Here is a 43,955-nt window from a genome sequence, read left to right as displayed (position 1 = left end):
ATTCGCAACCTTCTGAACCTGAACAGAATCAACGCCGTGCACATTCTCAAGCACGTTTCGTACCGGACAGCCGTGGGACAAGCCCGGGCATGACGGAGTAACTCATGTGCAGGATCGCTCGTCGCGAGGGGCCCCGGTCGAGCCGAGAGCCTACGCCGCCTGCACCTCCTGCGCAGCGATGGCGTCGGCGCGCTTGGTGTTGATCAGGGTCAGCAGCCGTGCGGTGGCGCGGGCGTCGCACAGGGCGCGGTGGTGGTCCTCGAGCGCGATGCCGTAGATCGCGCAGAGCTGGCCGAGGCCGTAGGATTTGTGCCCGGGATATCCGCGCCGCATGCCCGTGCAGGTACACAGCTTCGGGAAGCGGAAGCGTCGCGCCAGCCGTTCGTATTCGGACGACAGGAAACCGTAGTCGAAGTTCACGTTGTGCGCGACGAAGATGCCGTCCTCCATGAACGCCATGAAGCTGTCGGCGATCTCGTGGAAGGCCGGCGCGTCGCGCACCATCTGGTTGGTGATGCCGGTCAGCTCGACGATCTTCGCTGGAATCGGCCGCTGCGGATTGATCAGCGCGTGCCACTCCGCGATCGGCTGGTGGTTGCGGACCTTCACGGCCCCGATCTCGGTGATGCGATCGCCGGCCGACCACGATCCCGTCGTCTCGATGTCGACGACGACATAGATCTGGTCGGGGTCGAAGCGGTAGTCGACGCGGCCGATTTCGGCCGGGATGCCCGCGTTATTCAGCTGGCGCAGCCGGGTCAGCTGATTGCCGCGGATGGCGTCGCCCTCGGCCTTGACCTCGACGAAGGAAAGCCTGCCGTCCCGCACCTGCAGCAGGTCGGGAAAGCCGTCGCGCATGCCGCGGAAGTCCTCGCACATCGCCCTGACGATGTCGGCGAGGCCATCGGCGTGGGCGCGTTCGAGCACGGCGCGCAGCGCATCCACCTGCACGCGCTCCCAGGCGAACAGGCCGTTGGGCCGTCCCCATCTCGCGGCGATGGTGCGCAGGATCAGCGGCAGTGCGGTCCTCGCCCTGATCTGCGCGAGCTTGCCGTCGATCTGCGCGGCGAAGCGGCGATGAAAGGTCCGGTCGCGCAGACACTGCGGCACCCAGTCGAAGCCGCTGTGGAGCTGGCCGGACTCGAACAGCTCGTCCCAGAACAACAGCCCGAACAAGGCGAGCCAGAGCGAGTTCTCGGTGACGTAGACCTCGCCGCCCTGGCGCCGCAGCACGCCGGCGACGCCGGCTTCGGGATGGCCGCGATGCAGGTCGTCGACGACGATCGTCCGCCCCGCGCGCAGCAGGGCCGTGCACAGGCCGGTGCGCTGTCCGCCGAACTTGCGGGCGTAGAAATCCGTCGCAAAGAGATGCTCGTGGTCGCTCTCGGGATCGTCGATGATGTCCCGCAGCAAGACCTCGGCCGCCTCCTTGTCGCCCCGCGCGTAGAGCAGGCGGACGAGGCGTTCGCGGCAATCGGCCGAGCCGCCGTCCCTGTAGAGCCGTTCGGCGAGTTCCTCGTCGCCCTGCTTCTCGAAGAACTGCCCGACCTCGCAGGCGGCGCGCGCCGCGAGGTCGGCGGCGTAGTCGGTGGTTCGCGGCGGGCCGTCGAGGATCGCCGCGGCCGTCTGCCGGTCGATCGCGGCGGAGTGCAGCGCGATCCGGTCCAGCACCTGGCTGTAGTGAAAGCAGGCGTGCGCCTCGTCGGCGTCGGCGAAGCGCGCGCTGAAGGACGTCTCCTGGTTCGTGCGCAGCACGCCGAGATCGCGCAGCGCGAAGTTCTTGAGATTGTCGGCCGTCTTGCCGAAGTAGAGATACAGCAGGAATTCGATCGGGCGCGTGTTGTCCAGCGCGACGAAGCTCGCGGCGCCGCAATGCCGCGCGGCGGCCTCGAAGGGAATGGTCGACAGGAAGAACTCGGCCAGCGCCGGCTTCGACCAGGAGGCGCGGACCTCACGGCCGAACCCGGCCGCACGCGCGCCGTCGAGCAGGGCGGTCTTCGGCTGGCAGAGCACGAAGGCGGCATAGTCCTCGGACCGGAGGTTCCGGGCATGCCCGCAACCCATCAGCTCGCGGATCGCGGCCGGGAGATCGGCGATCTCCGGATACTTGAACAGCGCGCGATTGAAGATCGGTCCGTGCCGGTTGACCATCCGGATCAGCAGGCACTGCGCGTCCTTGGACAGGCGGCGAAAGCGCGCGGTGAACGCGCGATCATCGTCACCGAGAATGTCGCCATAGGTCGTCTCGACGAACCCGAGCATTTCGACGAAGTGGTCGAGATAGTAATAGACCGGCAGCGTGGCAGGTTTCATGTGACGAGCCGGGATCCCATGCGTCTGGCTGACGACCGCGCCTGACGATCAGGCGAACGGGGCGATCGTTCGTTTTTTGTTCTGATCGGCGTATTTGTCAAGATCGACGGATGAAGGGGCCGGGCGACAGCGATGGCGCGGCACGGGTTCCGGCGCCGTCATGACATGATGTCGAACAGCTGATCTCGCCGCTTCAGTGGGCGTCGACGAGGGGACTCGTCGAAGCCGCGAGCCTGCTCGGCTCGGGCGCCGCGACAGCATCGCCGGCGACGGCGAGCGACGGCGCGGAGGGCGCGACGTCGAGGACCTCGATGTTCTCCAGCGCCTGCCGCAGTCCCGTGTGCGCGCGCACGCGCGCGAGAACCGCCGGCGAGACCTCGATCGCGGCGGCTTCGATGGCGTGCCCTTGCAGCGACAGTGCCGGTCCGAGCGGGCGCACCGGGCAGCCATGGGCCGCAATGACGGTCTGGAACACCCAGGGCGGCATCACGCCGAGATAGGACGTGATGCCGTGGGCGACGCCGAATTCCTGGCAGGCCTGGATGAGCTGACCGATCACGCGGCGTCGCCCGCCGGCGCCCAACGCGCGATCGCAGCCGAATCGCGACGCCTCCCACACCTGATCGGCGTGCGGCAGCAGGCCATCCACCAGATCGGGCCATAGCGACTCGACCATGTAGGGGCGTGTCGTCGGAATCAGTCGCGCGGTGCCGAGCGCCTGATCGCGCTCGTCGACGACGATGATGTAGGTGGCCGCCGGCGTGTCGAACTCATCGTACTCCATGCGCTGATAGTGCGGCACGGACCATCCCTGGCGCTCGACGAACATCCTGTATCGCAGCCGATGGTGCGAGATCCACGCCTCGCCATGTTGATGGACGTTGTCCCACCTGACTGCAACGGTACGCATGAGCATCTTCCAATGGGCGACATGATAGGAAGGCGCAGACTAATCGGCTCGACGCAAGCGCTGCAGCTACCCAGTCGAGTAGCGCGATGATCGAGCGAGCGCTGTGGCGCGGCTCCTCTCAGAAAAGCGGTATCTGTCGAGCCGCGCCTCAATATCACCTATAATTCGACGCAATTCTGGGTTGCAATGTTGTGGAGTTCTTGGCTTTTGCAAGGCTCCCATGAGGGCCGTGGGAGCGGTCGGCGTGAATCGCCGAGGCCCCTGATCCGCGGGCGATGTGGACGAAGAGCCGACACGTCCAACTACGCCGTTCCGTACGTCACTCATGCCGGAAATGCTTTGTAGAAAGAGGCGAGCGCCTGAGAATGCTTGTTGAGCAGGCACTTCGCTGAGTCCCGCAGCCGGCAAGCTCGTTCGTGCGGCCGGACTAGGAGGATCGCAATGCTCATGACATGACGCAGCGTCCATATGATGAATCGAATGTGATCGTCATTTGCACGACGGACTGTACAATGATACAATCTACCTCAGGTTGGGATGAAGTTCGGACAAACAAGCGCCTGTTTTCAGCCTCGACAGAGGCGGGCGAGGGGGCACGAGCGGGCCGTCGGCGACCGGAAGGTCGCGGCGGAGTCGTTTTCACGATCAAGATCACGATCACACCGGACCGGAAGTGCCGGACGTCTGCGCAGCTTTGTCTGCCGTGAGGTGGCTATGGACCTCTTCTGCTTCATCGATTGTGCCAACCGCACGCAGTCGCTGCCCGACCTGTTCGAGCTTCTCGTCGGTGCTGCGGCCGAGGAAGGTTTCGGCCAGGTGGCTTACGGCGCCTTGAACTACGTCGAGGCGATGCGGCTGCCCGATCACCCGATGCCGGCGATTGCGCTCAACTTTCCGTCCGCCTGGCGGAAGCATTATTTCGAGCGCAAGTATCACGAGATCGATCCGGTGGTCAGGCGCACCGCCTTTCACAGCAAGCCCTTCATGTGGGATCATCTGCTCAAGCAGGACCGGCTGCAGGCCGGCGAGCGCCGGGTCATCCATGAAAGCCGCGAGGCCGGCCTGAAGCACGGGATGAGCGTGCCGCTGTTCGGGCCGTCGGGGCGCATCTCCGTGCTGTCTTTCGCATCTCACTTCGACGATGCCGATCCCGGCCGGCGTCTCCATCATCTTCACGCCCTGGCGTGTCAGTTCCATGTCGCGTTCGGCGAGCTCGCGAGGCCTGCGACGAGCCACGAGATGATCGAGCTCTCCGAGCGCGAGCGCGAATGCCTGCGGTGGACCGCGGAGGGCAAGTCCTCCTGGGATATCGGGATCATTCTCAAGATCAGCGAGAACACCATCAACTTCCACATCAAGAAGGCCATGAGGAAGCTCGGCACGACCAGCCGGACGGTCGCCGTGGTCAAGGCGATCAGGCTGGGTCTGATCGAGATCCCGGGCCTGTCCGGCTCGGTGATGTCGATGTGGCTCGACAACGCGGACTGAGCCGGTCGCGACGCCCTGATTGGCGGGAGCGCTCGGCCCATAACGTCGGAGAATAGGTCTCCTCGATTTCGGACTTTGACAGCGGTGCGGGACTCTTTCAGCCTGATGCCCGGGTAACGGGCGAGGCATCGGGATGAAGCACCTCCATATCGTGGCGTTCTGCATCGCTGTGCTGCTGACAGCCGCCGGCGTGTCGGCGGCCGAGGTGCCGGCGGGGGCCACCCTGCAGATGGGAGCCGGCGGATCGGACATCACCACGCTCGATCCCCATCGTGCGACGACGAGCACGGACAAGCCGCTGATCGGCCTGATGTTCAACGGCCTCGTCCGCTTCAGGCCGGGAAGTGCCGATTTCAAGGATCTCGAGCCGGACCTCGCCGAGCGCTGGGAAACGTCGGCGGACGGACGAAGCTGGACATTCTTCCTGCGCAAGGACGTCAAGTTTCACGGCAATTGGGGACGCCTCACCGCGGACGATGTGGTCTATTCGCTGACGCGCGCCGCCGATCCCAGCCGTTCGAGCTTCGCTGCGGACTTCGCCGCGGTCGAGAGCATCGCCAAGATCGACGACGGTGCCGTGCGGATCACCCTGAAATATCCGGACCCGAATTTTCTCGGCCGCCTGTCCAACTATCACGGCGGCAACATCGTCAGCAAAAAGGCGGTCGAGGAGCTCGGCGACAAGTTCGGCTCCAATCCGGTCGGCACGGGGCCCTTCGCGTTTGCCGAGCACGAGACGCAGCGGCACGTGAAGCTGGTCGCGAACGAGAGCTACTTCCGCAGGCGGCCGCAGATCGGCGCCATCATGTACCGGACGATTCCTTCCGACAGCGCGCGCGAGCTCGCTTTTGCGTCGGGAGAGCTCGACCTCGTTCAGGGCCGGCGCGAGCAGCGCTGGGTCGATACGACCCGCCAGCGCGGCAACATGGTCGTCGATATCTTCCGGCCGGGAGAATTCCGGACCCTTCACATCAATGCCAGCATTCCGCCGCTCGACAATCTCAAGGTGAGGCAGGCGATCGCCGCCGCAATCAATGTCGACGATCTCGTGCAGTTCGTCGGCAAGTCCGTCAGCCAGAAGGGCTGCTCGGTCGTGCCCCCCGGCTATATCGGAGAGGACTGCTCGCCGGGAGCCTATGGCTACGATCCCGTGAAGGCCAAGGCGCTTCTGGCCGAAGCCGGCTATCCCGACGGCATCACGCTCAAGGTCGTGGTCTCCAACATCTCGGCGATCCTGCCGACGATGGAAATCATTCAGCGCCAGCTTGCCAAGGCCGGCATCAAGCTGGACATGAGCGTCGTCGATCATGCGACGTATCAGAGCCAGATCCGCGGCAATGCCAGCGCGCTGGTGTTCTATGGCGCCGCCCGGTTTCCGGTCGCGGACACTTACCTGACGGAATTCTATCACTCGCGCTCGATCGTCGGAAAGCCGACCGCGGTGGCCAATTTCTCGCATTGCGATGTCGCCGACGACGACATCCAGGCGGCGCGGGTCGAAGGCCGGGCCGAGCGGCAGCAGGAGCTGTGGAAGGACGCCCAGCGCAAGATCCACGACGCCGTCTGCTCGGTGCCGCTGTTCGAGCTTCAGCAGGTCTGGGGACACAGCAAGCGCGTCAACTATGGTTACGAGCTCAAGGGCGCGATGAACCTGGCGCCGCTGATCACCGAGGCGACGACGCTCACGCCGCGCTGAGCGACTCCTGGGACAGGCGCGCAGCCGTGGTCCGCGCCTGCTGAAGAAAGGCATCGACCAGGCCGGCATTGCGGCTGTCGCGCATTCGGCAAAGCTGGAAATCGTAGGACAAGGCCGGTTCGAAGCGGCGGATGGACAGCCGGTCCTGCAGCCCGCTGAACATCAAGGGATGGACCAGCGACACGCCAAGGCCGGCCGCGACGAATTCGCAAAGGGTCGGCGAGACGTTGGCGACGAGCACGGTCTTGGGCCTGACATTGTAGGCATCGAACATCGTCGCAATGCACTGGCCGGCCTGGCTCTCAGGATCGAACGATACGAACGGAACGTTGTCGAGATCATCCGGCTCCACGACGTTCTTCGCGGCGAGCGGGTGATCCGTCGGCATGATGCAGACGAGCGGTTGCTGCGTCAGCGGTTCGGCGATGACATAGGGGTTGTCGATCCGCGAACTGACAAGCCCGACGTCGAGCTTGCGCGTGACCAGCCAGTCCACGATCCATTCCGAGCTGCGCGACTTGACCGAGCAGAACACGTTGGGATGCTGCTGCAGGAAGCCCATCGTCGCCTGCTGAATGAAGGAGCGCGACAACGCCGGCATCACGCCGACGAGCAACTGACCCTGCTCCTCGCGGCGAATCGCCTCCACCGCGTTCTCGACCTGGCGAACGCCCGCGAAGATTCGATCGATCTCCTTGTAGAGCCGCATGCCGCGCTCCGTCGGAGCAAGCCGGCCTTTGACGCGATCGAACAGATTGAGCCCCGTATCCTCCTCGAGATGCGCGATCAGTTTGCTCATCGCCGGCTGGGAGATGTTGAGGATCAAAGCGGCCCGGCTGATCGAGCCGCTCTCGATCACCGCCTTGAACGCCTCCACCTGTCGGAGATTGATCTGACGAGCCATCCCATAACCCTGAAGAATACAGCCACAGATTTTCGACTTTGACCAAATATCTCTTTTTGTCGTCATATTGGGCAAGAGGAAATCTGATGCATCCCGACATCATCGTTATCGGAGCTGGAACGGTCGGCGCGGCCATCGCCTACGGCCTCGCGCGACGACAGCAGCGTGTGCTCGTGCTCGACGGCGACGATCGCGACCACCGCGCGGCGCGGGCCAATTTCGGCCTTGTTTGGCTGCAGGGCAAAGGCCAGAACATGCCGGCCTATCAGCAGCTCTCGCGCCGGAGCGTGGACATGTGGTCCGACTTCGCGTCGGAGCTCACGGGCCTCGCCGGCATGGATCTGCAATACGAGCAGAACGGCGGATTGGCGTTCTGCCTCGGCGAGGACGCATTCGAGAAGCGTCGTCTCGACCTTCAGCGCTTGCACAATCAGCTCGGCGGAGCGGATGCGGATTGGCGAATGCTCGATCGCACCGAATTGGGCAAGCTGCTTCCGAACGTTCGGTTGGGGCCCGACGTGGCGGGGGCGAGCTTCGGCGAACGCGACGGGCACGCCAATCCGCTTCAGCTGCTTGCGGCGCTTCATGCGGGGATTCTGCTTCTGGGCGGAGAACTTCGCCGGAACGCCGTGGTACAGCAGATCATTCCGAGTGAGGCGGGTTTCACGGTGGCGTTCGGAACCGAGACCGTCAGCGCGCCGCGCCTGCTCATCGCGGCCGGCCTCGGATCTCAGGCGCTGGCGCGGCAGGTCGGGCTCGACATCCCGCTGCGGCCGCAACGCGGGCAGATCCTGGTGACCGAGCGGCTCGATCCGTTTCTGCCGTTGCCGACGAGCGGCTTGCGTCAGACGCGGGAAGGCACCGTGATGATCGGTGCCACGCATGAGGAGGCAGGGTTCGACAGCTCGGCGACCGCGACCGCCGCGGCGGATCTCAGCCGGCGGACGCTTCGCATCGTGCCGGCTCTCAGGGAAGCGACGTTGGTCCGTCAGTGGGCCGGCTTGCGCATCATGACTCCCGATGGCTGCCCGGTCTATGCACAGTCAACCAGGCATCGCGGAGCCTTCGTCGCGCTGTGTCACTCGGGCGTGACGCTCGCGGCGCTGCATTCCAGCGTCCTCGCTGATGCGATTGCAGCCGGGCAATTGCCGGGCTCGCTGGATATCTTCCACCAAAGGCGTTTCGATGTTCAGAAAGCTGCATGAGCCCGCCGAGACCGTCACCATCCAGGTCGACGGCGAGCCTCTGACGGCGGAGCCAGGCGAAAGCGTCGCCGCCGTCCTGCTGCGCCAAGCGGTCGTCTGGTCACGCGCGACACCGGTCAAGGGCAACAGGCGAGCACCCTATTGCATGATCGGCGTCTGTTTCGATTGTCTTGCGCAGGTGGACGGCATCGCCTCCGTGCAGACCTGCATGACTCCGGTCCGGGACGGCATGACGGTTCAGCGCCAGCAGGGCAAACGGTGCCTGCCGTCATGACGAGCGCTGACCTTCTCATCGTGGGGGCCGGCCCCGCCGGCATGACGGCCGCGATCACGGCCCGCCGGCATGGACTCGACGTTCTGGTCGTCGATGATCAGGTGTCCCCGGGCGGGCAGATCTGGCGCGCGGTCGAAACCGTGCCGGCGCCCAGGGGAGATATCCTCGGACGCACCTATCTGAGCGGACGGGCGACCACTGACGCGTTCCGCGCCAGCGGCGCGCGTTACATGCCTCGAACCCAGCTATGGCAGATCGAATCCGGCTTCCGCGCCTTCGTGACCCACGATGGCAAAGCCGAGACCATCAAGGCACGCGCCATCATCCTTGCGACGGGCGCCCAGGAACGGCCCGTCCCTTTCCCAGGTTGGACGCTCCCAGGCGTTCTCACCGTCGGTGCGGCTCAAGTCCTGCTGAAGACCGCGGGGCAGATTCCATCCAAGCCCATCTGGGTCGCCGGTTGTGGTCCGCTGCCGCTTCTCTACCTGGTCCAGTTGCTCAACGCCGGAGGGCAAATCGCCGGCTATCTCGACACCACGCCGGCAGGCCGTCATTGGGCGGCTCTTCGGCATCTGCCGAATGCCTTGCGCGCCACGGGAGCGCTGCTCCAGGGCGTCGCGTGGACGTCCATGCTTCGACGGCGCCGCGTGCCCATCATCAAGCATATCGTCGCGCTTGAGGCGCACGGGTCGGACCGCATCGCGTCGCTCAGCTATCGCACCGCCGATGGACGAGAGACGACCGTTTCCACGGACAATCTGCTGGTGCATGAAGGCGTCGTGCCGAGCGTGCACACGGCGCTCGGATTGGGCTGCGCCGTGGAATGGCGCGACGGGCAGGATTGCTATGTGCCGGTTCTCGACCCCTGGGGCGAGACGTCCAGGGCCGGCATCTTCATTGCCGGCGATGGCGCAGGCATTGCCGGGGCAAAGGCCGCGCAGCTTCGCGGTGCGCTTGCCGCGCAGAGAGTCGCGGTGGAGCTCGGGTTTGCGAATGAGCAGGACGTGATGCGGGACGTCGTGCGCAGCCGGAAGATGCTGGCGCGCGAACTGGCCTTGCGGCCGTTCCTCGACGCCCTGTTCAGGCCTCGCGAGACCGTCTTCAATCCGTCCGACGAGACCGTCATATGCCGATGCGAAGAGGTGACGGCGCGGGAGGTCCGGGCCATGGCGCAGATCGGCGGGGCCGGTCCGAACCAGATCAAGGCGTTCACGCGTGCGGGAATGGGGCCCTGCCAGGGGCGGCAATGCGGCTACACCGTCACGCGGCTGCTCGCCGACATTCACAAATGTCCTGCGAGCGAGATCGGCTTCTATCGCGTTCGTCCCCCGTTCAAGCCTGTGACGCTCGGAGAGCTGGCGACCCTCGATGACAAGGAGGATGCATTGTGAGCTATTCGCGTGCTTCGCGATCTGAACCTCAGCCGGGATGTCTCCGCCTTCAGTCGCGACCGATCGGGACGACCGCATGATCAACTTCGCCTTCAAGCGGCTGCTGCTGGCAATCCCGACGCTGCTCGTGATGCTCACCGCGATCTTCGTGCTGGTGCGTCTCGTTCCCGGTGACGCCGCATCCGTCATCCTGGGCGATCAGGCGACCGAAGCATCGCTTCGGGCGATGCGGGCCCGGCTCGGGCTCGATCAGCCGATCCTCACCCAGTATCTCCACTTCCTCGGAGAGGTGCTCACCGGAAATCTCGGGCAGTCCCTGAGCAGCGGCCGGACCGTCGTGCAGGAGGTCCTGCTGGTGCTGCCCTCGACCATCCAGCTCACATTGGCCGCCATCCTGATCGGACTCGTGCTCGGTCTCCCGCTCGGAATCCTGGCGGCGCTCGGCCGCAACAGCTGGATCGACTACGTGTCACGGCTCGTCTCGTTGCTCGGACTTTCCTTCCCGGCATTTGTGTCGGGCATTCTGCTGCTCATCGTCTTCGCGATCCACCTGGGCTGGTTTCCGGTTCTCACGTCGGACAGCTCCGATCCCCTCGACCGGCTGCGAAGCCTGGCCTTGCCCGCGCTGAATCTCGGGCTGATCCTGATGGCCTATGTGGTGCGCGTCACGCGGTCATCCATGCTCGGCGTGCTCGGCGAGGACTACATCCGCACCGCGCGCGCGAAGGGCGTCACGCCGGTTCGCCTCGTCCTGCGGCACGCTCTGCGCAACGGCCTCATTCCGGTGGTGACCGTCGTTGGTCTCTATTTCGGGACACTGATCGGAAACTCCGTGCTCACGGAGATCATCTTCAACCGGCCTGGGCTCGGGAAGCTGATCTTCGGCGCGCTCAATTCCCGCGACTACACGCTGCTCGAGGGATTGATGATCATCTTCGCGATCTGCGTCATCGTCGTGAACACGCTGACGGACATTACCTATGGGCTGATCGATCCGCGGGTGAAATACAAATGACGATCGAGATCGCGACCGTTGGTGTGTCGCAGCCCAACCGGCTGTGGCTGGTGTTTTCCAGGAATCCCCTGTTCTGGCTGGGCGCTTTGCTCCTGACGTTCATCGTGGCGGTCGCGGTGTTCGCACCGCTGATCGCGCCGCACGATCCGCTGGAGCAGAACATCGTCGCACGGCTCGAGCCGCCGTCCCGGGAGTTCCTGCTCGGAACGGACAATTACGGCCGCGATGTCCTGTCGCGCCTGATCTATGGAGCTCGCATATCACTGATGGTCGGCTTCGTCGCGATCCTGATTGCGATGACGATCGGCTGCACCATCGGGATCGTCGCGGGCTATGCCGGGGGCCTGCTGGATCAGTTCGTGATGGGCGTCCTCGACGTCATGCTCTCCTTTCCGGCTCTGCTGCTCGGATTGATGATCGCGGCAATGCTCGGCGCGAGTCTGCAGAACCTCATCATCGCAATCGCCATCACGGAAATCGCGCCGTTCGCACGCGTTGCCCGCGCGCCGACGATTGCCTTGAAGCAGCAGGATTTCGTGATGGCCGGCCGGGCGCTCGGCTTCAGCCCGGTCCGGATCATGGGCGTCCATATTCTGCCTAACCTGATCTCGGATGTCGTGGTGATGAGTTCGCTGTGGATGGCGTCGGCGATCCGCACCGAGGCGTCCCTCAGCTTCATCGGTCTCGGCGTTCCGCCGCCGACGCCGACCTGGGGCAGCATGATCCGCGAAGGATTCGACAACATCCTCGACGCGTGGTGGCTCGCGGTGTTTCCAAGCCTCGCGATCCTGCTGACCGTGCTTGCACTGAACCTGCTGGGCGACGCCCTGCGGGACGCCATCGATCCGAAGCTGAGGGCTGAGTAGCGACATGACATCCTTTCCGAGGCCAGCTCTCGACTTGCGCAACCTGCGGACCGAATTCCGGATCGGCGACCATTGGTATCCGGCCGTGCGCAATCTCTCGCTCGCGCTGATGCCGAACGAGACGCTGGCCGTGGTCGGCGAATCCGGCAGTGGCAAGAGCGTCACCGCGCTCTCGATCCTGCGCTTGCTTCCGCAGGCCGGGGCCCGCATCCAGGGCGGGGAAGTGCTGTTCGAGGGGCAGGACCTGGTGACCTTGTCCGAGCGGGACATGAGCACCATTCGCGGCAATTCGATCGCCATGATCTTCCAGGAGCCGATGACGAGCCTCAATCCGACGATGACGGTCGGCGACCAGATCGCGGAGGCGATCCTCATTCATCGCGGAGGCTCGCGCATCCAGGCCAAGGCCGAGGCGCTCCGGTTGTTGACGGAGGTCAAGATTCCCTCGCCGAAGAGCCGCCTCGACGAGTATCCGCATCAGTTTTCGGGCGGGATGCGCCAGCGCGTCATGATCGCCATGGCGCTCGCGTGCCATCCGAAGGTTCTCCTGGCCGACGAGCCGACCACGGCGCTGGACGTGACGATCCAGGCGCAGGTGCTGAGCCAGCTCGAAGAGCTGAAGCAGGCCTATGGCATGTCGATGCTGTTCATCACGCACAATCTTGGCGTGGTTGCACAGATCGCCGACCGGGTGGCGGTGATGTATGCAGGAGAGGTCGTGGAGCTTGCGAGTGTCGATGCGCTGTTCGCAAAGCCGATGCACCCCTATACGGCGGCGCTGCTGCGGGCGATGCCCCGAGCCGATCGGGCCAATGAAACGCTCGAGCCGATTCCCGGCAGTGTTCCCGCTCTGTCAGCCGTGCCGACAGGCTGCGCCTACGCGCCACGCTGCCCCTACAAGGATCGCAGTTGTACCGAGTTGCATCCGGAGCTCGTGTCATCTGGTGATCCCGGACATCTGGTGCGCTGTCCCGTGAGGCCGGCTGGAGGACTCCACTGATGACGACGTCTCTCGGCGACGGCGAATTCGTCGTACGCAACCTCTCCAAGAGTTTCGTGAGACACGGACGTTCGGGCGCCAACAATGTCCGGGCGGTCGATGACGTGTCCTTCCGCATCCCGAAGGGAACGTCCCTCGGACTCGTGGGAGAGTCCGGTTGTGGCAAGTCCACGGTCGCCCGCGCCATCCTTCGTCTCATCGAGCCCGATCGAGGATCCATCCTCTTCGACGGCATCGATGTGCGGGCCGCGAAGGGCGCCGCCTTGCGCGCGTTGCGGCGCCGGATGCAGATCGTGTTTCAGGATCCCTATTCATCGCTCAATCCGCGCCGGACAATTCGGCAGACCCTGGAAGAGCCCCTTCGCGTTCATCTGCGCAGCTCGTCCAAGGAGATCCGGGAGAAGGCCGAAGCGGCCATGGTCGAGGTCGGCCTGCCGCGCGACGCATTGGAGCGCTACCCGCACGAGTTCTCAGGCGGCCAGCGGCAACGAATCGGCATTGCGAGGGCGCTGGTCCTGGATCCCGAACTGGTGGTCGCCGACGAAGCGGTTTCAGCGCTCGACGTTTCGGTCCAGGCTCAAATTCTCCGGTTGCTGGAGGGGCTTCGCGAGCGTCGCGGCCTGTCCTTCCTGTTCGTTTCGCATGATCTCGGCGTGGTCCGTCATTTCTGCGACCGGGTCTGCGTGATGTATCTCGGCCGTATCGTCGAAGAGGGGCCGACGGTGGATGTTCTCGATCGTCCGCTGCATCCCTATACGAAGCTTCTGCGCGACAGCTATCCGATCCCGGACCCCAAGACGCGCCGGCCTCTGGTCCAGATCGTGGGAGAGGTGCCGTCTGCAACCAATCCGCCTCCGGGCTGCGGCTTCCATCCGCGTTGCCCGAGAGCGGAGGGGCCGTGTCGCGCCGAACCGCCACAACTGGAAACGTCGGGCGGCGACCGCGCCAGCGCCTGCTACTTCCCGGAAACGAGCGACGTCGCCTGGGGCAGCCTGCGCATCGGAGCGCGATGACCGAAGCCGGAGCTTCCTGGCAGGTCCGCGCGCGGGCGCCTCGGCTTCATCCCATGCGGTCGTCGCAGCTTCGCGTGCTCCTGACCAGTTCGGGGCGTGGAACGTAAGTGGTCGGCCCGTCCGGCGCGAAGTCGAGCGAATAGCCCAGTCCTCGGACCGTGCGGATGTAGTTCGGCTCGCCGCGTTCACAAAGAGCCTTGCGGATGCGGCTGATGTGCACATCGATCGAGCGCACGGCGTTTTCCTGGGTATGCGCCCGTATGCTGGATAGAATCTGCTCGCGCGAGAACACCTTTCGGGGGCTTTCGAGGAGGTGTTGCAGGATCCGATACTCGACAGGGCAGAGGCGAATGCAGCGGCCGCCTCGGGACACGCGATGCGCCTCGGACTCCATGACGATATCGGCAAATCGAAGCACCTTCGGACCGAAGCTGGCCGATGCGCGCAACAGACCACGCAGCCGGTCGATGAAGATGTCCGGGAGAAACGGCTTCAAGATGTAGCTCGTCCGATCTGCATGGATGCATTCGTCCTCGAAACGAGGGGGAGCGCTCGCCATGATCAGCGTCGGGACGTGTTGCGTTGCCGGAGTCCGCTGCAACTGTTCGAGAGCGCCGGCGAGCCGGTCTCCGCACGACATGTCGTCCAGGGCGATCACGCCGGGACGCGCGACCGTCGCGGCCGCGATCGCATCTGCCAAAGTGCCGATCAGCAGGCAGTCGAAGCCGTTGCTGTCGAGGATGTATTTCAGGAGGCTCGTGAAACTCTTGTCGCCGACCAGCAGGATGCGCGGTCTTGCGGGCATCGATGCGGACGGGGCTTCGTTGCCTGACGCAGATGCATGAGAAGGCATCTCTGCTTTGCCTGCGCCGGCGCGGTATTCGTCGGCCAGCTCGCTGTCATCGGCTAGGGCTGCTCTGTGCGACATTCCCGTCTCCATCGCTTGTCCGCTGGCGAGACCGAGTAGAGCAGCTTCCGGTAAGCATGGCAGCTACCAGACCGGATAGCGGATCGCGAGGCACGGGCCTCTACCAGGGTTGGTAGTGGAAAGGGGAGTCTGGTCGCCCTAGCTTCGTACAGCAGGCTCTCCGTGCCGCAACCGTTCGCAATTCATCGATGCTTTGGCGCTTCGGTCGAAGGACCCATGGTATGATTGTCGGGGAGGCACGAATGGCAGGCCGCATCGGCGTCATGCAGGGCGACCTCATGGAGCCCGCCGACAAACGGCGACGAGGTTTTCTCAGCGACCGTTGGCGCGAGGAATTCCGGCTTGCCCAGGAAGCTGGCTTCGCGCTGATGGAGTGGAGGATCGGTGAGGAACCGATCCTGATGAATCCCCTGATGTCGCCGATTGGACGCGAGCAACTGCGACAACTGAGCCGCGACTACGGCATCTGCATTCCGTCGTTGTCCGCTGATTTCATCATGCAAGCGCCATTCTACGGGGTCACTGGCCGCGAGCATCGGGCGCGTCTCGATCTGCTCGGCGCCGTGATCGAGGCATGCGCCGAGATCGACATCACGAGCCTCGTGGTACCGCTCCCGCGCGGCGGGCATGAGCTGTCCTCGCGGGACGTGATGGCGTTCCGGTCCGGACTCGATCGGCTCTTGCCGCTGCTCGAGGCTTGTGGCGTCGTCCTCTCGCTCGATGCCGATCTTGATCCGCAGTCACTGGCATCGCTCATTGCGCCATATCCCGTGGACCGGCTCGGCGTCACCTACACGGTCGGGTGTCAATCACCGCTCAGCGCGGCCGCCGATGAGGCGTTTGCCGCTTACGGCGATCGGATCGTGAATGTCCACCTCGAGGGTTGGACTCGACACGTCGAGCGCGCTTCGCCTTGTCGTCAGCAAACCCACTTGGCCGACGCGCGCCATCGGCTGAGGCGCGCCGGCTATTGCGGCGATTTCATTCTTCAATCGCCATCCGGCAATTGCCGCGCGGCGGTGCTGGCCCAGTACGGCGCCATGGCGGCCACCTGGTGGAGTGTCGGTGGGGCGGATCATCTCAGTCTCGCTCCGGGGATGACGGACGTGTCCGAGAGCCTGCAGGAACTGGCTCATACTCAATGACTGCTGGGCGACAGCCCTGCGAGGCAAACTCCCCGCAATGTTTGATTTGATCCTTTGCATTTGAAACGCTCGAGCTCTCGACGGGGCTGAAGCGTCATTTTGATCGCGTCGGCCGCGCGCGGGCGCGGGATGCCGGCGCGCGATTTGTCTCACGCCACAACGGGCTTGGCCGTTGGAATCTTGCAGGTCGTGCAAGACAATTCGCGTCGTGTTCTAAGTAATTGTTGCCGCCGGAACGCAGTCCATGAGCGGGATGCTGCCGTATGTTTACAGAATTATTATGTTGACCGAACCGCGCTGCTCTCAGAATACTTGCGTCTACTTTAGATTGTGTCAGGGAGCAGTGACATGCAGACGTCGGTTTCGATCATTGGTGCCGGGAATTGCGGGTGTGCTTTTGCGGCCGACCTCGCCGACCGAGGAGCTAACGTACTCCTGTATGCGCATCCCGAGCATCGCCGGCATGCGGAGACAATCGAGCGCAACGGCTATCTGGAAGCGGGAATGAAGATCGAAGGCCGCTTCCATCCGAAGGTCAGTTCGGACATGGCCGACGTCGTCCGATTCTCGAAATTCATCGTCATCACCGTTCCATCCTATGGTCACGACTCCATCCTGAGCGAGCTCGCGAAGTTCGACCTCAGCAGGCACGTCGTGATCTCGATCACCGGCAACTTCTTCGCGCTCATGGCGCGCCGGCAGATCAATGCGCAGTACCTCCTGGAGACCGCGACCGCGCCCTACGCCTCGAGAATGCAGGATGGGAAAGTGACGGTGATGGGCATCAAGAGCGTGATGCCGATCGCGGCAATGCCCGTCGATGTCGATGACGATCTGCGCGATGAAATCGGCGCCATTTTCCCGATGCCGCTGGAGTGGCGCAGCAACGTTCTCGAGATCGGAATGTCCTGCATCACCGGCGTGATTCATCCGACGCCGGCCCTGATGAACACCGGCTGGATCGAGACGCGCAAGGGCGACTTCTATTTCTATCGCGAAGGCATGTCCGCCTCGGTCGCGCGGGTGATCGGACAAGTCGACCAGGAGCGCATGGCGATCGCCAGGGAATTCGGTTTCAAGCCACAATCCGTCGTGGCGATCATGAACAGCTACTACAGCCGCGACTTCGCCGATTTCGGCGAGTTCGCCAGAGAGACGGTCGAACACAACACGACGAAGATGGCGCCGACGCACATGCGCGACAGGTTCATCGTGCAGGACGTCCCGTACGTGCTGGTTCCCTGGTTCGAGCTCGGCGCCAAGGTCGGGCTGCATTGCACGGCGATCAAGTCGATCATCGACCTCGCCTCGATCGTCAATGACACGGACTATCTGGCGACCGGCCGAAACCTGCGCAGGCTGGGGCTGGATGCCGCGTCGAAGGGGCAGGTGATCGAGACCTTCAGCGCCCCGATCGCGGCCTCAATCGCGCCCTCGATCGCGGCCCCGATTGCGCCCTCGATCGCGCCCTGGGCCGACGAGCTTCGCCGCATCGCGTAAATCTTGGCCGCTTCTCGACGGCGAGGGCTCCCATGACACTCATCAGCAGCCGGCAGGTCGTGCCCCACGGTTCGGCATCAACTCACCTGCCGGCGATCGGCTACAAGGTGCTCTCGGCAGCGGTGCTCGCCGTCATGTTCGCCTTGATCAAGAAGCTGGGCAGCGAGTACCCCGTCGGACAGATCGTCTTTGTCCGAAGCTTGTTCGCGCTGCTGCCGGTGCTCTGGCTCGTCCGGCGCCTCGGCGGCTGTCGCCTGCTTCGGACGGAGCGGCCGGGCGCGCATCTGCGCCGCTCGGTCGCCGGTCTGTCCTCGCTGTTTTTCAGCTTTACCGCGGTCGGCATGCTGCCGCTGGCGACGGCGACGGCGCTCGGCTACGCCGCGCCATTGTTCATTACGCTGTTCGCCATACCCCTGCTCGGCGAGAGCATCCGCCTGCATCGCCTCGTCGCCGTCATCCTGGGGTTCGGCGGGGTGCTGCTGATGGCCCATCCCGATGGCCGGAGTATCTCCCCTGGAGTTCTGATCGCGCTGGCCGGTGCGGTGGCGACGGCCTTTGCATTGATCTCCATCCGGCAGATGCGGGACACCGAGACGAGCATGGCTATCGTGTTCTACTTTTCACTGTCAGGAACAGTGGTGGGGGCGGCGACGCTGCCGTTCTCGGCCGTCTGGCCGACCCTGACGGATCTGCCGATCCTGGTCGCGATCGGTGTTCTCGGCGGCGCGGCCCAGCTACTGCTCACCAAGGCCTACCAGATGGCGCCGGCCAGCGTCGTTGCGCCCTTCGAATACGCCACCTTCCTCTTCGCCTTTCTGCTCGGCCTGCTGGTCTGGCATGAAATGCCGGTGCCGATCGAGCTGGCCGGGATCGCGGTCGTCATCGCCTCCAATCTGTGCATCGCGATGTACGAGCAGCTGGCCGGCGTGTCGTTGAAGCTTCGCTTGCCGGGCAAATGGCACCCCGTCCCGACGATCCGCGCCAGGAACGATTGAGCGGGCTCGCGCGCGCGTCCGCGCAATCCCATAACTCCGACGAATAGGCGTTGCTGATATTCGACTTTGACCTTGCCGCCCGCATTCGCGAGGAAGATGCTCAGAGCTTCGCGCCCCTTCGAGAGTGCTCCGTTTTGACTTGCGGGTCGGAACGCTGCGCTGTCCCCGATCCAGCATCCATGTCGACGATCCCCTGGAGGCCACATGACGTACACCGCTGCCGAGCTGTTGGCCGAATGGGTCAGCGCGAGCGACGTTCCGGAGGACGCCAAGGTCAGCGCGGCGAAATGCGTCTTCGATCTGATGACCGCAGCGATTGCCGGGTATCAGACGCCGAATGCTGCGGCCGTCCGCCGCGTGGCGCGCGCGACGTGGGGCGAGGGTCCGGCGGCGATGTGGTTTTCAGGCGAGCGGTCGACCGCTGCGGGGGCAACCTTCGTCAACGCGGCCTGCGCATGCTCTCTCGACCTGGATGATGGCCACCGCGCCGCCTCGGGGCATCCGGGCGCCGCGATCATCCCGGGCGTGCTGTCGCTGCTCGGGAGCCCGTCCCTGGACGGGCAGCGCGCCCTGGCCGCGATTGCCATCGGATATGAGATCGGCGTGCGTATTTCCGCCGCCAGGGATCTGCGCAGCGTTCCCACCGTGAACAGCGGCCTGTGGAGCGGCCAGGCTGTCGCCGCCGCGGTCGGCTGGCTGAGAGGGCTGCCGCCGGGCCAGATCGCACACGCGATCTCGATCGCCGGCACGACGGCACCGAGCCAGTCGGCCACGCCCTACACCCGGTTCAGAGGCAACAGCGTCAAGGAGGGCATTCCGTGGGGCGCCGCCAACGGAATTCTGGCGGTCGATTTGGCCCGGCACGGCTTCACGGGGCCGGTCGACATCCTCGACAGTGCGGAGCGTTACGATCGCGCGCGGCTTCTCGACGGGCTGGGCACGAGCTGGCTGATCAACAGCACCTATTTCAAGCCGTATAGTTGCTGCCGCTGGATTCACGCGCCGATCGACGCGCTGCTGAGTTTGCTGACCGACCACGACATTCGGCCGGACGCCATCATCAATATCGATGTCGAGACCTTTGGCCGGTCCTTGACCCTGAGCAACGAGGTGGCGCCAGCCACGCTGGAGGGAGCGCAATACAGCCTTCCGTTCTGCCTGGGCGTCGCCGCGACCAGCGGCGCGCGGGCATTGCTCCCCCTGAGCAACGAATCGCTCGCGGATGCACGCGCGATCGAGATCGCCGGCCGCGTACGGATGACGGTCAATCCTGAATTCGAGCGCATGTTTCCGGCGGCGGTCCCCGGACGAATCCGGATCACCACCGGCTCCGGCACGTTCGAGCGGACCGTGCTGGCGCCGAAGGGAGAGCCCACGAACCCGATGAGCTCAGACGATATCGGGATCAAGTTCCAGGCCATTGCGGCGGAGCGCGTCGACGCCGGTGTTGCGGCAGGGATTCGGCATGCGATTGGTGCGTTGCGGAGAGGCGATATCGCGCCGTTGCACTCCATCCTGGGAGACAGGCTGTTCGCCAGCCCGATCGAGGCCCCGGCTCTCGAACGGTGCGAGGTCGCCGAATAGGCGACCGGAGCCGAAGCGACGGCGACAGAAAATCTCTTCCCAATGCCGCGCCGACGCATCGAGAGGCACGGCGCCATGGCGGCCCGCTGCCATGCGCGGCGCGGCCTTTGCTGCAGAACTCCGTTCGCTCCGCGTGATTGGCGAGCTCTGGCTCGGTGCACGGCGCACCGAGGTCGGCCGTCCGGTCATATCAGGACCTGAGGGCCGCGCAGCCTGCCATCGGCATCGGACCACCATTCTCGGTAGCTCGCCAAGCGACGTCCTGCGTGGCATGAGTAGGATGCGGCGGCCGATGACGGCGTGCTGCTGAGAGCGCATCGCTGCGAACGGCTCCGCGTTCAATCACGGTGCTCGCCGGCGTCGATCAGTTGCGTGAGGATGTAGTTGCAACTTAGAACTTAATGATTACGCGCCGAAACAGATATTGTATTGATGTTAATACGACTGAACGATATCGTCTGACACTGCAGAAGAAGGGAAGTCGCGGCGTCTACGAAGTGTACGTCGCTGATTTTCATCGATGACTTGCAGCGATGATTTGCAGCCGATCGGTTGTCGGCGACCTTCCACCGACTGAAAATCTCGGTTTGGAGATCGGTGATGTCTCTTGACGAAACATTGCGGATTTTGGCGACCGTCGAGCCGGGTGGTCTGGCGCTCGATCAGCTGGCCATCGATGACAGTCCCGATGCCGTGCTGGTTGCTCTCGGCCGCAGCTTCGAGGCCCTCTCCGCCGAACTCGCCGCGCTCCAGCAGCAAGATGCTCAGTGTGCTGCCGCCGCCTGTGAAGCGAAATCACAACTCACCGCGGTGGTCGCGCCCGGGCTGGAGCGCATGGAAGCCGTGCTGAATTCGCTCGACCCGATCGAGCGAGCGATCATGGCAATTCCGGCCAGGACGGTGGTCGGCCTCGGTGTCAAGGCACGGCATGCTGCACATGTGCTGTCCAACTACTGGATGGACGTTCCCGAGAGCCTCGACTGGGATGCCCGAACCGTGCGCCACCTCATCGAGTCCGCGTGTTCGGTCGCCGGAGTGGAGCTGAGCTGAGGCCATCTGCGCGCGGTCGCCGACGTCCGCCGGCACGCGCGTGGCACCAGGCGGGCTCGATGCGGCCGTCGAGATCCGAGAGCTAGCGGCGCCGCGCGATCAGGGCCTGGGATTCGATGACTTCAACGACGTGTCCATCGCTTGCGAAGGGCGCCATTTCCGTCGTCATGTCCTGCACGAGCTGATCCGTGAGCGCCCCGAGCTGTTCAGGCGAAGAGGTCGACATCGACAGGGCTCGATCGATCAGCCGTTCGACGGGAACCCGTCGCTGCTCGATCACCCCGATCCTGCTGAGCTGACTGAACGCGGACTCGAGCAGCAGTGCCTCGTGGCGCAACCGTTCGGGTGCGAAGCCGACGCTCCGGTTCGTGAACCGATCGACGACCTCCGAATAGCGTTTGTACCAGGTGTTCTGCGGCACATCCGGACGGACGTCATTGAACAGCAGGACCGCGCCATCGTCTTCGATCAGCGCGTCGAGCGTGCGTAGCGTTGCGGCGCGGTCCATCCAATGAAACGCGCGCCCGATCGCCACCGCACGAAACCGGCCGAGCTGCGGCCCGAGATCGTATGAGCTGCCTTCGATCCATTCGATGTCCACTCCCGCGGTGGCGGCGAGCGCGGACGCAGCCTCCAGCATGGCCGGCTCCGGATCGACCCCGACGACCTGCCCGACGAGAGGAGCGAAGGCGATGCCGAGCCACCCCGGCCCACAGCCGAGGTCCATCAGCCTATGCTGTTTCGTCAGGTGCAGGTGGTCGGCCACGGTCTGGATCAGCGCTTGCGCATAGTTCGGCCGTCCGGCCACGTAATGACGGACCGTCGATGCAAAGCGAGGGAACGAGGAGGAAGCTGGTTCGAACGTCATCTGTGTCGATCAAGGCGCGAGGAGAGGCCGGTATCGCGTGACGCTTCCGGACGATGCTAGAAATCTTTGAGCGGCATGCGAAGCTCGTAGGTTGCGGGAGGAGCCAGAAGCTCGAAATGCTGGATCGGCCGCCCGGCGCTGTCGAAATGGATGCGCACGACCTTCAAGAGCGGCGCGCCGATCGCGACGTTGAGACGCGCGGCGACGATCGGGTCGGCCGCAGCCGCCGTCACGATCTGCTCGCCCGACGTGAAGGTGATCCCGAACTTTTGCAGGATGGCATAGAGCGAACCACCCTCCATCTCGTCAGGACCAAATTGCCGCCCGATCGCCTCCGGAATGTAGGTCGTGACCTGCATGATCGGCCAATCATTCATGTAGCGTATTCGGACCGTCCGCTGGAAGAGGTCGCCCGGCCCGGCCCTGAAGTGCTCGCGAATGTGCCGAGGTGCCGGCTTGAAGTCGAACTCCACGACGTGAGCTCTCGTCGTGCGCACAATCTCGCGATTGCGCGCAGCGAGGTCCATCATCGGTACCGTGAGAGGCTCGGGTCGCGAGAGCTCGCGGACGAAGGTGCCGATACCTTGCCGGCGCTCGATCAGGCCGAGTTCATTGAGCGTGTCCAAGGCCGATCGGACCGTCACGCGCGAGACGCCGAACAGAGCGGCCAGCTCCGCTTCGGTGGGAAGCGGCTCTCCTTGCGCATAGCGCCGCTCCGCGATCTCGTCCTGCAGAACCAGGAAGACCTGATGATGCAGCGGAATGTCGCGCCGTCGCCGCGCCAGCAGCGCGGCCCGTCCCTTCGACAGCTTGGGCTTGTCCGCCGATTCCGTTTTCCGCTGCCGCTTTTTGGCGACGGTGGCGGACACGTTCAATTGCTGCGACAGTCGCGGCGCCACAGCCTAGCCTTGATGCAACAATGCCGCGGGTGGGGTCATCGGGCTGCAGCCTTCCAAGAGTTCATCGTGATGCCAACGCCTCGTGAGCCTTGTCGACGAACTCGTTGGTGAATGTTTGTGCGAGGTCGACCTGAACGCCGCGCAGTTGAGGGGCGACGGTGGACAGCACGCGATAGGCGATGCTCGCGCCCTCGGGACTGAACCGGCCATCAGGAGAAAACATGTCCCGCGTGCCGCGGATGGAGGCGATGAAGACGCTGCGATCGGGCTTGGCCCATTCCTCGGGAAGCGCATCGGCGATGTCTTCGACCGATGCGCGCTCGATCCACTGCAGGGCGCGCACCATCGCGACGGCCACGGCCTGGAGCGTCGCGGGATTTTGGTCGATGAAATCCGACCGCGCGTAGATCGTCCCCGAGGGGTAAAGGCCGCCGAAGATTCCGATCGTGCCTTCGTTGGTCCGGGTATCGGCGACCAGTTTGACGTCGCCTGCATTCGTCAGCGCGGTGAGGGCGGGTTCTCCGGTGACGACCGCGTCGACGGCGCCGTTGCGAATCGCCGCCACGGCGCCGGTGCCGCCGCCGACACTGACGAAGGACATGTCGGCCGGGGAGACGCCAGCTTGCAGCGCGATGTACTCCACCATGAACTGGGTTTGGGATCCGAGCGCAGTGACTCCGATCTTCATGCCTCTCAGGCTGCTCGGGTCGCGGTACTCGGATGCTTTGTCTTTTCGCAAGGCCAACGCGAAGGTCGGGTGTCTGCCAAACAGAACGACACCGACAATCTTCTGACCTTTTGCGCGCATCTGGATGGTATGGTCGAAGGCCCCGGCCGTGAGTTCAGCGCTTCCGGCCACCAGAGCCTGGAGCGCCTTGGATCCGCCGCTGACGTCGAGAATCTCCGGGTCGAGGCCGGCGTCCTTGAAGAAGCCGAGTCGCTCTGCGAGCGTCACCGGTGCATACTGCAGGAAGGCCTTTCCGCCGATCGTGATCCGGACCTTGGACGTCTCGATCGAGGTGCCCGCCTTCGCCAAGCTCGGCAGGCCGCACAACGCCACGAACGGAAGCCCCAGGAAACTACGTCGCTGCAACACTGGCCGGGTCTCGCGGAGCTTTGGAGGGGAGCGTGCGCGGTCGTGATTCGATCTCACCAAACCAACACTTCTGAATCATACGAATGATCATTCGCCCGAGCAAGGCAAAAGCTCGCCGAGGTTGCAAATGTCGATCGCACGTTTGGCGATTGTCGTATCAAAATACGACCAAAAATTGTCATTCAGGAAATCGAGCGCTGTCGAGTTGCCAGGTCGACTCGTCATCTGGATTCGACCTACCACATGCTCTCGTCGAGAGCCGCGAGCCCCGGATCCTGCTTGCTGAACGAAAGCGTGACGGAGCCGCAGACCACTGGGGTCTCACCGTGCTCACCTGTCCCGCGACGCCGAGGTAGGATCAGGTCAGTCACGTCACGGCAACTCGGTGTTGGAGCCGGCCGTGCGAAGCGATCGAGCGGAGATGGGCTGAGGCGGTGCGGGCTCGCAAGCATCCCAGTTGCGTGCTACGGTCCTGGCGGAGTGGCAGCGCGGCTTGGTCATCCCTCTCGGGCGCTGTTGCGTTGTGGGATGATCTGGAGGTCCCATGTTCATCGACCTGCCCGGCTACTGGCCGCACGAGCCGAAGCCCAAACCGCCGAAGCGGCGACTGTCAGCCGGTCGTGAAAAGCTGCTGCTCGCGTTGCTCGGCTTCAACATGGTGATGCTGGTCGTCGCGCCGATCGGCGGCGCGACGCTGATCCATTGGCTCATCGCCGTGTTGGCGCGCTGAGACCTCCTGTCGTTAAGACCTGTCGCAGCGGTCCGGGAGCGGAGCGCTGGCTCAAGGCATCCGCCGGAAGATCTGCAGATAGTTGGTCGATGGCCGGCCGCCGATCGACCAGCGCATCGTCAACGGATTGAGCTCCACCGCCACCGTCTCGATCGCAACGAACCGGCGCGGCGCCAGCAGGGCCTGCAGCTCGGCCGGCTTGACGAAGCGGCGCCAATCATGCGTGCCGCGCGGCAGCCAGCCGAGAATGTATTCCGCGCCGATGATCGCCTTTACGAACGACACCGGCGTGCGATTCAAGGTGCCGATCACGAGCAGGCCGCCGGGGCGCACGAGATCGGCGACATGACCGACGAAGCGGGCGAGATCGGCGACGTGTTCGACGACCTCGAGCGTCAGCACGATGTCGGCGCTCGCGCCCTCGGAGAGGAGATCCTCGGCCAGCGCGTGGCGATAGGCGACTGGGGCGCCCTGCTGGCGCGCATGATCGGCGGCGACCAGCACGTTGCGCTCGGCCGCGTCGATGCCGAGCGTGGCAGCGCCGAGCCGCGACAACGGCTCGGTGACGATGCCCGCGCCGCAACCGACATCGATGATCTCAAGGCCAGCCAGCGGCTCGGACGCGGCGGGATCGCGGCCGACCAGCGCCGGCAGCCGGCCGCAGAGATACTCGACCCGGGCGGCGTTGAAGGCATGGACAAGCTTGAACGCGCCGTCCGGCTTCCACCATTCCTCGGCAAGCCGCGAGAACCGCGCGATCTCCGCGGGGTCGATGGTCGAGGGCCCTTCGGCGGTGGCGGCGAAGGCGGGCTTCACGGCGTCCTTGTAGAGCATCGTCGTGGTCCTTTTTCCGGTGCGGCCACTATCGCGCGAGGCGAAGCAGCACGGCGGCGCTCAGCACGATATGGATCAAGGTGAGTGCGACCGAGGCGCCATGAAGGCGCGCAAAGCGGCGCTTCTCGCCGGCGTCGGTCGCGCGGTTGATGGCCGGCATCAGGATCTGCCGGGCGAGCACCGCCGTCAGCGCGATCGCGGCCAGGGCGGAGCTCACAAGAGCGTCGACGCCGAGCGCGAGAAGGCCCGCGGCAGCCGCGGCTGCGATCACGAACAGATAGAAATGCGGAAAGGCGCTGCGGATCAGCGTTCGCGTCGTGTCGGCCGGCAGCGCGCTGAACAGGAACGGGGCGAAGCCGAACGAGAACAGCGTCATGCCGCCGAACAACAGCGCGGTGATGAGCAGGGCGGCGGCGTTGATCATGGCGAGGAGTCCGAGCGTATCGGCCAGCGCGGCAGCATGTAAGGCACGCGGGCGCGATAGTTTTCAAACCGCGCGCCGTAGATGCCCGTGAAGCGCCGTTCCTTGAAGCGCGGCGCGAGCAGGCAATAGGCCGTCAGCACACATGCGACGGCGAGCTGATCCGGCGTCCACACCGGCACCGTCCAGAGCGACAGCGCGAACGACAGATAGATCGGTTGGCGGATCAGCGCGAACAGGCCTGTCACGGGCATGTCGGGAAAGCGCGGCGGCTTGTTCGCGGCCAGCGACAGCCAGCCGAGCGCGCCGGATTGCACCTCGACGCCGGCGTCCCAGCTCGCCTTGATCAGCAGCACCCAGGTGCCGGCATAAGCGAGGCAGAGGATGACAAGGGCTGTGCCTTCCGCGCGCCACCAGATCACGCCGCTCGGCGTCCACAGCGCAAACAGCGACAACAGCTGTAGCGATGCGATGATCGCATAATGCGTGGTGGCGAGCGTCGCGCCATGCTTGCCGAGACGTGCGAGCCAGCGGCGTCCGGGACCGAGCAGCAGCGAATGCACCAGCGGAAACTGCAGCAGCAGGGCCGCGTTGGCGGCAAGGGACCACGGCCAGGGCGCGCGGCCGAAGCTTGCGCTCATGCCGAAGAACATCGCCGTGATCATCGCGAGCACCGCCAGCGCGAACAGAGCGTGGCAGACGAGGCCCGTGACCACCGCGATGACGATGCGGCCCTTGCCGCGAGGCGCGGCCAGGGCGGAGCGCAGCAGCGCCGTGAGGCGGGAGAGGTGGGAGATGTCGGTCGGGGTGCTCACAGTCCGGCTACGCCGGGCGCGGGGACGCGGATTTCAGCAGATCATCACGGATGCGTGAGTGCCGCGGCCGTGGCCCGAAGCCTGAGGGCTCAGACCTTCATGTCGATGACGATGCGGCTCATCTCGTCACTCGCCCTCAGCACGCGCGCATTGGCGGCAAAGCTGTATTTGGCGACGAGCTGGCTGATCATCTCCTGGGCGAGATCGACATTGGGGGCGGCGACGAGGCCATCCTTGTTGGCAAACGGCGCCGTCGGCTGGTAGCTGGGCGAGGTCCCGTTGCTGGCCTTGGTGATGGTGGTCTGCGTGCCGCCGCCGGCGACGTCGCTCTGCACCAGTTCGAGCGGGTCATAGGCCTTCGGCGCACCGGCCGGCAGCGAGCCATCCGCATTCGGCAGCGCGCCGGTGCTCATCGCATTGGCGACGTTGGAGGCCGACACTTCGAGCCGGCGCGTGGCCGCGTTCATGCCGGAGACAGCGTTGGAGGCGATGGGGCTCATGGGACGCAAGCTAAGACCGGAGCCTGCGAAGCAACCGTCAAGGCGGGCAGGGGCATTCGAGGCTCGAGAGTAAGCCTTTGTTTACTCTCGTGACGCGCTGTCGAAGGCCGATGATCGGCCACGGTGCCGGCATGTTCACGGTGGATTGCTGTTGAAGACCATGTCTGCGGGCCTCCGTCTGCGGTAAATTCAAGGCCTTCAAGGAGTTCCGTCATGCCCAACTCTGGCGCCCAAACTGCCGGTCTCGACCACCACGCCAGGAAGCTTGCTGTGGGCTTTGCCAAGGGGCGGCTGCCGCAGCCGACGCCGGAGCTCGAGCGCTTCCTGCTCAGCAACGCCACCGAGATCTTCGCGGCGTCCGAGGGCGTGTGCCGTCACATGCCGCCCGCCGGCGACGACGAACCGCTCGGCATCGCCTATCTGTTCCTGCTGCAGATGCTGCTTTCGGGCCTGAACGAGCGGGCCAAGCGCGGCGCCAAGGATGCCGCCGAGCTCATCGCGAACTTCCAGTCCGATCTCGCCGCCCGCGTCGAAGACGGCGAGATCGAGGGCACGCTGCTGGCCTATCTCGGCGGCGCGCTGCAGCAGGCCGGCATCGCGCCATCTCCGGAGCTCGCCGCGGCCTCGTCCGAACTCGTCGACGAGGATGACGACGAACTGCTGCCGGGCGATATCGGCCAGGTGCTCGATGAACTGCTCGAAGCGTGCGACGGCGACCCGTTCGAGATGGTGACCTCGTTCGCGCAGGGTGCGCACCTTCTCGCTGATGAAGCGAAGGTCGCTGTGGTCACCCATCTCGCACATCAGGAGCAACCCGATGCGCGCGCGGCCGCGGTGCTGTTCCTGCAGAACGGCAGCGCGGCGGTGCGCAAGGCCGCCGCCGCGGTGCTGGCCGAGCGGGCCTCGGCCCTGTCGCCGATCGATCTCCGGCGTGTGATCGCGATGCGCAACTGGCGGCCGGAGCGCGAGCGCGCGGCCGTCGATGCGATCATCCAGAAGGCTCGCGCGGCCGGCGTGGACTGCGCCCCCTGGGACAAGGGGGCAGTCGATGAGCTCAAGTCCAGCCCGATCGACGGCTCCGGCGCGCAGTTGCTGATCGCGGTCTCTCCGGTCGACCGCAAGACGAAGCGGATGGCGACCATCTTCACGTGCGAGGGGATTACGGAGGCGATGAGCAGCCCGCCGCAGCCCGTCCCGACGGTCAAGAAGCTGGTGGCGGAGGTGGCGACGCACGGCCCGGTGCTGGACGTCAGCCGCGGCTTCGTCGACCGCATGATCGCGCATCATCTCGCTCTTACCGTCAAGGCCGGCGAGGTACCGCCGGCGGGGCTGTTGGAGGTCGCGGAGACGATCGGCGGCGCCGCGTGGCAGCCGGAGCGGATCGACTGCCGCGCGGCACTGGACGCGCTGATCGCCGACCTGCCGGACGATCTGCGCAATCCCGAGGATGTCGCTCAGGCGCTGGCCGACAGCGGTGAGATTTCGGAGCTCGACGAGATCGAAGGCTCCTGGTTCGAGGACAATGCCGAACTGGAGCAGAAGGTGAAGAGCGCGAGCCAGCGCGCCCGGGAGAAGCTTCCCGCGAAGCTGCTGCAGGACAATGGTGCGATCGGCGCGCAGCGGACGCGCTGGGCGGAGCTGTTCGTGCTGACCGCGCTGTGGATGCGCGAGGGGCCGCCGGGCGAGTGGCTCAGCTGGGCCGATCTCGCCGTGGTCGCGCGCGCCGTGCTCGACGGCCATGATCTCGCGGAGATCGGGCTGATGCGCAACATCGCGGAGCGGACGGTCGCGGCTCTCGCCCGCGAGGAGGACGATGACGATCTTCAGGACGACCTGTTCTGATCGTCGTGAAGGCAGGCCAGGGCGCCTGCGACATCGTCGCGCGTGGCGACGAGAACATAGTCGCCGCGCGCCGCGCAGACGCCGCCGGTGACGACGACTGACCGCTTCGGACACAGGCCGAAGCAGCTCGTCATGACGACGCGCGGCGGCTTGCGGCCGGATGGGGCTGCAAGCCGGGTCTCGCGCTTGATCGCCTTCTTGATTCCCTTGGCGTCATCGCTGCGCTTCAGGCATTTGCGGCAAACGAATACGGGAGCCGGGCGGCGCGGGCGGATGAGGGTGGGGGAAGCCATAAGGTGGAGCTAAGTCGCTGAGCGATCCGCAGCACCCTTCGGGACTGCGCGGCCGCTTTGCGGCAGACGCGGTTCCGACGCCCTCAGTCCGTGGCGCGGCGGGCCAGCAGCCAGCGCGTGCCGAGGCCGATGGCGAGCGCCGGCAGCACGACCATGGCGCCTGCGACGATCGCGAACACCAGCTCCAATGGCCACAGATTGTGCGATGTCGGATCAACAGCGGTGTGCCGCCAGATCGGCACGATGACGATGCTCGGCACGGTCGCGATCATCACCTGCGCGATGCGCCGCGGCGCGGCGGCCTCGGTGACGACCAGGATATAGGTCAGGAGGCCGAGCAGCAGCGCGCCGGGCAGGATTGCAAACTGGCCGCGGTTCAGCTCGGCGTAGGACAGCCGCCAATAGGGGATGCCGATCGCCAGCACGACGACGACATAGCCAAGCGCCAGCGCGATGAGGCCGGTGACCATCTTCATGCCCGGAGGTTGGCATGGCGCGATTTAAAGCCGTCTAACCGCCAGCGGTGAGCTATTGCCCGGCAGCCGGGCATATGATCTGGTTCTTGCTCGCGCAATGTCGGCATTCTGGGGATGGGCGTGGCCCGCCGGTTCCAGCTGGCCGGACGGCCATGTCATAGTGCCGCTGATCCCGCTCGGACGAGGGGGCTGGACGAGGCATATCGGGAAGGAGACCGCTCGGCACCATGGCGGGCAGCGACAGCGACAAATCACGGCTCGACGACGCCGCCCGCGCCGGCTGGCTGTATTTCATCGCCGGCCATACCCAGGACGAGATCGCCCGGATGCTGCAGGTGTCGCGCGCCTCGGCGCAGCGGCTGGTGTCGTTGTGCCTCGCCGAGCGGCTGATCACCTTCCGGCTCGAACATCCCATCGCCTCCTGCATGGCGCTTGCCGCGCAGCTCAAGGAACGCTTCGCGCTGGTCCATAGCGAGGTGGTGCCGACCGATCCGGCCGCGCCGACGGGAGCCGCTGGGATTGCCGAGCGCTGCGCCAATCTGCTCGAGACCACCCTGCGCGCCGAGACGCCCGTCATCATCGCGCTCGGCACCGGCCGCGCGGTCCGCGCCGCGGTCGAGCGGGTCACGCCGGTCGACCGGCCCGAGCATCAGATCGTCTCGCTGGTCGGCAATATCCTGGCGGATGGCTCGGCAAGCTTCTTCGACACCGTCGGCCGGCTCGCGGACCGCACCGGCGCGCGGCACTATCCGATGCCGTTGCCGTTCCTGATGGGCAGCGAGGATGAGCGCGACCGCATGGTCCGGCTCGATGCCATCGCCAAGGTCAAGGCGGTCGCGGACAAGGCCGACCTCAAGCTGGTCGGCATCGGCCAGATGGACCAGAAGGCGCAGATGCATGTCGACGGCTTCGTCACCCGCGACGAGCTCACCGAGATGATGCGGCTGGGCGCGATCGGCGAGATCACCGGCTGGGCCTATGATGCCAAGGGCCGGGTGATCGACGGCGGCATCAACCGCCGCCTGACCAGCATCGCGCCGGATGTGCCGGCGCGCGCGATGACCATCGCGGCGGCGCTGGGACCGGCGAAGATCGCAGCGATCCGCGCGGCGCTGACGGGTCGGCTGATCAACGGCCTCATCACCGACGAGGCCACCGCGCGCGCCGTGCTGGCGTAGCCGCCACTCTTTCCGCCCGTCATTCCGGGGCATTCGCGCGCAGCGCGGATGAGCCCGGAATCCATAATCACAGCTCGGCGTTTTGAGACGAGATGCCCACCCCGAGCGTGCCCCAAACCCCTCCCTGTGGGTATGGGTTCCGGACTCGCGCTGGCGCGCGCCCCGGAACGACGGGCGGGGTGAGAGACGCGATCTTCAGCCGCGCGTTTAATCTTTGAGAGATCGCCTCCCGCATCGCACAACCTTTGCGTGAGAGCGCATGCTTGACAAAGTCTGACCGTTGTTGTGAACATCAGCCCAGCCCGTGAGCATATGTTCAAAAGACACGGGAAGGGAGGAGACCGTGAAGACCATCTTCACTCGCACGCGCACGCTTGCCGCCCTGATGGGCGCCGCCACGCTGCTGACCACGATGCCGGCATCGGCCGAGACCACCCTGACCATCGCCACCGTCAACAATGGCGACATGATCCGGATGCAGGGCCTGACCGGCGAATTCACCAAGGCCAATCCCGACATCCAGGTGAAGTGGGTGACCCTGGAAGAGAACGTGCTGCGCCAGCGCGTCACCACCGACATCGCCACCAAGGGCGGCCAGTTCGACATCCTCACCATCGGCACCTACGAAGTGCCGATCTGGGCCAAGAAGAACTGGCTGGTGCCGCTCGACAAGCTCGGCGCCGATTATGACGCGAACGACATCCTGCCGAAGATCAAGGACGCCGTGTCCGTCGACGGCAAGCTCTACGCCGCGCCGTTCTACGGCGAGAGCTCGATGGTGATGTACCGCACCGACCTGTTCGAGAAGGCCGGGCTGAAGATGCCGGAGAGCCCGACCTGGGACTTCGTCATCGACGCTGCCAAGAAGCTGACCGACAAGCAGGCCGGCACGTTCGGCATCTGCCTGCGCGGCAAGGCCGGCTGGGGCGAGAACATGGCGTTCCTGACGGCGATGTCGAACTCGTTCGGCGCGCGCTGGTTCGACGAGAAATGGCAGCCGCAGTTCAACACGCCGGAATGGAAGAAGACGCTGTCGACCTATGTCGACCTGATGAAGGAGGCCGGCCCTCCCGGCGCCAGCTCCAACGGCTTCAACGAGAACCTCGCGCTGTTCAACTCCGGCAAATGCGCGATGTGGATCGACGCCACGGTGGCTGCCTCGTTCGTGACCAATCCGAAGGAGTCCAAGGTCGCCGACAAGGTCGGCTTCGCGCTGGCGCCGAACACCGGCCTCGGCAAGAACGCCAACTGGCTGTGGGCCTGGAATCTCGCGATCCCCGCCGGCTCCAAGAAGACCGAGGCGGCCGAGAAGTTCATCGCCTGGGCGACCAGCAAGGACTACACCAAGCTCGTCGCCTCGAAGGAAGGCTGGGCCAACGTGCCGCCGGGCACGCGCACCTCGCTGTACAAGAACGAGGAGTACCTGAAGGTCGCGCCGTTCGCGAAGATCACGCTCGCCTCGATCGATGCGGCTGATCCGAGCAAGCCAACGGTGAAGCCCGTGCCCTATGTCGGCGTGCAATACGCCGCCATCCCCGAATTCCAGGGCATCGGCACCGCTGTCGGACAGCAGTTCTCGGCGGCGCTTGCGGGATCGATGACGGTGGATGCGGCGCTCGCTGCGGCGCAGTCCGCGACCGAACGCGAGATGAAGCGCGCCGGCTACATCAAATAGGCGCGTACGGTCATCAGCTCGACACGAAACTCCTCCCGAGCTGATCACTGGCGGCCATCCCTCCCCACAAGGGATGGCCGCATTTTCTCTCTCGGCGAATCTGAGATCCGTAGGGTGGGCAAGGCGTGCCCACCGCCCGGTGCCGCCGCGAGGTCGGTGCCGGTGAATGCGCCCTCTCCCACAAGGGGAGAGGGCGCATTCACGGGCACTGCGCCCGTTTCTGGAGCTTTAAGCGCTAAGGTTTGAATTTAGGGATGCTCTCGCAAAACCATCAGTCGTCATTGCGAGGAGCGAAGCGACGAAGCAATCCAGGGTCCCATCCGCGCCTCTGGATTGCTTCGCTTCGCTCGCAATGACGAACATATCGATCGAGTGAACGAGGACGGCGGTCATGGCCACCCGACAAACTCAACTGCTCGCCCGGGCGCTGATGTCGCCGGCGGTCATCCTGTTGTTCATCTGGATGATCGTGCCGCTGGCGCTGACGGTCTATTTCTCGACCTTGCATTACAGCCTGCTCGATCCCGGTTCCGAAAGCTTCGTCGGCCTGGAGAATTTCGAGTACTTCCTCACCGATCCCGCCTTCCTCGCCTCGCTGCGGAACACGCTGGTGCTGGTCGGCTCCGTGTTGCTGCTCACCATCGGCCTCGGCATTCCCCTGGCGATCCTGCTCGACCAGCCGGTGATCGGCCGCAACTTTATCCGCCTGATGGTGATCGCGCCGTTCTTCGTGATGCCCACCGTCAGTGCGCTGGTGTGGAAGAATCTGCTGATGCACCCGGTGTCCGGGCTGTTCGCCTGGATCGCGACCTCGCTCGGCCTGACGCCGATCGACTGGTTCACCGATGCGCCGCTGCTCGCGGTGATCTTCATCGTCGCCTGGCAGTGGCTGCCGTTCGCGACGCTCATCCTGCTGACCGCGCTGCAGTCGCTCGATGAGGAGCAGAAGGAGGCCGCCGAGATGGACGGCGCCGGCGCGCTGTCGCGCTTCATCTACCTCACCCTGCCGCATCTGGCGCGGCCGATCACGGTGGTGATCCTGATCGAGACCATCTTCCTGCTCACGGTGTTCGCCGAGATCTTCGTCACCACCGGCGGTGGGCCGGGGCTGCAGACCACCAACATCGCCTTCCTGGTCTATTCGCAGGCGCTGATCCAGTTCGACGTCGGCACGGCGTCGGCCGGCGGCCTCGTCGCCGTGGTCATCGCCAACATTGTCGCCTTCTTCCTGGTCCGCGTCGTCGGCCGCAACCTGGAGGCCTGAGCATGGCGCGCAAGGTCACCGGACGTCATGTCTTGATTTCAACAGTCGGCGCCTGGCTCGCCGGCTTCGTGATCTTCTTCCCGATCCTGTGGATGGTGCTGGCGAGCTTCAAGACCGAACTGGAGGCGTTCGCGACGCCGCCCTCGTTCCTGTTCTTCCACTGGACCACCGAAAACTACGTCACCGTGCAGGAGCGCAGCGACTATCTGCACCACGCGCTGAACTCGCTGATCGTGGCCGGCGGCTCGACCCTGATCGCGATGCTGATCGCCATTCCCGCGGCATGGTCGATGGCGTTTTCGCCGACCAAGCGGACCAAGGACATCCTGCTCTGGATGCTCTCGACCAAGATGATGCCGCCGGTCGGCGTGCTCGTGCCGATCTATCTGATCTACAAGAACCTCGGCCTGCTCGACACCCGCACCGGGCTCGTCTTCATCCTGTGCCTCGGTAATCTGCCGATCGTGATCTGGATGCTGTTCACCTACTTCAAGGAGATCCCGAAGGACATCCTTGAAGCCGCGCGGATGGACGGCGCCACGATCGGGCGCGAGCTGATCTATGTGCTGACGCCCATGGCGATCCCCGGGCTCGCCTCGACGCTGCTGCTCAACCTGATCCTGGCCTGGAACGAGGCGTTCTGGACCTTGAACCTGTCGACGCTGGAAGCGGCGCCGCTGACGACCTTCATCGCCTCCTATTCGAGCCCCGAGGGCCTGTTCTGGGCGCGACTGTCGGCGGCGTCGACGCTTGCGATCGCGCCGATCCTGATCATCGGCTGGTTCAGCCAGAAGCAGCTCGTGCGCGGGCTGACCTTCGGCGCAGTGAAGTAACGAAAGGGCTGATCATGGGACGGATCACGCTGGAAGGTGTGCAGAAATCGTTCGGGCCGGTGCACATCATCAAGGGCGCCGATCTCGACATTCCCGACGGCGCTTTCGTGGTGTTCGTCGGCCCGTCCGGCTGCGGCAAGACCACGCTGCTGCGATTGATCGCGGGGCTAGAGGATGTCTCCGGTGGGCGCATCCTGATCGACGGCAACAACGTCGTCGACGTGCCGCCGGCCAAGCGCGGCCTGTCGATGGTGTTCCAGTCCTATGCGCTCTATCCGCATATGAGCGTGCGCGGCAACATCGCCTTCGGCCTGAAGATGGCCGGGCTGCCGAAGGCCGAGATCAACCAGAAGGTCGAGGCGGCGGCGGCGACCTTGAACCTCACGCCCTATCTCGACCGCAAGCCGCGCGAGCTCTCCGGCGGCCAGCGCCAGCGCGTCGCGATCGGTCGGGCAATCGTACGCGAGCCCAAGGCGTTCCTGTTCGACGAGCCGCTGTCCAATCTGGACGCCGCGCTGCGCGTGCAGATGCGGCTGGAGGTGACACGGCTGCAGAAGCAGCTCGGCACGACGGCGATCTACGTCACCCATGACCAGGTCGAGGCCATGACCATGGCCGACAAGATCGTGGTGCTCAACGCCGGCCACATCGAGCAGTATGGCTCGCCGATCGAGCTGTATCAGCGGCCCGCCAACCTGTTCGTCGCCGGCTTCATCGGTTCGCCGAAGATGAACTTCATTGTCGGCGAGGAAGCTTCCCAGCGCGGCGCCACCACGATCGGTGTGCGGCCGGAGCATATCGGCATCGTCGATGACGGCGGCGAGGGCTGGCGCGGCAAGGTGCTGATCGCTGAGCATCTCGGCAGCGATACCTTCCTTTATGTCGACGCGGGCGCGCTGGGCACGCTGACGGTGCGCTGCGTCGGCGAGAAGCGGCTCAGCGCCGGCGATGCCGTGACTTTGCGGCCGGAGCCCAACCGCATCTACCGCTTCGACGAGAACGGCAACTCCATCTTCGCATGACAGGTGACGTCCCCTCCGGGCGTCAACGACAACCACGGACGACGACGATGTATCTGGAAAAATTCAAGCTGAACGGCAAGACCGCCCTGATCACCGGCGGTGCGCAGGGCATCGGCCTTGCCTGCGTCGAGGCGCTGGCGGAGGCGGGCGCGCATGTGGTCATCGCTGATCGCGACGCCAAAGCCGCGGCGGACGCGCAGGCCGCGATGAAGGCCAAGGGCTTCACCACCGAGACCGCGTTGATGGACGTGACCAATTCGGCGCAGGTGAACGCGGTGGCCGACGATCTCGTGGTGCGCCACGGCAAGGTCGACATCCTCGTCAACAATGCCGGCATCGCCCGCAGCGAGACGCCGGCGGAGACCGTCACCGACGAGCACTGGCTCAACGTGCTCGACGTCAATCTCAACGGCACCTTCTGGTGCTGCCGCGCCTTCGGCAAGCACATGCTGGCGGCGAAGAGCGGCAGCATCGTCAATATCGGCTCGATGTCCGGCTTCATCGTCAACAAGCCGCAGGAGCAATGCTTCTACAACGCTTCCAAGGCCGCGGTGCACCATCTGACCAAGTCGCTGGCCGCCGAATGGGGCGCGCGCGGCATCCGCGTCAATGCTGTGGCGCCGACCTATATCGAGACGCCGCTCAACGCCTTCGTGAAGAGCAATCCGCGCATGTACGACGCCTGGATCGGCGGAACCCCGATGGCACGGATGGGGCAAGTCGAGGAGATCGCCTCGGTCGTGCTGTTCCTGGCATCGGAGGCGGCAAGTTTGATGACCGGCAGCGTCGTCGTTGTCGATGGCGGCTACACTTGCTGGTAAGCTCGCGTCAAAATTGACGGGAGCAGACCATGGTCAGGGCCTTTGTCGGTGTCGATGTCGGCACAACCAGCACGCGCGCCGGGATTTTCGACGAGACCGGGCGGCTGCTTGCCGCAGCGCGGCATCCGATCCAGACCTGGCACGAGGCCGGTGATGTCGTCGAGCAATCCTCCGACGACATCTGGCGCGCCTGCTGCGCCTCGGTCAAAGCCGCGCTGGCGGAAGCGGACATCGCGCCGGAGTTGATCAAGGGCATCGGCTTCGACGCGACCTGCTCGCTGGTGGCGCTCGACGCATCGGGCGCCCCGGTCACCGTGAGTGGCTCCGGCAATGCCGCTCGCAACGTCATCGTCTGGATGGATCACCGCGCGCTGGCCGAGGCGCGCGACATCAACGCGACCGGGGATGAGGTGCTGCGCTATGTCGGCGGCTCGATCTCGCCGGAGATGGAGATGCCGAAGCTGCTGTGGCTGAAGCGGCATCTGCGTGCGAGCTTCGACGCCGCCGGGCACTTCTTCGACCTCGCTGATTTCCTCACCTGGCGCGCCACCGGCTCGCTCGCGCGCTCGATGTGCACGGTCACCTGCAAGTGGAATTATCTGGCGCATGAGACGCGCTGGAGCGCGAGCTACTTCCGCCGGATCGGGCTCGAGGAGTTCGTCACCGAGGATTATGCGCGGATCGGCACCGAGATCGTCGCGCCGGGCACGCCGCTGGGTCAGGGTTTGTCGCGCGCAGCCGCGGCGGAGCTGGGCCTCGTCGAAGGGACGCCGGTCGGGGCGGCGCTGATCGACGCCCATGCCGGCGGCATCGGCGCGATCGGCGGGCGCGCGGCTGATGGCGGCGAGGTCGACGTCTGCAATCGTCTCGCCTACATCATGGGGACCTCGGCCTGCATCATGGCGACGACGCGCGCGCCGTCCTTCGTGCCCGGCGTGTGGGGACCATATTACCAGGGCATGGTGCCCGGCTTCTGGCTCAACGAGGGCGGGCAGTCCGCGGCGGGCGCGGCGATCGATCATCTGCTGCGCTCGCATCCCGCGGCGCCGGAGGCCACGGCGGCCGCCCGCGCCGAGGGGCTCGATGTGATCAGCTTCCTGGAGAAGCGGATCATGGCGCGCGCGCCGAGCGTCGGTGCGGCGGCGCTGCTCGCCCGCGACATCCACATCTTGCCCGAATTTCTCGGCAACCGCTCGCCCTATGCAGACCCGGATTCGCGTGCCGTGATCGCCGGCCTCGATCTCGACGCCGATATCGGCGCGATGGAGCGGCTGTTCGTCGCGGGCCTCTGCGGCCTCGCCTATGGGCTGGCCGACGTCATCGATGCCTTTGCCGCCAATGGCGTCACCAGCCGAACGCTGGTGATGGCCGGCGGCGCCTCGCGCAGCCCGCTGGTGCGCCAGATCATGGCCGATACGACCGGGCTGGCGGTGGCGCTTCCGGGCACGCAGGAGCCGGTGCTGCTCGGCGCGGCGATGCTCGGCGCCGTCGCCAGCGGCGCCTTCCGTTCGATCGGCGACACCATGGCCTCGATGTCGACGCTCGGCCGTCTCAGCGAGCCGACCGCCGCGGACGTTGCCGACTTCCACCGCCGCAAGCGCCGCATCCACGGCCTGCTGCGGACGCTTGATCGCGACAGCCGTTCCGTGATGCATGGGGCCGGTGGAGAGAGTTGACCATGATCCTGAGCTGCGGTGATGCGCTGATCGATTTCGTCCCGGCCAAATCGGCCGATGGGCGCGACGTGCTGAGGCCGGTGGTCGGCGGCTCCTGCCTCAACGTCGCCGTCGGGCTGGCGCGGCTGGGTGCGCCGACCGGCTTCGTCGGCGGCATCTCGACCGACCTGTTCGGCACCATGATCGCGGCCCATGCCCAGGGCTCGGATGTCGATCTCCGCTATGCCACGCGCAGCCCCGACCAGACCACGCTCGCCTTCGTGCGCCATGTCGGCAACGAGGCGCAATACGCCTTCTACGATGCCGAGACCGCCGCGCGGAAATGGACCTACCGGCCGGACAGCATTCCCTTCGCCACCATCGACGCCCTCCATGTCGGCTCGACCACGCTGATCCACGACCAGGGTGCGCAGCAGACCCGCGCGATGATCGATGCGACGCACGGCGCGGTCACGATCTCCTTCGATCCGAACTGCCGGCCGAACCTCGTGACCGACAAGGCGGCCTATGTCACTGACATGGATGAGTTCGCCGCTCGTGCCGACCTGGTCAAGATGTCGGATGTCGATTTCGACTTCCTGCACGGCCACGACGATTACGCGACGCAGGCCGAGGCGCTGCTGGCGCGCGGCACCAGCCTGGTCGTCATCACCCGCGGGCCGGAGGGTGCGTTTGCCTGGCATGCGCAGGCAGGCAGAGTCGAGGTCGCGGTGCCCAAGGTCGACGTGGTCGATACGATCGGCGCCGGTGACACGTTCCAGGCGGCGATGCTGTTCGCGTTGCGCAAGCTCGGCCGGATCGGCCGGGACGCGCTCAAGGCCGTGAGCACGGCCGAACTGCGCAAGGTGCTCGCCTTTGCCGCCGCATGCGCCGCCGTCACCTGCACGCGCGAAGGCGCCGACCCGCCGCGCTGGGCCGAGATGGCCGCGGCATGGAATGACCTCGGCTGAAGAGCTGGGCTGAAGCACCCCATTGCACTCGCGATTGGGAACTGGTTGGCTGTTCCCCCGTCATATGAGAGGACCGGTCGTCGTGCCGAATCGTCGGGCCGCGGCCGAAATGATGACGCGACAACGAGTTGCAGGGAGGAGAACAATGGCACAAGCCGCAAGGACCGAGCCGCTGTCCCGTCATGCGCTGGCCTTCGTTCTGGCCGGCGGGCGCGGCAGCCGCCTCTTGGAGCTGACCGACCGCCGCGCCAAGCCCGCGGTCTATTTCGGCGGCAAGTCGCGCATCATCGATTTCGCGTTGTCGAACGCGGTGAACTCCGGCATCCGCCGCATCGCGGTGGCCACGCAGTACAAGGCGCACAGCCTGATCCGCCATCTGCAGAACGGCTGGAACTTCTTCCGTCCCGAGCGTAACGAAAGCTTCGACATCCTGCCCGCCAGCCAGCGCGTCTCGGAAACGATGTGGTACGTCGGGACGGCCGATGCCGTGTACCAGAACATCGACATTCTCGAGAGCTACAATTCGAAATATATCGTCGTGCTTGCCGGCGACCACATCTACAAGATGGACTACGAGCTGATGCTGCAGCAGCATGTCGACCAGCGCGCCGACGTCACCGTCGGCTGCCTGGAGACGCCGCGCGCGGAATCCTCGGGCTTCGGCATCCTCCACATCAACGAGGATGAGACGATCCGGGACTTCATCGAGAAGCCGGCCGATCCGCCGCCGATTCCCGGCAAGCCCGACAAGTCGCTTGCCAGCATGGGCATCTATGTCTTCGACGCCAAATTCCTCTATGACGAGCTGAAGCGCGACGCCGCCGATCCGAACTCGAACCATGATTTCGGCCGCGACATCATCCCCTACATCGTCAAGAACGGCCGCGCCGTGGCGCATCAGTTCGCCCGCTCCTGCGTCCGGGCCGGCGACGACAAACGCAGCTATTGGCGCGATGTCGGCACGGTCGATGCCTATTGGGCTGCCAACCTGGACCTGACCGATGTGACGCCGGAGCTGGATCTCTACGATCGGGCCTGGCCGATCTGGACCTATTCGGAGATCACGCCGCCGGCGAAGTTCGTGCATGCGGATGACGGCCGCCGCGGCGAGGCCGTCTGCTCGCTGGTGTCCGGCGGATGCATCGTTTCCGGCGCCTCCGTGCAACGGTCGCTGCTGTTCACCGGCGCCCATCTGCATTCCTATTCCAAGGTGCACAACGCTGTGCTGCTGCCTTACGTGAATGTCGCGCGCCATGCGCGGCTGACCAACGTGGTCGTCGACCGCGGCGTGCAGATTCCGGAAGGGCTCGTCGTCGGCGAGGATCCGGAGTTCGACGCCAAGCGCTTCAGGACCACCGAGAACGGCGTTACCTTGATCACTCAGCCGATGATCGACGGGCTCAATTCATGACGCCACTGCGCGTTCTGTCGGTCGCCTCCGAAGTCTATCCCATCGTCAAGACCGGCGGCCTCGCCGACGTCGTCGGCGCGCTGCCCTGGGCGCTGATGGCCGAGGACGTCGAGGTCCGCACGCTCATCCCCGGCTATCCCGCGGTGATGAAGGCCCTCGAGCAGGCCAAGGAGATCAGCTCGCTGCCGAATTTCTTCGGCGGCAATGCGCGGCTGCTCGGCGGCAGCCATGGCGCGCTCGACCTGTTCGTGCTCGATGCGCCGTATCTCTATGACCGCGAGGGCAACCCGTATCTCGGGCCCGATGGCAAGGACTGGCCGGACAACCCGTTCCGCTTCGCGGCCCTGGCGCGCGCGGCCTCCTATATCGGGCTCGGCGCTGTCCCGAGCTTCGTGCCCGATGTCGTCCATGGCCACGACTGGCAGGCCGGGCTCATCCCGGCCTATCTCTTGTACAGCCATCGGCCGCACCCCGGCACGGTCATCACCGTGCACAATCTGGCCTTCCAGGGCCGTTTTCCCCGCCACTTCCTGCCGCCGCTCGGCTTGCCGCCGGAGTCGTTCTCGATCTACGGCCTCGAATATTACGGCGACATCAGCTTCCTGAAGGCGGGGCTGCAATTCGCCGACAAGATCACCACGGTGTCGCCGACCTATGCGCGGGAGATCCAGAGCGACGAGCAGGGCATGGGCCTCGGCGGCCTGTTGCGCCAGCGCTCGTCGGATCTCGTCGGCATTCTCAACGGCATCGATACGACGGTGTGGGACCCCGGCAGCGACCCCGCGATCCCGTCGCATTTCGGAATCGAAAAGCTCGAGGCGCGCGCACCGAACAAGGCCGCGCTGCAGACGCGCATGGGCCTGCAGGAGTCACCGGAGACGTTCCTGCTCGGCGTCGTCAGCCGGCTGACCTCGCAGAAGGGGCTCGACCTGCTGCTGTCATGTCTGCCGACCTTGACCAGCGCCGGCATTCAACTGGCGCTGCTCGGTGACGGCGAGGCGGACTTGCGCGATGCCTTCCGCGCCGCCGCCGCGCGCCATCCTGGCCAAATCGGCGTTCTCATTGGCTATGACGAGCAGCTCGCGCATCTGATCCAGGCGGGCTGCGATGCGCTGGTGGTGCCGTCGCGGTTCGAGCCGTGCGGGCTGACGCAGCTCTGCGCGCTGCGCTACGGCGCGCTGCCGATCGTGACGGCTGTGGGCGGACTCGCCGACACCGTCATCGACGAGACCGAGGCGGGTGTCGCCGCGACCGGCTTCAAATGCGCTGCCGTCACCGCCGAAGCGCTCGACCAGACCCTGCGCCGCGCCGCCGCCGCCTTCTACGCCGCCCGCAGCAACGCCTCGAACTGGACGCGCATGCAGCTCAACGCGATGCTAACCGACGTGTCGTGGCGCCATCGGGCCGGGCGATATGCCGAGCTGTACCGGCAGATCGTCGCGCAGCGGCGGCCGGCGGGGTAGTTCCCAGATCGTTCGGCTTGCTCGGTCCCTTACCTCTCCCCGCGCGGGGAGGGGTCGGATTGCATCGAAGATGCAATCCGGGTGAGGGGGGCCCTCCGCGATGTCGGTGGGCGTGGCTGCCCCTCACCCCAACCCTCTCAGCGCGAGCGGAGCTCGTCGCGCCCCCGTGAAGGACGGGGAGAGGGAGCACACCATCGATGACGCGCAAGTTCGGGCTTAGCCGCCATTCAGGCAGGCCAGCCCAGCGTGAGGATCATATGGATCGCACTGGACGCATCGCGATGGCCCGCTGATAGTCACGGCCAGTTTTCATACCATGCCGTGCGAGACCTTATGACCGACACCACGCCTTCGACCTCCTTCGATCTCATCATTCGCGGCGGCACTGTGATCGACGGGACGCGCGCGCCACGGTTCGAGGCGGATGTCGGCATCAAGGATGGCCGGATCGTCGCCATCGGCGAACTCGATCAGCGCAGGGCAGACCGGATCATCGACGCCACCGGCCGCGTCGTCGCGCCCGGCTTCATCGACGCGCATACCCATGACGATAGCGCGGTGCTGGTCGATCCCGGCATGACCTGCAAGGTGTCGCAGGGCGTCACCTCGGTCGTGACCGGCAATTGCGGCGTCAGCATCGCGCCGCTGAGGCCGGGCTCGCCGCGGCCGATGCCGCTTGGGCTGCTGTCGCCCGGTGACGGCCGCGTCGCCGAGTACGCCTCGTTCGCGGACTACGTGGCCGCCCTGCGCGCGGCACCGTCCGCCGTGAATGTCGCGCCGATGACCGGCCACACCTCGCTGCGTGCGTCCGTCGTGAGCGATCTCGGCCGCGCGGCGACCGAGAGCGAAATCGCCGAGATGCGCGCCTATGTGCAGGAGGCGCTGGACGCCGGCGCGATCGGCGTCTCCACCGGCACGTTCTATCCGCCGGCCGAGGCGGCACCGACCGACGAGATCATCGAGGTCTGCCGCCCGCTCACCGGTAGCGGCGGCGTCTATGCGACGCATATGCGCAACGAGGCGGACGACGTCGTCAAATCGCTGGAGGAGAGCTTTGCCATCGGCAAGGCGCTCGACGTCCAGGTCGTGATCTCGCACCACAAGGTGGTGGGCCCGGCGAATTTCGGCCGGACGAAGGAGACGCTGCCGCTGTTGACCAAGGCGATGAGCTGCCAATGCGTCGCACTCGACTGCTATCCCTATAACGCCTCCTCGACCATGCTGCACACCGATCCGGCCAAGCTGCAGGTCAAGGTCGTCGTGGCCGCGTCAGCCCCGCACCCGGAAGTCGCCGGCCGCGATCTCGCAGACATCGCAGCCGAATGGGGCGTCGACCGGCTCGAAGCCGCGAAGCGGCTTCAGCCGGCGTCCGCCATCTACTTCTCGATGGACGAGGCCGACGTGCGCACGATCCTCGCTTTCGAGCCGACCATGATCGGCTCCGACGGCCTGCCGTTCGGCGAGCGGCCGCATCCGCGGCTCTGGGGCACGTTCCCGCGCGTGCTCGGCTACTACTGCCGGGAGCTCGAGCTGTTCTCGCTGGAGACCGCCGTGTGGAAGATGAGTGGCCTCACGGCGCAGAATTTCGGCATCAAGGACCGCGGCACGCTC

The 43,955-nt window shown here is 65.4% G+C and carries 40 protein-coding genes (1 of these 40 only partly in view); 27 read left to right on the top strand and 13 right to left on the bottom strand.

What is annotated here, in order from left to right:
- Positions 1-150: 150 nt before the first annotated feature.
- Both ACQR0Z_RS28480 and ACQR0Z_RS28475 read right to left on the bottom strand, forming a co-directional pair.
- A complete protein-coding gene (locus tag ACQR0Z_RS28480) occupies positions 151-2,313 on the bottom strand; it encodes an exonuclease domain-containing protein (protein WP_434920822.1) in 2,163 nt (720 codons plus the stop codon).
- 193 nt (positions 2,314-2,506) lie between these two features.
- Positions 2,507-3,223: an acyl-homoserine-lactone synthase gene (locus tag ACQR0Z_RS28475; RefSeq protein ID WP_434920821.1), complete on the bottom strand. Its 717-nt coding sequence runs from the start codon at positions 3,221-3,223 to the stop codon at positions 2,507-2,509.
- Positions 3,224-3,937: 714 nt separating this feature from the next.
- Here ACQR0Z_RS28475 and ACQR0Z_RS28470 point away from each other — a divergent pair.
- Together ACQR0Z_RS28470 and ACQR0Z_RS28465 are read left to right on the top strand one after the other, a co-directional pair.
- Positions 3,938-4,711 (top strand): helix-turn-helix transcriptional regulator, encoded by a 774-nt coding sequence (locus ACQR0Z_RS28470; RefSeq protein WP_434920820.1) that lies wholly within the window; start codon positions 3,938-3,940, stop codon positions 4,709-4,711.
- 133 nt (positions 4,712-4,844) lie between these two features.
- A complete protein-coding gene (locus ACQR0Z_RS28465; protein ID WP_434920819.1) occupies positions 4,845-6,407 on the top strand; it encodes an ABC transporter substrate-binding protein in 1,563 nt (520 codons plus the stop codon).
- Here the strand turns inward: ACQR0Z_RS28465 and ACQR0Z_RS28460 are convergent.
- Positions 6,394-7,311: a LysR substrate-binding domain-containing protein gene (locus tag ACQR0Z_RS28460; RefSeq protein ID WP_434859707.1), complete on the bottom strand. Its 918-nt coding sequence runs from the start codon at positions 7,309-7,311 to the stop codon at positions 6,394-6,396. The two genes, ACQR0Z_RS28465 and ACQR0Z_RS28460, sit on opposite strands and share 14 nt — an antisense overlap.
- A gap of 86 nt (positions 7,312-7,397) precedes the next feature.
- Between ACQR0Z_RS28460 and ACQR0Z_RS28455 the strand changes: the two genes are divergently transcribed.
- The 7 genes from ACQR0Z_RS28455 to ACQR0Z_RS28425 all read left to right on the top strand — a co-directional run bounded on the left by ACQR0Z_RS28455 (position 7,398) and on the right by ACQR0Z_RS28425 (position 14,075).
- Complete coding sequence (locus ACQR0Z_RS28455) at positions 7,398-8,516, top strand: NAD(P)/FAD-dependent oxidoreductase (RefSeq protein ID WP_434920818.1); 1,119 nt, start codon at positions 7,398-7,400, stop codon at positions 8,514-8,516.
- Positions 8,497-8,790, top strand: coding sequence for a (2Fe-2S)-binding protein (locus tag ACQR0Z_RS28450; RefSeq protein WP_434920817.1), 294 nt, complete (start codon positions 8,497-8,499; stop codon positions 8,788-8,790). Before ACQR0Z_RS28455 ends, ACQR0Z_RS28450 begins: the two co-directional genes overlap by 20 nt.
- A complete protein-coding gene (locus ACQR0Z_RS28445; RefSeq protein WP_434920816.1) occupies positions 8,787-10,181 on the top strand; it encodes an FAD-dependent oxidoreductase in 1,395 nt (464 codons plus the stop codon). Before ACQR0Z_RS28450 ends, ACQR0Z_RS28445 begins: the two co-directional genes overlap by 4 nt.
- Before the next feature lie 76 nt (positions 10,182-10,257).
- The gene (locus tag ACQR0Z_RS28440; protein WP_434859710.1) at positions 10,258-11,196 is read left to right on the top strand and encodes an ABC transporter permease; all 939 of its coding nucleotides are present in this window, start codon (positions 10,258-10,260) and stop codon (positions 11,194-11,196) included.
- A complete protein-coding gene (locus ACQR0Z_RS28435) occupies positions 11,193-12,062 on the top strand; it encodes an ABC transporter permease (RefSeq protein ID WP_434920815.1) in 870 nt (289 codons plus the stop codon). Before ACQR0Z_RS28440 ends, ACQR0Z_RS28435 begins: the two co-directional genes overlap by 4 nt.
- A 4-nt stretch (positions 12,063-12,066) precedes the next feature.
- Positions 12,067-13,062 (top strand): ABC transporter ATP-binding protein, encoded by a 996-nt coding sequence (locus ACQR0Z_RS28430; protein WP_434859712.1) that lies wholly within the window; start codon positions 12,067-12,069, stop codon positions 13,060-13,062.
- Positions 13,062-14,075, top strand: coding sequence for an ABC transporter ATP-binding protein (locus ACQR0Z_RS28425; protein ID WP_434859713.1), 1,014 nt, complete (start codon positions 13,062-13,064; stop codon positions 14,073-14,075). Before ACQR0Z_RS28430 ends, ACQR0Z_RS28425 begins: the two co-directional genes overlap by 1 nt.
- Before the next feature lie 46 nt (positions 14,076-14,121).
- On the opposite strand, the gene ACQR0Z_RS28420 is transcribed toward ACQR0Z_RS28425, so the two are convergent.
- The gene (locus ACQR0Z_RS28420) at positions 14,122-15,003 is read right to left on the bottom strand and encodes a winged helix-turn-helix transcriptional regulator (protein WP_434920814.1); all 882 of its coding nucleotides are present in this window, start codon (positions 15,001-15,003) and stop codon (positions 14,122-14,124) included.
- Positions 15,004-15,245: 242 nt separating this feature from the next.
- Here ACQR0Z_RS28420 and ACQR0Z_RS28415 point away from each other — a divergent pair, with 242 nt between their 5' ends.
- From ACQR0Z_RS28415 to ACQR0Z_RS28395, 5 genes are all read left to right on the top strand, one after another.
- Positions 15,246-16,148, top strand: a complete 903-nt coding sequence (locus ACQR0Z_RS28415) for a sugar phosphate isomerase/epimerase family protein (RefSeq protein WP_434920813.1) — start codon at positions 15,246-15,248, stop codon at positions 16,146-16,148.
- A gap of 348 nt (positions 16,149-16,496) precedes the next feature.
- Positions 16,497-17,648, top strand: a complete 1,152-nt coding sequence (locus tag ACQR0Z_RS28410) for an NAD/NADP octopine/nopaline dehydrogenase family protein (RefSeq protein WP_434920812.1) — start codon at positions 16,497-16,499, stop codon at positions 17,646-17,648.
- A gap of 32 nt (positions 17,649-17,680) precedes the next feature.
- The gene (locus tag ACQR0Z_RS28405) at positions 17,681-18,643 is read left to right on the top strand and encodes a DMT family transporter (RefSeq protein ID WP_434920811.1); all 963 of its coding nucleotides are present in this window, start codon (positions 17,681-17,683) and stop codon (positions 18,641-18,643) included.
- A gap of 204 nt (positions 18,644-18,847) precedes the next feature.
- Positions 18,848-20,227 (top strand): MmgE/PrpD family protein, encoded by a 1,380-nt coding sequence (locus tag ACQR0Z_RS28400; RefSeq protein ID WP_434879465.1) that lies wholly within the window; start codon positions 18,848-18,850, stop codon positions 20,225-20,227.
- Between the two features lie 600 nt (positions 20,228-20,827).
- Complete coding sequence (locus ACQR0Z_RS28395; RefSeq protein ID WP_434879464.1) at positions 20,828-21,277, top strand: hypothetical protein; 450 nt, start codon at positions 20,828-20,830, stop codon at positions 21,275-21,277.
- Positions 21,278-21,359: 82 nt separating this feature from the next.
- On the opposite strand, the gene ACQR0Z_RS28390 is transcribed toward ACQR0Z_RS28395, so the two are convergent.
- From ACQR0Z_RS28390 to ACQR0Z_RS28380, 3 genes are all read right to left on the bottom strand, one after another.
- Positions 21,360-22,145 carry a class I SAM-dependent methyltransferase gene (locus ACQR0Z_RS28390; RefSeq protein WP_434920810.1) on the bottom strand — a complete coding sequence of 262 codons (786 nt, stop codon included), beginning with the start codon at positions 22,143-22,145 and terminating at the stop codon, positions 21,360-21,362.
- Between the two features lie 56 nt (positions 22,146-22,201).
- On the bottom strand, positions 22,202-23,014 hold the full coding sequence (locus ACQR0Z_RS28385; RefSeq protein WP_434920809.1) for a GntR family transcriptional regulator: 813 nt from the start codon (positions 23,012-23,014) through the stop codon (positions 22,202-22,204).
- Positions 23,015-23,105: 91 nt separating this feature from the next.
- Positions 23,106-24,140, bottom strand: a complete 1,035-nt coding sequence (locus tag ACQR0Z_RS28380) for an ABC transporter substrate-binding protein (RefSeq protein WP_434920808.1) — start codon at positions 24,138-24,140, stop codon at positions 23,106-23,108.
- A 544-nt stretch (positions 24,141-24,684) separates the two neighbouring features.
- Between ACQR0Z_RS28380 and ACQR0Z_RS28375 the strand changes: the two genes are divergently transcribed.
- Positions 24,685-24,870 carry a hypothetical protein gene (locus ACQR0Z_RS28375; RefSeq protein WP_434920807.1) on the top strand — a complete coding sequence of 62 codons (186 nt, stop codon included), beginning with the start codon at positions 24,685-24,687 and terminating at the stop codon, positions 24,868-24,870.
- 51 nt (positions 24,871-24,921) lie between these two features.
- Here ACQR0Z_RS28375 and ubiG read toward each other — a convergent pair whose 3' ends face one another.
- The 4 genes from ubiG to ACQR0Z_RS28355 form a co-directional block, all read right to left on the bottom strand.
- The gene (ubiG, locus tag ACQR0Z_RS28370) at positions 24,922-25,704 is read right to left on the bottom strand and encodes a bifunctional 2-polyprenyl-6-hydroxyphenol methylase/3-demethylubiquinol 3-O-methyltransferase UbiG (protein ID WP_434920806.1); all 783 of its coding nucleotides are present in this window, start codon (positions 25,702-25,704) and stop codon (positions 24,922-24,924) included.
- Between the two features lie 28 nt (positions 25,705-25,732).
- Positions 25,733-26,128, bottom strand: coding sequence for a DUF4149 domain-containing protein (locus ACQR0Z_RS28365; protein ID WP_434859725.1), 396 nt, complete (start codon positions 26,126-26,128; stop codon positions 25,733-25,735).
- Positions 26,125-26,940 (bottom strand): methyltransferase family protein, encoded by an 816-nt coding sequence (locus ACQR0Z_RS28360; protein WP_434920805.1) that lies wholly within the window; start codon positions 26,938-26,940, stop codon positions 26,125-26,127. Before ACQR0Z_RS28360 ends, ACQR0Z_RS28365 begins: the two co-directional genes overlap by 4 nt.
- A gap of 89 nt (positions 26,941-27,029) precedes the next feature.
- Positions 27,030-27,440: a flagellar basal body rod protein FlgC gene (locus ACQR0Z_RS28355; RefSeq protein ID WP_434920804.1), complete on the bottom strand. Its 411-nt coding sequence runs from the start codon at positions 27,438-27,440 to the stop codon at positions 27,030-27,032.
- A gap of 213 nt (positions 27,441-27,653) precedes the next feature.
- Between ACQR0Z_RS28355 and ACQR0Z_RS28350 the strand changes: the two genes are divergently transcribed.
- On the top strand, positions 27,654-29,282 hold the full coding sequence (locus ACQR0Z_RS28350) for a hypothetical protein (protein WP_434920803.1): 1,629 nt from the start codon (positions 27,654-27,656) through the stop codon (positions 29,280-29,282).
- Here the strand turns inward: ACQR0Z_RS28350 and ACQR0Z_RS28345 are convergent.
- Positions 29,264-29,575 carry a hypothetical protein gene (locus ACQR0Z_RS28345; protein ID WP_434920802.1) on the bottom strand — a complete coding sequence of 104 codons (312 nt, stop codon included), beginning with the start codon at positions 29,573-29,575 and terminating at the stop codon, positions 29,264-29,266. The genes ACQR0Z_RS28350 and ACQR0Z_RS28345 overlap by 19 nt on opposite strands.
- A gap of 83 nt (positions 29,576-29,658) precedes the next feature.
- Complete coding sequence (locus ACQR0Z_RS28340; protein WP_434859730.1) at positions 29,659-30,051, bottom strand: hypothetical protein; 393 nt, start codon at positions 30,049-30,051, stop codon at positions 29,659-29,661.
- 227 nt (positions 30,052-30,278) lie between these two features.
- On the opposite strand from ACQR0Z_RS28340, the gene ACQR0Z_RS28335 reads away from it, so the two are divergent.
- The 11 genes from ACQR0Z_RS28335 to ACQR0Z_RS28285 form a co-directional block, all read left to right on the top strand.
- Positions 30,279-31,229 (top strand): sugar-binding transcriptional regulator, encoded by a 951-nt coding sequence (locus tag ACQR0Z_RS28335; RefSeq protein ID WP_434859731.1) that lies wholly within the window; start codon positions 30,279-30,281, stop codon positions 31,227-31,229.
- 385 nt (positions 31,230-31,614) lie between these two features.
- The gene (locus tag ACQR0Z_RS28330) at positions 31,615-32,904 is read left to right on the top strand and encodes an ABC transporter substrate-binding protein (protein ID WP_434920833.1); all 1,290 of its coding nucleotides are present in this window, start codon (positions 31,615-31,617) and stop codon (positions 32,902-32,904) included.
- A 391-nt stretch (positions 32,905-33,295) separates the two neighbouring features.
- Positions 33,296-34,168 (top strand): carbohydrate ABC transporter permease, encoded by an 873-nt coding sequence (locus tag ACQR0Z_RS28325; RefSeq protein ID WP_434920801.1) that lies wholly within the window; start codon positions 33,296-33,298, stop codon positions 34,166-34,168.
- 2 nt (positions 34,169-34,170) lie between these two features.
- On the top strand, positions 34,171-35,001 hold the full coding sequence (locus ACQR0Z_RS28320) for a carbohydrate ABC transporter permease (protein WP_434920800.1): 831 nt from the start codon (positions 34,171-34,173) through the stop codon (positions 34,999-35,001).
- Positions 35,002-35,015: 14 nt separating this feature from the next.
- The gene (locus ACQR0Z_RS28315) at positions 35,016-36,023 is read left to right on the top strand and encodes an ABC transporter ATP-binding protein (RefSeq protein WP_434920799.1); all 1,008 of its coding nucleotides are present in this window, start codon (positions 35,016-35,018) and stop codon (positions 36,021-36,023) included.
- Between the two features lie 47 nt (positions 36,024-36,070).
- Positions 36,071-36,844: an SDR family NAD(P)-dependent oxidoreductase gene (locus ACQR0Z_RS28310; protein WP_434920798.1), complete on the top strand. Its 774-nt coding sequence runs from the start codon at positions 36,071-36,073 to the stop codon at positions 36,842-36,844.
- 29 nt (positions 36,845-36,873) lie between these two features.
- Entirely contained in the window at positions 36,874-38,520 is a 1,647-nt protein-coding gene (locus tag ACQR0Z_RS28305; RefSeq protein WP_434920797.1) for an FGGY-family carbohydrate kinase, read from the top strand.
- Positions 38,521-38,522: 2 nt separating this feature from the next.
- Positions 38,523-39,470, top strand: a complete 948-nt coding sequence (locus ACQR0Z_RS28300) for a carbohydrate kinase family protein (RefSeq protein WP_434879451.1) — start codon at positions 38,523-38,525, stop codon at positions 39,468-39,470.
- A gap of 145 nt (positions 39,471-39,615) precedes the next feature.
- Positions 39,616-40,881 carry a glucose-1-phosphate adenylyltransferase gene (gene glgC, locus ACQR0Z_RS28295; protein WP_434859737.1) on the top strand — a complete coding sequence of 422 codons (1,266 nt, stop codon included), beginning with the start codon at positions 39,616-39,618 and terminating at the stop codon, positions 40,879-40,881.
- Positions 40,878-42,344 (top strand): glycogen synthase GlgA, encoded by a 1,467-nt coding sequence (gene glgA, locus ACQR0Z_RS28290; protein WP_434920796.1) that lies wholly within the window; start codon positions 40,878-40,880, stop codon positions 42,342-42,344. The genes glgC and glgA overlap by 4 nt, the downstream gene beginning before the upstream one ends.
- Positions 42,345-42,677: 333 nt before the next feature.
- Positions 42,678-43,955 carry the 5' portion of an N-acyl-D-amino-acid deacylase family protein gene (locus ACQR0Z_RS28285; RefSeq protein ID WP_434920795.1) on the top strand. Its footprint extends 186 nt past the window's final position, so only the first 1,278 of its 1,464 coding nucleotides appear in the window; its start codon is at positions 42,678-42,680; its stop codon lies beyond the right edge, outside the window.

This window comes from Bradyrhizobium sp. HKCCYLS3077, from assembly GCF_051167555.1.
Lineage (GTDB): Bacteria > Pseudomonadota > Alphaproteobacteria > Rhizobiales > Xanthobacteraceae > Bradyrhizobium.
The sequence above is the reverse complement of the archived record's forward strand: the minus strand, read 5'-3'. Positions and strand labels throughout refer to the sequence as shown.

Excerpts from the sequence above, each read along its gene's own strand:
- glgA (WP_434920796.1), top strand. The coding sequence starts at position 40,878 with ATGACGCCACTGCGCGTTCTGTCGGTCGCCTCCGAAGTCTATCCCATC.
- ACQR0Z_RS28480 (WP_434920822.1), bottom strand. The coding sequence starts at position 2,313 with ATGAAACCTGCCACGCTGCCGGTCTATTACTATCTCGACCACTTCGTC.
- ACQR0Z_RS28355 (WP_434920804.1), bottom strand. The coding sequence starts at position 27,440 with ATGAGCCCCATCGCCTCCAACGCTGTCTCCGGCATGAACGCGGCCACG.
- ACQR0Z_RS28310 (WP_434920798.1), top strand. The coding sequence starts at position 36,071 with ATGTATCTGGAAAAATTCAAGCTGAACGGCAAGACCGCCCTGATCACC.
- ACQR0Z_RS28445 (WP_434920816.1), top strand. The coding sequence starts at position 8,787 with ATGACGAGCGCTGACCTTCTCATCGTGGGGGCCGGCCCCGCCGGCATG.
- ubiG (WP_434920806.1), bottom strand. The coding sequence starts at position 25,704 with ATGCTCTACAAGGACGCCGTGAAGCCCGCCTTCGCCGCCACCGCCGAA.
- ACQR0Z_RS28410 (WP_434920812.1), top strand. The coding sequence starts at position 16,497 with ATGCAGACGTCGGTTTCGATCATTGGTGCCGGGAATTGCGGGTGTGCT.
- ACQR0Z_RS28440 (WP_434859710.1), top strand. The coding sequence starts at position 10,258 with ATGATCAACTTCGCCTTCAAGCGGCTGCTGCTGGCAATCCCGACGCTG.
- ACQR0Z_RS28325 (WP_434920801.1), top strand. The coding sequence starts at position 33,296 with ATGGCCACCCGACAAACTCAACTGCTCGCCCGGGCGCTGATGTCGCCG.
- glgC (WP_434859737.1), top strand. The coding sequence starts at position 39,616 with ATGGCACAAGCCGCAAGGACCGAGCCGCTGTCCCGTCATGCGCTGGCC.
- ACQR0Z_RS28475 (WP_434920821.1), bottom strand. The coding sequence starts at position 3,223 with ATGCGTACCGTTGCAGTCAGGTGGGACAACGTCCATCAACATGGCGAG.
- ACQR0Z_RS28320 (WP_434920800.1), top strand. The coding sequence starts at position 34,171 with ATGGCGCGCAAGGTCACCGGACGTCATGTCTTGATTTCAACAGTCGGC.
- ACQR0Z_RS28435 (WP_434920815.1), top strand. The coding sequence starts at position 11,193 with ATGACGATCGAGATCGCGACCGTTGGTGTGTCGCAGCCCAACCGGCTG.
- ACQR0Z_RS28350 (WP_434920803.1), top strand. The coding sequence starts at position 27,654 with ATGCCCAACTCTGGCGCCCAAACTGCCGGTCTCGACCACCACGCCAGG.
- ACQR0Z_RS28470 (WP_434920820.1), top strand. The coding sequence starts at position 3,938 with ATGGACCTCTTCTGCTTCATCGATTGTGCCAACCGCACGCAGTCGCTG.
- ACQR0Z_RS28315 (WP_434920799.1), top strand. The coding sequence starts at position 35,016 with ATGGGACGGATCACGCTGGAAGGTGTGCAGAAATCGTTCGGGCCGGTG.
- ACQR0Z_RS28425 (WP_434859713.1), top strand. The coding sequence starts at position 13,062 with ATGACGACGTCTCTCGGCGACGGCGAATTCGTCGTACGCAACCTCTCC.
- ACQR0Z_RS28395 (WP_434879464.1), top strand. The coding sequence starts at position 20,828 with ATGTCTCTTGACGAAACATTGCGGATTTTGGCGACCGTCGAGCCGGGT.
- ACQR0Z_RS28465 (WP_434920819.1), top strand. The coding sequence starts at position 4,845 with ATGAAGCACCTCCATATCGTGGCGTTCTGCATCGCTGTGCTGCTGACA.
- ACQR0Z_RS28340 (WP_434859730.1), bottom strand. The coding sequence starts at position 30,051 with ATGAAGATGGTCACCGGCCTCATCGCGCTGGCGCTTGGCTATGTCGTC.
- ACQR0Z_RS28365 (WP_434859725.1), bottom strand. The coding sequence starts at position 26,128 with ATGATCAACGCCGCCGCCCTGCTCATCACCGCGCTGTTGTTCGGCGGC.
- ACQR0Z_RS28455 (WP_434920818.1), top strand. The coding sequence starts at position 7,398 with ATGCATCCCGACATCATCGTTATCGGAGCTGGAACGGTCGGCGCGGCC.
- ACQR0Z_RS28330 (WP_434920833.1), top strand. The coding sequence starts at position 31,615 with ATGGGCGCCGCCACGCTGCTGACCACGATGCCGGCATCGGCCGAGACC.
- ACQR0Z_RS28405 (WP_434920811.1), top strand. The coding sequence starts at position 17,681 with ATGACACTCATCAGCAGCCGGCAGGTCGTGCCCCACGGTTCGGCATCA.
- ACQR0Z_RS28430 (WP_434859712.1), top strand. The coding sequence starts at position 12,067 with ATGACATCCTTTCCGAGGCCAGCTCTCGACTTGCGCAACCTGCGGACC.
- ACQR0Z_RS28345 (WP_434920802.1), bottom strand. The coding sequence starts at position 29,575 with ATGGCTTCCCCCACCCTCATCCGCCCGCGCCGCCCGGCTCCCGTATTC.
- ACQR0Z_RS28400 (WP_434879465.1), top strand. The coding sequence starts at position 18,848 with ATGACGTACACCGCTGCCGAGCTGTTGGCCGAATGGGTCAGCGCGAGC.
- ACQR0Z_RS28305 (WP_434920797.1), top strand. The coding sequence starts at position 36,874 with ATGGTCAGGGCCTTTGTCGGTGTCGATGTCGGCACAACCAGCACGCGC.
- ACQR0Z_RS28460 (WP_434859707.1), bottom strand. The coding sequence starts at position 7,311 with ATGGCTCGTCAGATCAATCTCCGACAGGTGGAGGCGTTCAAGGCGGTG.
- ACQR0Z_RS28300 (WP_434879451.1), top strand. The coding sequence starts at position 38,523 with ATGATCCTGAGCTGCGGTGATGCGCTGATCGATTTCGTCCCGGCCAAA.
- ACQR0Z_RS28415 (WP_434920813.1), top strand. The coding sequence starts at position 15,246 with ATGGCAGGCCGCATCGGCGTCATGCAGGGCGACCTCATGGAGCCCGCC.
- ACQR0Z_RS28335 (WP_434859731.1), top strand. The coding sequence starts at position 30,279 with ATGGCGGGCAGCGACAGCGACAAATCACGGCTCGACGACGCCGCCCGC.
- ACQR0Z_RS28375 (WP_434920807.1), top strand. The coding sequence starts at position 24,685 with ATGTTCATCGACCTGCCCGGCTACTGGCCGCACGAGCCGAAGCCCAAA.
- ACQR0Z_RS28450 (WP_434920817.1), top strand. The coding sequence starts at position 8,497 with ATGTTCAGAAAGCTGCATGAGCCCGCCGAGACCGTCACCATCCAGGTC.
- ACQR0Z_RS28420 (WP_434920814.1), bottom strand. The coding sequence starts at position 15,003 with ATGTCGCACAGAGCAGCCCTAGCCGATGACAGCGAGCTGGCCGACGAA.
- ACQR0Z_RS28390 (WP_434920810.1), bottom strand. The coding sequence starts at position 22,145 with ATGACGTTCGAACCAGCTTCCTCCTCGTTCCCTCGCTTTGCATCGACG.